The 57,671-nt window shown below is 31.5% G+C and carries 58 protein-coding genes (1 of these 58 running past the window's edge); 43 read left to right on the top strand and 15 right to left on the bottom strand.

Annotation, left to right across the window (positions count from 1 at the left end):
- Nucleotides 1-36: 36 nt before the first annotated feature.
- Together ASC44_RS01490 and ASC44_RS01495 are read right to left on the bottom strand one after the other, a co-directional pair.
- Nucleotides 37-1,164 carry a carboxypeptidase-like regulatory domain-containing protein gene (locus ASC44_RS01490; protein WP_055445859.1) on the bottom strand — a complete coding sequence of 376 codons (1,128 nt, stop codon included), beginning with the start codon at nucleotides 1,162-1,164 and terminating at the stop codon, nucleotides 37-39.
- 190 nt (nucleotides 1,165-1,354) lie between these two features.
- Nucleotides 1,355-4,243, bottom strand: a complete 2,889-nt coding sequence (locus ASC44_RS01495) for a TonB-dependent receptor (RefSeq protein ID WP_055445860.1) — start codon at nucleotides 4,241-4,243, stop codon at nucleotides 1,355-1,357.
- A gap of 202 nt (nucleotides 4,244-4,445) precedes the next feature.
- Between ASC44_RS01495 and ychF the strand changes: the two genes are divergently transcribed.
- The 8 genes from ychF (at nucleotide 4,446) to ASC44_RS01530 (ending at nucleotide 13,397) form a co-directional block, all read left to right on the top strand.
- Entirely contained in the window at nucleotides 4,446-5,540 is a 1,095-nt protein-coding gene (gene ychF / locus ASC44_RS01500; protein ID WP_055445861.1) for a redox-regulated ATPase YchF, read from the top strand.
- A gap of 181 nt (nucleotides 5,541-5,721) precedes the next feature.
- Entirely contained in the window at nucleotides 5,722-6,177 is a 456-nt protein-coding gene (locus ASC44_RS01505; protein ID WP_055445862.1) for an SRPBCC family protein, read from the top strand.
- Between the two features lie 72 nt (nucleotides 6,178-6,249).
- Nucleotides 6,250-7,158 (top strand): DMT family transporter, encoded by a 909-nt coding sequence (locus tag ASC44_RS01510; protein ID WP_055445863.1) that lies wholly within the window; start codon nucleotides 6,250-6,252, stop codon nucleotides 7,156-7,158.
- A gap of 141 nt (nucleotides 7,159-7,299) precedes the next feature.
- A complete protein-coding gene (locus tag ASC44_RS01515; RefSeq protein WP_055445864.1) occupies nucleotides 7,300-9,159 on the top strand; it encodes a DNA topoisomerase IV subunit B in 1,860 nt (619 codons plus the stop codon).
- A gap of 21 nt (nucleotides 9,160-9,180) precedes the next feature.
- Nucleotides 9,181-9,357, top strand: a complete 177-nt coding sequence (locus ASC44_RS18005; RefSeq protein WP_161804992.1) for a hypothetical protein — start codon at nucleotides 9,181-9,183, stop codon at nucleotides 9,355-9,357.
- Between the two features lie 91 nt (nucleotides 9,358-9,448).
- Nucleotides 9,449-9,634: a hypothetical protein gene (locus ASC44_RS01520; RefSeq protein WP_055445865.1), complete on the top strand. Its 186-nt coding sequence runs from the start codon at nucleotides 9,449-9,451 to the stop codon at nucleotides 9,632-9,634.
- A gap of 35 nt (nucleotides 9,635-9,669) precedes the next feature.
- Nucleotides 9,670-12,393, top strand: a complete 2,724-nt coding sequence (locus tag ASC44_RS01525) for a DNA gyrase/topoisomerase IV subunit A (protein ID WP_055445866.1) — start codon at nucleotides 9,670-9,672, stop codon at nucleotides 12,391-12,393.
- Between the two features lie 341 nt (nucleotides 12,394-12,734).
- Nucleotides 12,735-13,397, top strand: a complete 663-nt coding sequence (locus tag ASC44_RS01530; RefSeq protein ID WP_055445867.1) for an ATP-binding cassette domain-containing protein — start codon at nucleotides 12,735-12,737, stop codon at nucleotides 13,395-13,397.
- A gap of 110 nt (nucleotides 13,398-13,507) precedes the next feature.
- On the opposite strand, the gene ASC44_RS01535 is transcribed toward ASC44_RS01530, so the two are convergent.
- From ASC44_RS01535 to ASC44_RS01545, 3 genes are all read right to left on the bottom strand, one after another.
- Nucleotides 13,508-14,296, bottom strand: coding sequence for a TerC family protein (locus ASC44_RS01535; RefSeq protein WP_055445868.1), 789 nt, complete (start codon nucleotides 14,294-14,296; stop codon nucleotides 13,508-13,510).
- Between the two features lie 7 nt (nucleotides 14,297-14,303).
- Nucleotides 14,304-14,681: a hypothetical protein gene (locus tag ASC44_RS01540; RefSeq protein ID WP_055445869.1), complete on the bottom strand. Its 378-nt coding sequence runs from the start codon at nucleotides 14,679-14,681 to the stop codon at nucleotides 14,304-14,306.
- A gap of 309 nt (nucleotides 14,682-14,990) precedes the next feature.
- Nucleotides 14,991-15,407, bottom strand: coding sequence for a helix-turn-helix domain-containing protein (locus ASC44_RS01545; RefSeq protein ID WP_055445870.1), 417 nt, complete (start codon nucleotides 15,405-15,407; stop codon nucleotides 14,991-14,993).
- Between the two features lie 314 nt (nucleotides 15,408-15,721).
- On the opposite strand from ASC44_RS01545, the gene ASC44_RS01550 reads away from it, so the two are divergent.
- From ASC44_RS01550 to ASC44_RS01560, 3 genes are all read left to right on the top strand, one after another.
- Nucleotides 15,722-16,864, top strand: coding sequence for a M14 family zinc carboxypeptidase (locus ASC44_RS01550; protein ID WP_055445871.1), 1,143 nt, complete (start codon nucleotides 15,722-15,724; stop codon nucleotides 16,862-16,864).
- A 71-nt stretch (nucleotides 16,865-16,935) separates the two neighbouring features.
- A complete protein-coding gene (locus ASC44_RS01555; RefSeq protein ID WP_055445872.1) occupies nucleotides 16,936-17,415 on the top strand; it encodes an Lrp/AsnC family transcriptional regulator in 480 nt (159 codons plus the stop codon).
- Nucleotides 17,416-17,493: 78 nt separating this feature from the next.
- Nucleotides 17,494-18,015 (top strand): DinB family protein, encoded by a 522-nt coding sequence (locus ASC44_RS01560; protein ID WP_055445873.1) that lies wholly within the window; start codon nucleotides 17,494-17,496, stop codon nucleotides 18,013-18,015.
- 373 nt (nucleotides 18,016-18,388) lie between these two features.
- Here ASC44_RS01560 and aroB read toward each other — a convergent pair whose 3' ends face one another.
- On the bottom strand, nucleotides 18,389-19,456 hold the full coding sequence (aroB, locus tag ASC44_RS01565; RefSeq protein ID WP_055445874.1) for a 3-dehydroquinate synthase: 1,068 nt from the start codon (nucleotides 19,454-19,456) through the stop codon (nucleotides 18,389-18,391).
- Between the two features lie 92 nt (nucleotides 19,457-19,548).
- On the opposite strand from aroB, the gene ASC44_RS01570 reads away from it, so the two are divergent.
- Complete coding sequence (locus ASC44_RS01570) at nucleotides 19,549-20,721, top strand: proline dehydrogenase family protein (protein ID WP_055445875.1); 1,173 nt, start codon at nucleotides 19,549-19,551, stop codon at nucleotides 20,719-20,721.
- Here the strand turns inward: ASC44_RS01570 and ASC44_RS01575 are convergent.
- The 6 genes from ASC44_RS01575 to porX form a co-directional block, all read right to left on the bottom strand.
- Nucleotides 20,718-21,092, bottom strand: coding sequence for a DUF4258 domain-containing protein (locus ASC44_RS01575; protein WP_055446068.1), 375 nt, complete (start codon nucleotides 21,090-21,092; stop codon nucleotides 20,718-20,720). The two genes, ASC44_RS01570 and ASC44_RS01575, sit on opposite strands and share 4 nt — an antisense overlap.
- A gap of 109 nt (nucleotides 21,093-21,201) precedes the next feature.
- The gene (locus ASC44_RS01580) at nucleotides 21,202-22,401 is read right to left on the bottom strand and encodes an alanine dehydrogenase (protein ID WP_055445876.1); all 1,200 of its coding nucleotides are present in this window, start codon (nucleotides 22,399-22,401) and stop codon (nucleotides 21,202-21,204) included.
- A gap of 85 nt (nucleotides 22,402-22,486) precedes the next feature.
- Nucleotides 22,487-23,017, bottom strand: a complete 531-nt coding sequence (locus tag ASC44_RS01585) for a hypothetical protein (RefSeq protein WP_241491388.1) — start codon at nucleotides 23,015-23,017, stop codon at nucleotides 22,487-22,489.
- The gene (locus ASC44_RS18150; RefSeq protein ID WP_169787484.1) at nucleotides 22,983-23,123 is read right to left on the bottom strand and encodes a hypothetical protein; all 141 of its coding nucleotides are present in this window, start codon (nucleotides 23,121-23,123) and stop codon (nucleotides 22,983-22,985) included. Before ASC44_RS18150 ends, ASC44_RS01585 begins: the two co-directional genes overlap by 35 nt.
- Before the next feature lie 181 nt (nucleotides 23,124-23,304).
- Complete coding sequence (gene tsaE / locus ASC44_RS01590; protein WP_055445877.1) at nucleotides 23,305-23,709, bottom strand: tRNA (adenosine(37)-N6)-threonylcarbamoyltransferase complex ATPase subunit type 1 TsaE; 405 nt, start codon at nucleotides 23,707-23,709, stop codon at nucleotides 23,305-23,307.
- 119 nt (nucleotides 23,710-23,828) lie between these two features.
- On the bottom strand, nucleotides 23,829-25,382 hold the full coding sequence (gene porX, locus ASC44_RS01595; protein ID WP_055445878.1) for a T9SS response regulator signal transducer PorX: 1,554 nt from the start codon (nucleotides 25,380-25,382) through the stop codon (nucleotides 23,829-23,831).
- Between the two features lie 201 nt (nucleotides 25,383-25,583).
- On the opposite strand from porX, the gene ASC44_RS01600 reads away from it, so the two are divergent.
- From ASC44_RS01600 to ASC44_RS01725, 28 genes are all read left to right on the top strand, one after another.
- On the top strand, nucleotides 25,584-26,819 hold the full coding sequence (locus tag ASC44_RS01600; protein WP_055446070.1) for an HD domain-containing protein: 1,236 nt from the start codon (nucleotides 25,584-25,586) through the stop codon (nucleotides 26,817-26,819).
- Between the two features lie 140 nt (nucleotides 26,820-26,959).
- Nucleotides 26,960-27,988: a UDP-3-O-(3-hydroxymyristoyl)glucosamine N-acyltransferase gene (gene lpxD, locus ASC44_RS01605; RefSeq protein WP_055445879.1), complete on the top strand. Its 1,029-nt coding sequence runs from the start codon at nucleotides 26,960-26,962 to the stop codon at nucleotides 27,986-27,988.
- The gene (locus tag ASC44_RS01610; RefSeq protein ID WP_055445880.1) at nucleotides 27,975-29,381 is read left to right on the top strand and encodes a bifunctional UDP-3-O-[3-hydroxymyristoyl] N-acetylglucosamine deacetylase/3-hydroxyacyl-ACP dehydratase; all 1,407 of its coding nucleotides are present in this window, start codon (nucleotides 27,975-27,977) and stop codon (nucleotides 29,379-29,381) included. The genes lpxD and ASC44_RS01610 overlap by 14 nt, the downstream gene beginning before the upstream one ends.
- Before the next feature lie 104 nt (nucleotides 29,382-29,485).
- Entirely contained in the window at nucleotides 29,486-30,271 is a 786-nt protein-coding gene (gene lpxA, locus ASC44_RS01615; protein ID WP_055445881.1) for an acyl-ACP--UDP-N-acetylglucosamine O-acyltransferase, read from the top strand.
- 18 nt (nucleotides 30,272-30,289) lie between these two features.
- Nucleotides 30,290-30,856, top strand: coding sequence for an elongation factor P (efp, locus tag ASC44_RS01620; RefSeq protein WP_055445882.1), 567 nt, complete (start codon nucleotides 30,290-30,292; stop codon nucleotides 30,854-30,856).
- 75 nt (nucleotides 30,857-30,931) lie between these two features.
- Nucleotides 30,932-31,867, top strand: coding sequence for a UDP-3-O-(3-hydroxymyristoyl)glucosamine N-acyltransferase (locus tag ASC44_RS01625; RefSeq protein WP_055445883.1), 936 nt, complete (start codon nucleotides 30,932-30,934; stop codon nucleotides 31,865-31,867).
- A complete protein-coding gene (locus ASC44_RS01630) occupies nucleotides 31,868-32,272 on the top strand; it encodes a nuclear transport factor 2 family protein (RefSeq protein WP_055445884.1) in 405 nt (134 codons plus the stop codon). It begins immediately after the preceding gene.
- Nucleotides 32,273-32,390: 118 nt separating this feature from the next.
- Nucleotides 32,391-33,263, top strand: a complete 873-nt coding sequence (gene sucD, locus ASC44_RS01635; RefSeq protein WP_055445885.1) for a succinate--CoA ligase subunit alpha — start codon at nucleotides 32,391-32,393, stop codon at nucleotides 33,261-33,263.
- Between the two features lie 202 nt (nucleotides 33,264-33,465).
- Nucleotides 33,466-36,435, top strand: coding sequence for a M16 family metallopeptidase (locus ASC44_RS01640; protein ID WP_055446071.1), 2,970 nt, complete (start codon nucleotides 33,466-33,468; stop codon nucleotides 36,433-36,435).
- 220 nt (nucleotides 36,436-36,655) lie between these two features.
- The gene (fabG, locus tag ASC44_RS01645) at nucleotides 36,656-37,402 is read left to right on the top strand and encodes a 3-oxoacyl-[acyl-carrier-protein] reductase (protein WP_055445886.1); all 747 of its coding nucleotides are present in this window, start codon (nucleotides 36,656-36,658) and stop codon (nucleotides 37,400-37,402) included.
- A gap of 49 nt (nucleotides 37,403-37,451) precedes the next feature.
- The gene (locus tag ASC44_RS01650; protein WP_055445887.1) at nucleotides 37,452-38,465 is read left to right on the top strand and encodes a hypothetical protein; all 1,014 of its coding nucleotides are present in this window, start codon (nucleotides 37,452-37,454) and stop codon (nucleotides 38,463-38,465) included.
- Nucleotides 38,466-40,499 (top strand): vWA domain-containing protein, encoded by a 2,034-nt coding sequence (locus tag ASC44_RS01655; RefSeq protein ID WP_055445888.1) that lies wholly within the window; start codon nucleotides 38,466-38,468, stop codon nucleotides 40,497-40,499.
- 17 nt (nucleotides 40,500-40,516) lie between these two features.
- On the top strand, nucleotides 40,517-41,329 hold the full coding sequence (locus ASC44_RS01660) for a prohibitin family protein (RefSeq protein ID WP_055445889.1): 813 nt from the start codon (nucleotides 40,517-40,519) through the stop codon (nucleotides 41,327-41,329).
- 262 nt (nucleotides 41,330-41,591) lie between these two features.
- The gene (gene hisG, locus ASC44_RS01665) at nucleotides 41,592-42,449 is read left to right on the top strand and encodes an ATP phosphoribosyltransferase (protein ID WP_055445890.1); all 858 of its coding nucleotides are present in this window, start codon (nucleotides 41,592-41,594) and stop codon (nucleotides 42,447-42,449) included.
- 126 nt (nucleotides 42,450-42,575) lie between these two features.
- The gene (gene hisD / locus ASC44_RS01670) at nucleotides 42,576-43,862 is read left to right on the top strand and encodes a histidinol dehydrogenase (protein ID WP_055445891.1); all 1,287 of its coding nucleotides are present in this window, start codon (nucleotides 42,576-42,578) and stop codon (nucleotides 43,860-43,862) included.
- Between the two features lie 122 nt (nucleotides 43,863-43,984).
- Nucleotides 43,985-45,034 carry a histidinol-phosphate transaminase gene (gene hisC, locus ASC44_RS01675; RefSeq protein WP_055445892.1) on the top strand — a complete coding sequence of 350 codons (1,050 nt, stop codon included), beginning with the start codon at nucleotides 43,985-43,987 and terminating at the stop codon, nucleotides 45,032-45,034.
- 2 nt (nucleotides 45,035-45,036) lie between these two features.
- Nucleotides 45,037-46,176: a bifunctional histidinol-phosphatase/imidazoleglycerol-phosphate dehydratase HisB gene (gene hisB, locus ASC44_RS01680; protein WP_055445893.1), complete on the top strand. Its 1,140-nt coding sequence runs from the start codon at nucleotides 45,037-45,039 to the stop codon at nucleotides 46,174-46,176.
- 123 nt (nucleotides 46,177-46,299) lie between these two features.
- On the top strand, nucleotides 46,300-46,881 hold the full coding sequence (gene hisH / locus ASC44_RS01685) for an imidazole glycerol phosphate synthase subunit HisH (protein WP_055445894.1): 582 nt from the start codon (nucleotides 46,300-46,302) through the stop codon (nucleotides 46,879-46,881).
- A 209-nt stretch (nucleotides 46,882-47,090) separates the two neighbouring features.
- Nucleotides 47,091-47,816 carry a 1-(5-phosphoribosyl)-5-[(5-phosphoribosylamino)methylideneamino]imidazole-4-carboxamide isomerase gene (gene hisA / locus ASC44_RS01690; protein WP_055445895.1) on the top strand — a complete coding sequence of 242 codons (726 nt, stop codon included), beginning with the start codon at nucleotides 47,091-47,093 and terminating at the stop codon, nucleotides 47,814-47,816.
- A 126-nt stretch (nucleotides 47,817-47,942) separates the two neighbouring features.
- Nucleotides 47,943-48,698: an imidazole glycerol phosphate synthase subunit HisF gene (gene hisF / locus ASC44_RS01695; protein ID WP_055446072.1), complete on the top strand. Its 756-nt coding sequence runs from the start codon at nucleotides 47,943-47,945 to the stop codon at nucleotides 48,696-48,698.
- 154 nt (nucleotides 48,699-48,852) lie between these two features.
- On the top strand, nucleotides 48,853-49,452 hold the full coding sequence (hisIE, locus tag ASC44_RS01700) for a bifunctional phosphoribosyl-AMP cyclohydrolase/phosphoribosyl-ATP diphosphatase HisIE (RefSeq protein ID WP_055445896.1): 600 nt from the start codon (nucleotides 48,853-48,855) through the stop codon (nucleotides 49,450-49,452).
- Between the two features lie 48 nt (nucleotides 49,453-49,500).
- Entirely contained in the window at nucleotides 49,501-50,289 is a 789-nt protein-coding gene (locus ASC44_RS01705) for a tRNA pseudouridine synthase A (RefSeq protein ID WP_055445897.1), read from the top strand.
- Between the two features lie 147 nt (nucleotides 50,290-50,436).
- Nucleotides 50,437-50,940, top strand: coding sequence for a Dps family protein (locus ASC44_RS01710; RefSeq protein WP_055445898.1), 504 nt, complete (start codon nucleotides 50,437-50,439; stop codon nucleotides 50,938-50,940).
- Nucleotides 50,941-50,998: 58 nt separating this feature from the next.
- Nucleotides 50,999-51,898 carry a mechanosensitive ion channel family protein gene (locus ASC44_RS01715; protein ID WP_055445899.1) on the top strand — a complete coding sequence of 300 codons (900 nt, stop codon included), beginning with the start codon at nucleotides 50,999-51,001 and terminating at the stop codon, nucleotides 51,896-51,898.
- Nucleotides 51,899-51,946: 48 nt separating this feature from the next.
- Nucleotides 51,947-52,102 carry a DUF1328 family protein gene (locus ASC44_RS17670; RefSeq protein ID WP_076733185.1) on the top strand — a complete coding sequence of 52 codons (156 nt, stop codon included), beginning with the start codon at nucleotides 51,947-51,949 and terminating at the stop codon, nucleotides 52,100-52,102.
- Between the two features lie 103 nt (nucleotides 52,103-52,205).
- Nucleotides 52,206-52,412 (top strand): hypothetical protein, encoded by a 207-nt coding sequence (locus ASC44_RS01720; protein ID WP_055446073.1) that lies wholly within the window; start codon nucleotides 52,206-52,208, stop codon nucleotides 52,410-52,412.
- A gap of 28 nt (nucleotides 52,413-52,440) precedes the next feature.
- The gene (locus ASC44_RS18155; RefSeq protein ID WP_169787485.1) at nucleotides 52,441-52,581 is read left to right on the top strand and encodes a hypothetical protein; all 141 of its coding nucleotides are present in this window, start codon (nucleotides 52,441-52,443) and stop codon (nucleotides 52,579-52,581) included.
- 93 nt (nucleotides 52,582-52,674) lie between these two features.
- On the top strand, nucleotides 52,675-53,346 hold the full coding sequence (locus ASC44_RS01725) for a DUF2461 domain-containing protein (RefSeq protein ID WP_055445900.1): 672 nt from the start codon (nucleotides 52,675-52,677) through the stop codon (nucleotides 53,344-53,346).
- Here ASC44_RS01725 and ASC44_RS01730 read toward each other — a convergent pair.
- A complete protein-coding gene (locus ASC44_RS01730) occupies nucleotides 53,343-53,759 on the bottom strand; it encodes a hypothetical protein (protein ID WP_055445901.1) in 417 nt (138 codons plus the stop codon). The genes ASC44_RS01725 and ASC44_RS01730 overlap by 4 nt on opposite strands.
- 111 nt (nucleotides 53,760-53,870) lie before the next feature.
- Between ASC44_RS01730 and ASC44_RS01735 the strand changes: the two genes are divergently transcribed.
- The gene (locus ASC44_RS01735; protein WP_055445902.1) at nucleotides 53,871-54,761 is read left to right on the top strand and encodes a DUF72 domain-containing protein; all 891 of its coding nucleotides are present in this window, start codon (nucleotides 53,871-53,873) and stop codon (nucleotides 54,759-54,761) included.
- Between the two features lie 3 nt (nucleotides 54,762-54,764).
- Nucleotides 54,765-55,154, top strand: coding sequence for an acyl-CoA thioesterase (locus tag ASC44_RS01740; protein WP_055445903.1), 390 nt, complete (start codon nucleotides 54,765-54,767; stop codon nucleotides 55,152-55,154).
- On the opposite strand, the gene ASC44_RS01745 is transcribed toward ASC44_RS01740, so the two are convergent.
- The gene (locus ASC44_RS01745; RefSeq protein ID WP_055445904.1) at nucleotides 55,155-56,372 is read right to left on the bottom strand and encodes a TlpA disulfide reductase family protein; all 1,218 of its coding nucleotides are present in this window, start codon (nucleotides 56,370-56,372) and stop codon (nucleotides 55,155-55,157) included. It lies immediately after the preceding gene.
- A 40-nt stretch (nucleotides 56,373-56,412) separates the two neighbouring features.
- Nucleotides 56,413-56,694 carry a DUF3817 domain-containing protein gene (locus tag ASC44_RS01750; RefSeq protein ID WP_055445905.1) on the bottom strand — a complete coding sequence of 94 codons (282 nt, stop codon included), beginning with the start codon at nucleotides 56,692-56,694 and terminating at the stop codon, nucleotides 56,413-56,415.
- Between the two features lie 104 nt (nucleotides 56,695-56,798).
- Here ASC44_RS01750 and ASC44_RS01755 point away from each other — a divergent pair, with 104 nt between their 5' ends.
- Nucleotides 56,799-57,671, top strand: the 5' end (the start) of a protein-coding gene (locus tag ASC44_RS01755; RefSeq protein WP_055445906.1) for a M16 family metallopeptidase. Its footprint extends 1,953 nt past the window's final position; 873 of the gene's 2,826 nt are visible here — the first part of the coding sequence; its start codon is at nucleotides 56,799-56,801; its stop codon lies off the right edge, out of view.

Here is a 57,671-nt window from a genome sequence, read left to right on the forward strand (position 1 = left end):
TTTTACATGTTCGGCTTTTTTTATATTGTATCTGCATTAATCGATGTCAGTCATTTCAAAAACTAAATACTCCATTATTCTATCTGTTGTAGTGAAATCGAATTCTTGGTTCTCTGTATGAAATGAAGAATAGAAAATAGCACCTTGGCCTAATAGAAATGTAAACGCTAAATCTTTGTTTTCTGTTATAGTTGTAGAAGTCGCATCATTATAATCTACTTCACCATTAATCCAGGAGATCGTTGTAGCAGGATCATAAGACTCTACAACCTGCCAAGCGTATAGAAATTCATCAATTTCCACAACATCATTAATAGATATTCCATAGTTTAATAATAACCAAGCACTTAAATTACCATCTAAAATAGTAGCAGTAGTCGTTAAGGATTGTCCGCTTCGTCTAGGTGTGTAGAAAGACAAATAATTAGTATCGTTATTTGTTATGGTATTTAATAGACTAGACGACCAATCTGTAACATATAAAAACCCTCCATTATTTACATAGTCCATTAAGTTTTGCTCGTAAATAGGATTTTCTGAATGGTCACTGCAATTAATAAATAAAACATCGTAAGATGCTAAAAGAGTAGGATCAGACATTAAATCTGTATAAGAGAAGCCTACATTAGGATTTAATATTGGATTTTTTATTTGGCTATTACCATTATTGGTTCCGTTTCCATGCGCTAAGTTATCTAAAGCCATGTTTTTATTTGTAGAGATACCATCTATTATATCGAATAATGGTTCTGCTGTAATAGGGTTTATTAAGCCAATACCATATAGAACACTTTCAATATTATCGTAACTTCCTGTAATTACTCCAATGTTAGGAAGTATTTCAATTTTATAACTTTCTAAAGTTATGTCTTCTTCAACCCTGATTTGTTTTTCGGTAGTAAATAGTCCTTTAGATAGCTTTAAATTATAATCACCTTTTTTAAGAGATAATTGAAAATTACCTTGAGCATCTGTTGTAGTTTCAAATGCGACTATATTATTGTGCAAAGCGATAACTTTTGCATTTACAATAGGATCTATAGTGTTAGGAGCGAGTAGCTTGCCAGAAATAGTTATGTTTTCTGGATTTGGGTTTGGTTTTTCATCTTCGGCACAAGAAAAAACAAATAGTAGTAAAAATGCTGATAAAATAATTGATCTCATAATGGTTGGTTTTTGTGATATATAAATACAACAACTTTAATGTTAAAACTCCTACCTTTTGTTTAATTGCAACTATCTATTTGTCAGGTTTATATGTGTGTTTTTTTTTGCGATTTTTAATATAAAAATATTGAATAAAAAAATGCTACTCGGGTAGGAGTAGCATTTTAAATTATAAACTTAGGTTTAATTAAAACTTGTAGTTTATAGATAAGTTAAACATAGTACCTAATTGACTAAAATGAGAACCATCGTAAGTAGTTTGAGAATAACGTTGGTTAAAAGTAATTAAGTTAGATTGGTTTCTTGTTGCTGCAGCATCTGCTAAAATAGCATCACCATCTGCATTTTCTGCCTTAAACTCCCATTCTGGTAATACATTAAGAAGGTTGTTTATATTTAAAGAAATTGTCAATTTATCTGTAGCGTTATAGTTAACCGCTAAATCTGTAACAATTTTAGGTATAAACTCTGTGCGTAAATCATTACTTAAACCTTGCTGCTTAAAAGTAGTTTTACCAAAGTAAGTATTGTTTAAAGAGAACCCGAATTTATTAATGTCGTAATTAGCTCCAAGAATCCATTTTGTTTCTGGTCTAGAAGTAAAAAATAAAGCTTCTTGAGTTGCATTTACAACAGATTGTCCTGCGTTTGCTACTAAAGGAATATCTTTAACAGCTCCGTCTCTTTCGTTTTTTATAGTATAATTTCCAGAAAGATTAAGATCTAAATCGCCTTCTCCTAAAGAAATATTTCTTTTGCTTAAAACAACATCAATTCCAGATGTTCTAGTATCTATAGCGTTAGAAAAGAAACTTACATCGTTTAAGTTGTTGTCTCTCAAAATATCATCTAATGGAGTTGTTCCAATGTTGTTTCCATCATCATCAAAATCAGTACCAGTTATTTCAGAACCTAAAACAATTCTATCTTTTACAGAAATACTATAGTAGTCTACTGTAAATGTTAGATTGTCAGCTAGTTTTCCTCCAAATCCTATTGTAAAGTTGTTTGAAGTTTCAGCATCTAATTCTGGTATGCCTAATAATTTAGCTTGTGTTGAAACATTGTTAATTAAACCTCCAACTTGAATTCCTGATCCAGGAGTAAAGCTATACTGTGCTTTTTGAGTGTAAATTTGGTGAAGCGTTGGCGCTCTAAATCCTGAAGAAATAGATGCTCTAGCTGTTAGGTTTTCGGTTAATTTGTAACGTGAACTTAATTTATAAACGAAAGTGTTACCAAAATCAGAATAATTTTCTGTTCTAATTGTTCCGCTTAATAGAAAAGCGTCATTTACATCATAATCTAAAGAGAAATAACCACCAATGTTATAACGGTTGAATTTACCAGAGTTTTGAGGAGCATTACCAGAAAAAGAATCTGCACCACCACCATCATAAGAAGCTAATTCACCTTCAATAACTTCAAAAGTTTCATTTCTAAACTCGGCACCAAAACCAACGCTTACTTTATCAGATAGTATTCTAGAAATATCAATGTTTCCTACATTATGAGTGAATTTTGTTCCACCTGGATCGAATGATTGTTGACTGTTTTCTCTGTATAATTCTGTAGGCTCAAATTCACCAGTATCAGGATTATAGCTAGGAGCGAATACGTCATTCCTGTTATGAGAATTACTAACAGTATAAGTTTGCGTGTTACCACCGGTTGTGTAACTTAAATCTACATTCCAATCGTTAACTTTTGTTTTTACACCAATAGTACCATTGTAATCGTTTAATAAACCTTCAAAAGTTGGAGTGTAACCATCGTAACCTCCTGCAGTATTAGGGTTGCTACCAGGGAAAAAATCTGCTAAATAAGGATCTTCATCAACAGATCTCCAATAAGGTGTTCTATTATTTGCAAAACTATTAACCTTTTTATAAACATAAGCTGCGTTAAAATACAATTCTGTATTATCTGCAACATCATAGCCACCATTAATTAAAAACTTAGAAGATGCATTTTCAGGTGATCCATTTATATTATCTGCATCAGGATTACGACCTAAATACTCGTTTATTTGACTAACACCTGCTGCGTTGTCTGCAGTAATAGAAGCAGGAGTAGCTCCATCTACGTGATTGCTAGTGTCATTTGGATCAAGATATACAAAATCTGCATACTCACCGCCTTCTAATGGTTCTCCATTTGGTCCAAGATTAGATGTTCCTCCATCTACAGTACCAGGTCTGTTTGATAAATTAGTTTTAGATAAATCTATAGTATAGTTAATATAACCTTTATCGTCACCAATACTAGTACCGTTGTTTACAGAAAAACCTATTGTTTCTCCATCACCTTCAGAAGATATTCCAGTTCTTAACGTTGCAGAACCTTTATTAACGTCGTCTTTTAATATAATGTTCATTACACCAGCAATGGCATCAGATCCATACTGTGCAGATGCACCATCACGTAAAATTTCAACTCTTTTAATAGCGTCTGTTGGTATTGCAGAAATATCTGCACCAGTTTCACCACGTCCTGGAGAGGTTTGTGTGTATAATAACGCACTTAAATTTTTACGTTTACCATTAATAAGAATTAATGTTCTACTTGGTCCCATGTTTCTAATTTCGTAAGGATCTAATAAAGAAGTAGCATCATTTACAGGCGTTTGTACTGTGTTAAACGATGGAATTCTGTATTGTAAAGCTTTATCGAAAGTAGCTTGACCTGTAGCTACTAATTCTTGAGAGCCTACAACATCTACTGGTAAAGCCGTGTCAACATTACTTCTTGGTGCTGTACGTGAACCTACAAGTACAATCTCTTCTAAAGCTTCTCCATCTGCCAAAGTTACATTGATAGTAGATTTCCCGTTTACTTTAATTTCTTGTTTTGCATAACCTACAGAGCTGTATACTAATGTAGCATTATCACCAACGCTAATAGTGTAGTTTCCATCAAAATCTGTAGCAGTTCCGTTTTGCGTGCCTTTTTCTACAATGTTAATACCAGGGAGTCCAGAGCCATCGACATCTGTTACTTTTCCTTCGAGGGATTGTTGAGCAAAAGTAAATGCCGTACAAAGTAGTAAGGCAAATAATAAGTTAAGTTTTTTCATGTAATATGGATTAAATTAATTTTAGCTAAAATATGTTAAAGAAATCACAAAAAGGTTATAATCTCATTGTAATTTTAGTTTTATTAAGAGTTTATCTGATATTATTATTATAAAATTGTTAAATAAATTCATTTTTAAATAATATTTAAAATCTTCACTTTAACATATAGTATGTTATATTTGCAGCTTTAAAATTAATAAAATGAAAGCAGGAATAGTAGGCTTACCAAACGTAGGCAAATCAACTTTATTTAATTGTTTATCTAATGCTAAAGCGCAAAGTGCAAACTTTCCGTTTTGTACTATAGAACCAAATATTGGTGTAGTAAATGTACCAGATCCAAGACTTCAAAAATTAGAAGAATTAGTAAATCCAGAACGTGTTTTACCAGCAACAGTAGAGATTGTTGATATTGCAGGATTGGTAAAAGGAGCTAGTAAAGGAGAAGGTTTAGGGAACCAATTCTTAGCTAATATTCGTGAAACAGATGCTATTTTACACGTATTACGTTGCTTTGATAATGATAATATTATACATGTAGATGGAAAGATAGATCCTATTAGTGATAAGGAGACTATTGATATAGAGTTACAATTAAAAGATTTGGAGACAGTAGATAAGAAGCTTGAAAAAGTGAAGCGTGCTGCAAAAACTGGAAATAAAGAAGCACAGAAAGAAGAAGCTGTTCTTTTAAAACTAAAAGCAGGTTTAGAGGCCGGAATTTCTGTTCGTGCTTTAGAGTTTACAGAAGATGAAGATAGAGAGTTTGTAAAGCCGTCGCAATTAATAACAGATAAACCAGTACTTTATGTTTGTAATGTAGATGAAGGTTCTGCTGTTAATGGAAACGAGTATGTAGATAGAGTTAAAGAAGCAGTAAAAGATGAAGGTGCTGAAGTTTTAGTACTTGCAGTAGGAACAGAGGCTGATATTACAGAATTAGACGATTACGAAGAGCGTCAAATGTTTTTAGGAGATATTGGTTTAGATGAGCCAGGTTCTGCTAAACTAATCCGTTCTGCTTACAAGTTATTAAACCTACAAACCTATTTTACAGCAGGTGTAAAAGAAGTGCGTGCTTGGACAATTAATATTGGATCAACTGCACCTCAGGCAGCAGGAGTGATACATACAGATTTCGAAAAAGGTTTTATTCGTGCAGAAGTTATTGGTTATAATGATTACGTAGAGCATGGAAGTGAAGCTAAAGTAAAAGAAGCTGGTAAAATGAAAGTAGAAGGTAAAACTTACGTAGTTAAAGACGGAGATGTTATGCATTTCTTATTTAATGTGTAAATAAGTATCAAGAGCGTAAAACTTTTAGATATAAGAATAAAGACTAAAACCGAGATGAATTTTTCATCTCGGTTTTTTTATTGAAAGTGGATGCTATGAGTAAAAGCATGTATATCTTTATAATTAATTAAGGCAGTTAGGATGATAATGTCATTCTGAGTTTGTCGAAGTATTTTACAACATGCCATTAATAGAACTTAAAACAATAATAAACGCAGATATTGAAACCTGTTTTAATTTGTCTCGTAATATTGATTTTCATAAAGCTTCAATGAAGCATTCAAAAGAAAGAGCAATTGCTGGTAAAACTTCAGGATTAATAGAATTAGGTGAATGGGTAACTTGGGAGGCGACTCATTTTGGAATTAAACAAGAGTTAACTTCTAAAATCACGGAATTTAAAACACCTTATTATTTTGTAGATGAAATGCTTTCTGGTGCTTTTAAAAGCTTTAGGCATGAGCATATTTTTTCTTCCGAAGAACACAAAACACTTATGATTGATAAATTTTATTTTCAATCTCCTTTCGGAATTGTAGGAAGGCTATTAAATACGTTATTATTAAAGCGTTACATGGTTAATTTGCTAACAACTAGAAATCAGTTTTTAAAACAGAAAGCTGAAAGTCAACAATAATTATTGCGTTGAGTATCGTAATAAGTATCCTATTTTATTTAGCACAAAAAATTAGTGTTATAATTTTACCAAATGGACTCTAAAAAAACTTTAATCAATGGTGTTTTATTAGGCATTTTAGGAATAGTATTATTCTCCTCTAAAGCTGTGATGGTAAAACTAGCATATCAATATAAAATTGATGCGCTTAGTGTGCTATTTTTAAGAATGTTATTTTCTTTTCCGTTTTATATTGTGATTGCTTACATTTATAGAAACGAGAAAAAAGGAGAAGCCGCTATTAACACTAAAGATTACCAATGGCTCGTCTTTTTTGGTGTTGTTGGTTATTATTTAGCGAGTTATTTCGATTTTGTTGGCTTAACATATATAAAAGCAAGCTTAGAGCGCATTATCCTTTTCGTTTACCCAACAATTGTGTTGCTGTTTAATAAATTATTTCTCAAAAAGAAGATTACTAAAAATCAAAAAATAGCAATATTAATAACTTACATAGGCATTATAATCACTTTTGGAAGCGAAGTTAGTATCTCTGGAAGTAATGCTTATATCGGAGGCTTTTTTGTACTGCTAAGCGCTATTACTTTTGCTTCTTATTTAGTAGGTAGTGGTTGGTTAATTCCTAAATTTGGAGTTGTTCGGTTTACAGCATATGCAATGTTAATATCATGTATTTGTGTGTTTGTTCATTTCGGAATTATATCTCAAGTAGATATATTTAATTTCCCATGGCAAGTCTATGTTTTAGGCTTGTTAATAGCTGTTTTTGCAACAGTAATTCCTTCGTTTTTAGTGTCTATTTCAATTAAATTAATAAGCTCTTCAAATTTTGCAATTATAGCAGGAATTGGACCCATTTCAACCATAATTTTAGCAGTTGTTTTTTTAAATGAAAAGCTAGCAATTTTACAAATATTTGGAACTGTAGTTGTTATTTTAGGAATACTATTAGTATCTAAAAAGAGTGTAAAAAAAGATTAAATTTTAGATGATAAATGCTTAAAAATTAATATTCTCAACAACATTATTTCTCTATTGTTAATTACTTTATCGATACAGTGTTTTATTTTTTAGTATGTTATATTATATTAGCAGTTGCATCCTAATTTCGCTCTCAATCCTATGGCTGAAGAAACAAAATATACCGAAGATAATATACGCTCGCTCGACTGGAAAGAACATATTCGTATGCGTCCAGGAATGTATATTGGTAAGTTAGGTGATGGGTCTTCGCCAGACGATGGTATATACATTCTTCTTAAAGAAGTCTTAGACAACTCTATAGATGAGTTTGTAATGGGAGCGGGTAAAAATATTGAGATCTCTGTTCAAGGTACTAAAGTAATTGTTCGCGATTATGGTCGTGGTATTCCGTTAGGTAAAGTGGTAGACGTTGTGTCTAAAATGAACACCGGTGGAAAGTACGATTCTAAAGCCTTTAAAAAATCGGTAGGATTAAACGGTGTTGGTACAAAAGCAGTAAATGCATTGTCATCTTACTTTAGAGTAGAATCTTCTAGAGATGGTAGAAGTGCTTCTGCAGATTTCGAGCAAGGAAATTTAATAACTCAAGAACTTTTAGAAGAAACGAGTAGACGAAAAGGGACTAAAGTATCTTTCGTACCAGATGAAATTATCTTCAAAAACTATAAGTACAGACCAGAGTACATAGTAAAAATGCTTAAAAACTATGTGTACCTAAATCCAGGTTTAACAATAGTTTTTAATGGCGAAAAATATTACAGTGAAAACGGTCTTAAAGATCTTTTATCTGAAAAAATTGCAGAATCAGATTTACTATATCCAATTATTCATCTTAAAGGTGAAGATATTGAAGTAGCACTTACACACAGTAAAACACAATATAGCGAAGAGTACAACAGTTTCGTAAACGGACAAAATACTACGCAAGGTGGAACACACTTAATAGCCTTTAGAGAAGCTATTGTAAAAACAATTCGTGATTTCTATGGTAAGCAATACGATGCATCAGATATTAGAAAATCTGTTGTTTCTGCCATTGCCATTAAGGTTATGGAGCCCATTTTCGAGAGTCAGACTAAAACAAAGTTAGGTTCTACAGATATGGGAGGTGAGTTACCAACTGTAAGAACGTACATAAACGATTTTTTAAAAACACAATTAGATAATTACCTACATAAAAATACAGACACTGCAGAGAAAATTCAACGTAAAATTCTACAAGCAGAACGTGAACGTAAAGAATTATCTGGTATTAGAAAATTAGCAAAAGACAGAGCTAAAAAATCTAATTTACACAATAAGAAGTTACGCGATTGTCGTGTACACTTTGGAGATGCTAAAAACCCAAGAAATTTAGAGTCGACTTTGTTTATTACAGAGGGAGACTCAGCATCAGGTAGTATTACAAAATCTCGAGATGTAAACACGCAAGCTGTTTTTAGTTTAAAAGGTAAGCCATTAAATTGTTATGGTTTAACAAAGAAAATTGTTTACGAAAACGAAGAATTTAATTTACTACAAGCAGCATTAAATATAGAGGAATCTCTTGCCGATTTGCGTTACAATAACGTAGTAATAGCAACAGATGCCGATGTCGATGGTATGCACATTCGCTTATTATTAATAACATTTTTTCTTCAGTTTTTTCCTGAAGTTATAAAAGAAGGACATTTATATATTTTACAAACACCTTTGTTTAGAGTTCGTAATAAGAAGAAAACAATTTATTGTTATTCTGATGAAGAAAAAAGAAACGCCTTAGAAGAATTAAAACCAAAACCTGAAATTACCCGATTTAAAGGTCTTGGTGAAATTTCACCAGACGAGTTTGTGCACTTCATTGGAGACGATATTCGCTTAGATCCAGTAATGTTAGACGATAATATGTCTATAGATGAATTGCTATCTTTCTATATGGGGAAAAACACACCTACAAGACAAGAGTTTATTATAAATAATTTGAAGGTTGAGGTAGATTTAATTGAAGAAGAGAAATAAAAAATAATCATTTACTAACGAATGAAAATATTTAAAATAGTAGGTTGGGTATTGCTTATAGGTTATTGGATTTCTAAGATTTTTACAAACGATTTAGAGGTTAAAGGAAATACAATGTATTATGTCGCAGTATTAATTTCGGCATTAGGTTTGGCTAAAAGTATATACGATTATAAATCAGCATTAAAAGATGAATAATTGTTTGCAGTTCTGGCATTGATGCGGAATTCAAAAAAATATAAAATTAAACGATTAGATTTTTAAGGTTGGTTTAATAGAAGAAGTAATTATGAACTTAAATTTAATACAAAAAAACTTAACTATTATTGCATTAGCCGTAGCCTTAGGATGGGTTTTAACGCTAGATTTTAGTAATTTAAGTTGGGAGGTAAATAAGATGTCTTATTATGGAATAGGAATCATGTTGTTTTTGGCATTAATTACTTTTATAAAATATAAAGGCTCTAAAAATTAAATAGTATTACATTCTTTAGGGATGATAAATTGAATATGACAGAAGAAAACGACGATTTAGAGAACATAACAAACGAAGAGAATTTAGAACCACAAGAAACCATTACCAGAATTACTGGAATGTACAAAGAGTGGTTTTTAGATTATGCTTCGTATGTAATTTTAGAACGTGCAGTGCCAGCCATAGAAGATGGTTTTAAGCCTGTGCAACGTCGTATCATGCATTCTATGAAGGATCTAGACGATGGTCGTTACAATAAAGTAGCAAACATTGTTGGTCACACCATGCAGTATCATCCACACGGTGATGCGAGTATTGCAGATGCTATGGTTCAAATTGGCCAGAAAGATTTATTAATAGACACACAAGGTAACTGGGGAAATATACTTACAGGAGATAGAGCAGCAGCTTCTCGTTATATTGAAGCGCGTATTTCTAAATTTGGATTAGACGTTGTCTTTAATCCTAAAATTACAGAGTGGCAGCAGAGTTACGATGGTAGAAGGAAAGAACCAACCAATCTTCCGGTAATGTTTCCGCTATTATTAGCGCAAGGAGGCGAAGGAATTGCCGTAGGTTTATCGACTAAAATATTACCTCACAATTTTATTGAATTAATTGATGCTTCAATAAAGCATTTACAAGGCAAGCGTTTTACTATTCTTCCAGATTTTCCAACTGCAGGTGTTGCAGATTTTTCAAATTATAATGATGGTTTAAGAGGTGGAAAAGTACGTGTGCGTGCTAAGATTTCGCAAACCGATAAAAATACGTTGGTTATTACCGAAATTCCTTTTGGTACAACAACATCATCACTTATCGATTCGATATTAAAAGCGAACGATAAAGGGAAAATTAAGATTAAAAAAATTGAAGATAATACAGCTGCTAACGTAGAGATATTAATTCAATTACCTTCAGGTTTATCACCAGATAAAACTATTGATGCGTTATTTGCTTTTACAAGTTGTGAAAGTTCAATTTCGCCTTTAGGTTGTGTTATTGAAGATAATAAACCATTATTTGTTGGTGTTACCGAAATGCTACGTCGTAGTACAGATAACACAGTGCAACTTTTAAAGCAAGAGCTTGAAATTAAACTTGGTGAGTTTGAAGAGCAATGGCACTTTGCGAGTTTAGAACGTATTTTTATAGAAAATAGAATCTATCGCGATATTGAAGAAGAAGAAACTTGGGATGGTGTTATTACTGCTATCGATAAAGGACTTCAACCACATATAAAACATTTAAAACGTAGTGTAACTGTTGAGGATATTACACGTTTAACTGAAATTCGAATCAAGCGTATTTCGAAATTTGATATTGATAAAGCACAACAAAAAATTGATGCTTTAGAAGAGCAAATTGCTGAGGTGAAGCATCATCTTGCAAACCTTATAGATTATGCAATTGCATACTTTACAAGATTGAAAAAGGAATATGGAGAAGGTCGAGAGCGTAAAACGGAAATACGTACGTTTGGAGATGTAGATGCTACCAAGGTAATTATTAGAAACACAAAACTCTATGTTAATAGAGAGGAAGGTTTTATTGGTACCTCTTTACGAAAAGACGAGTATGTTGGCGATTGTAGTGATATCGACGATATTATTGCGTTTACAGGTGATGGGAAAATGATGGTAACTAAGGTGGATACTAAAACCTTTATTGGTAAAGATATTATACACGTCGCCATTTTTAAAAAGAAAGACAAGCGTACTATTTATAACATGATTTATCGCGATGGAAGTAAAGGTGCATCATATATAAAACGTTTTGCGGTAACATCTGTTACTAGAGATAAAGAGTACGATTTAACTAATGGAACTAAAAGTTCTAAATTATGGTATTTTTCAGCGAATCCTAATGGTGAAGCTGAGGTTATTTCGATAGCATTACGTCAAGTTGGTAGTGTGAAGAAATTAAAATGGGATGTCGATTTTACCGATATTCTAATTAAAGGCCGCGCTTCAAAAGGAAACGTGGTTACTAAATACCCAATAAAATCTATAGATTTAAAAGAAAAAGGTATTTCGACATTAAAACCGCGTAAAATATGGTTCGACGATACTGTGCAGCGTATAAATGTTGATGCTCGTGGAGAATTAATAGGTGAGTTTAAAGGCGAAGATATGCTGTTAATTATCAATCAGAAAGGAATGGTGAAAACGGTAACTCCAGAAGTGACGCTTCATTTTGATGATGATATGATTGTTCTAGAAAAATGGATTCCTGAAAAACCAATTTCAGCTATTTATTTCGATGGTAAAAACGAGAAATATTATGTTAAACGTTTTTTAATTGAACATGAAGGTCGGGAGGAGAGCTTTATTACAGAGCATGAAAAGTCGCAATTAGAAATTGTTTCTACAGATTGGAAACCTATGGCAGAAATTGTATTTGTTAAAGAAAGAGGTAAAGATAGGCGAGAAGATGAATCGATTAATATCGAAGATTTTATTGCAGTTAAAGGACTTTCAGCTTTAGGAAATCAATTAACAAAGTACAAAGTAAATCAGGTTAATCTATTAGAGCCTTTAGAGTACGAAGTTCCAGAGGAGCTCGTTGTTGAAGACATAGAGGTTGTTGATGAAGTTGTTGTGGAAAACGTTTTACCTATAGATGTTCCTGTTGTTGAAATTGAAAAGCCAATCAAAGAATTTAAAAGTAAAGAAGATAAAGCTAAAAAAGCTTTAGAAAGAGCGATCCAAAAGAAAAAAGAAAACCTTGAAGGTGAAGATCAGACGTCGTTGTTTTAATTAGAATTAACTTAATTTTCTGATAGTTTAGTTTTTTGATATTTATTTTTAAATAATTATAAAAAAAAACTAAACCTGAGACTTCTAAAAAACATACTCTTATTTCAGAAGAAAATATTTTTTACTTCTTATGTAATTTCTGTTCCAACTGCTCTTTTAGGAAATGTAGCAGTTATTGGTATTTCTGTTATGCTGGTTATGTTATTGCTGCATTATTTTATATACGAAGTTAAGAACCAACACGAATATTTCTACTATTATAATTTGGGGTTTACAAGGTTGCAACTATGGTTGTCAACTTTATTTTTGGGTTTAATTAATGTTTTAATATTTACATTAATATGAGTCGTCTTTTTGTTGATAGCATTACTAAGTCTTATAACAACAGAGTCATCTTGTCTGATGTATTTTTGTCTTGTGAAATAGGAGAGGTTAAAGCATTAATAGGCAGAAATGGCTGTGGTAAATCGACAGTGCTTAAAATTATATTTGGAGTAGAAAAAGCTGAAAGCAAATTTGTCAAAATTGATGGAAAGTTGATTAAAAGTACATCCGATTGTAAAGGCTTAATTAGTTACTTGCCTCAAAAACATTTTTTACCCAACGGAGTTAGAGTTATAAAAATTATTAATCTATTTCTCGAAGAAAGATATAGAGAAAAACTACTTTCAAACAAATTTATAATCCCTTTACTTAATAGAGCTAGTCAAGAACTTTCTGGAGGGCAAAGAAGAATTATTGAAATTTTATTATTAATTCATTCTAATTCAAAATTTATATTATTGGACGAGCCTTTTAATGGTGTTAGTCCAATATTAAAGGAGTATATAATAGAATGCATAATGGAAGTGAAAAATGAAAAAGGAATAATTATTACAGATCATGATTATGAAAATGTATTAAATATAGCCGATAACATAATTTTTTTAAAAGATGGTTATTTAAGAGTTATTAAAGAAAAATCTCAATTAACAGAATTGGGCTATTTTGTGAGAATGGATTAGAATATAACTACTCTTAAGGTTTAGGTTAAATAAATAGTACAGTGCATTCTTAACAAGGTAATTAGTCTCTCTCGAAGCTTAATTTTATAATAAATTAATTTTTAAAAATCTTATTTGTTAGACTTGCTAGTCTTCTTGTTTAAAAACTCTACAAATAAAGAAAACGTTATTGCAAAATATAGATAACCTTTAGGTATTGCGCCAACAGTGTTTCCAAAAAACTTAGTGTGAGAGAGGTGAGCCGCTTCAGTAAGCAGCATAAAACCAATCAATATTAAAAATGATAATCCTAGTATTTGAATACTTGGGTTTTCATCTATAAAACGTCTTATTTTGTTTGCAAAACCAATCATTATTGCAATGGAGATAACAACTGCAATTATCATTAAAATAAGGTTGTGATCTTGGTTGTCTGATAGACCGTTAGTCATTCCAACTGCAGTTAAAATAGAATCAATAGAGAAAATAAAATCAATAATTAGTATTTGCACAATAGCGTGTTTGAAAGATTTTATCACTTTTCCTTTTGCCTGGTCTTCATCGTGATGTGGAGTTTCAACTTTCTCTCTAATTTCCGAAGTAGATTTATAAATTAAAAATAAACCACCACAAAATAGTATTAACGCTTGCCAGCTTATTTCAAGATGAAGCCAGCTCGTATCTATAACTTTAAAGGGTTCTGAAAGCCCTACTAAAAATGACACAAAGAACAATAGAATAATGCGTTGTACCATTGCTAACAACAATCCTATGTTAGTTATTTTTTCACGTTGTTCTTCCGGAAGCTTATTAGCAGCGATAGAAATAAATACAATATTATCTATCCCTAGAATAATCTCGAGAAAGGTTAAAGTTAATAAAGCAAAAATTGCATCAGAAGTTAATAGGAAGTCCAACATCGCTATTTTAGTTTTTAATTAATTTAGCTCTTAGCGCAGTGCCTTTTTGTTTTTCAGATTTTCCAACATAAGAATACTCAAAAGTATAGCTAGAATCTGTTGTGCTTAGAATTTTTAAATGAATATCATTTTTATCAGCCATACGTTTGGGATTAATAGTTTTAAAAATAACTTCACAATCGTTAATCCATCTTACTTCAGATGAATCTGTTTTATTATCGTATGTTTCTATTTGAAGGTTTTCAGTCCTTAATATGTGTCCAGTTTTTTCAACGCCATTGTCAGTGTAATTGAATTCAAAATAACCTGTTTTGTAATCTGTACATTTTCGTTGTGGTTGCTGGCAACTTACAATAAGAATAAATAGGAAGAGTATCTGTTTCATTTTTAAAATTTGCTTAATAACAAAATTACAAAATGAATAGGTTAAAAATGTGCTTTTTTACTAATCTCTTAGAATCGCGTATTTAAGTTTTCTCGAAGCTTTGTGCGTAATTCGTAAAATTTCAAAAAAGACATGTCGACTATATTAAATCGAAAAACGATAGATTTTAGTTATGAATTGAATTTGATATTTTAATCTGAGTAATTTTGAAAAAATAAAATAGAAGCAAAGAGAAAAACATGTTTTTATCAAAGTGGTAAGAAAATCGATTTTTTCGAAAATGATAAATTAATAAATTATAATTAAAATTTAATTCTCAAAATTTGAAAAACTGCCGTCTTTATAAAAAATGATTATGCGATCAATTTCTTTTTTAGAATTTGAGGTTATTTGTTTTACTTCAGAAATCTCAGTTGTGATTTTTTCAGTTTGAGGAGTTGAAAATAAATCTTCATTTTGAGGTTTAGGTTTTTGCTCTACTTTTTGTTCTGCATTTTTTTCAGCTGGAAAATTTCCTTTTCCATTCATCAACCAATACAATTGTACTTCCGGAAAAGAGGAGAGTACTTTCAATACAAATTCCAAACTTGGTTTATTTCTACCAGATAGTATATGAGAAATACTCGAGCGTTGTACACCTATTTTTTCGGCAAAAGAAGACGCGCTTTCACCGTAGTAATCGATCACCTTTTTTAATCTTTTAGTAAATTCTTCGTTGTTTATCATTGTTACACAAATGTAAACAATCTAACAATAAGAAGGTGTTTACAATTGTGTATTTAACAGTTTTATTATTCATTGATACGGACTAATAAGTTATATTTTATTAAACTTAAACTTTAAACAAGTGAATGTAAATGACTGAAAACATAATAGTTGTAAATATAAAAGTGTTTCGTATTCTAATTCTGTTAAAATTGATTGAACGAACCTATTGTTTTTATAAGTTTTGGTTACACTTGTAAATTACATTTGTAACAATCTATGTTTACAAATGTAAAATAGATATTGTTTACATTTGTAACATAAACAAAACCTACATGGAAGACATAACGTTAAAGGCTATATTTAATACACATAAGGAAATAGATCTTTTTGGGCGATATATTCATACTAAGCATATTACTCCGCTTTTAAATAAGCATGCGAATAATTTTAAAATAGAGGTTGTTGGGCAGTCTGTTTTAAAGGAAGATATTTATTCTATAAGCATTGGATCTGGTAAAAAAAAGATTTTAATGTGGTCTCAGATGCATGGAAACGAATCGACAACTACTAAGGCTATTTTCGATTTACTCAACTTTTTTACAGATAATTCTCAGGCAAAGTCAATTTTAAGCAGCTGTACAATACTTATAATTCCTATTTTGAATCCAGACGGAGCTAAAGCGTATACGCGATTAAATGCTAATTCTGTCGACTTAAATAGAGATGCTCAAAATCTTACACAGCCAGAAAGCAAGGTGTTAAAAAGTGTCTTTAATAGCTTTAAGCCAGATTATTGTTTCAATTTACATGGGCAGCGTACTATATTTAGTGCAGGAAAAACGAATAATTCGGCCAGTTTATCCTTTTTATCTCCAGCTCAAGATAAAGAGTGTACGATTACGGGTAATAGAAAAATTGCGATGTCTATTATTGTTAAGATAAATAATATGCTGCAAAAAGAGTTGTTGGGCCAGGTTGGAACATATGATGATGCTTTTAATATTAACTGCGTTGGTGATGCTTTTCAAAGTTTAAACGTGCCGACAGTGTTGTTTGAAGCTGGTCATTGTGCTAACGATTACGAGAGAGAAGAGGTGAGACGTTATGTTTTTCAATCCTATTTAGTTTCTTTATTCGCGATTGCAGAGGATGCTATTGATTTAGAGGACTATTGTGAATATGCGGGCATTCCGCAGAATGATAAGTTATTTTATGATGTGATAATAAGGAATGCGCTCCATAATAATGAATATTTAGACATTGCTATACAGTATCAGGAAAAATTGATTGATAAAAAACTCCATTTTATTCCTAAAATTGAAAAAATAGCTAATCTTGATGATTTTTTCTCGCATAATCAATTGAATGCTAATGGTCACACGGTTTTAGATGCACAAAGAGTTCCTGTTGTTGTAGGTGTCGAAAACGATTTCGTAATAATAAATAACGCAAAATTTTCAATTAAATTTGATTAATCTGTATTTTTAGTAAGGATAATTCAGTAAAAATGTATTATTTTTGTTTTTTATTTAAGAAAATATATAAAATGGCTAAATTTAAACTAGACGAAATAGATCATCAAATTCTTGATATGCTGATCGATAATACAAGAGTTCCTTTTACAGATATTGCAAAAAAGTTATTAATATCTGCTGGAACTGTTCACGTAAGGGTGAAGAAAATGGAAGATGCTGGAATTATTAAAGGTTCTTCTCTTACTTTAGATTATAAGAAATTAGGGTATTCATTCATAGCTTATGTGGGTGTTTTTCTTAAGAATACATCGGAAACAACGTTTGTTTTAGAGCGTATAAACGAGATTCCTTTTGTTACTGTAGCTCATGTTACTACTGGTAAGTTTAATGTCTTTTGTAAAATAAGAGCGAAGAATACTGAGCATGCAAAAGATATTATTTTTAGACTTGACGATATTGAAGGTGTGTACAGAACAGAAACAATGATATCTTTAGAAGAAAGCTTAAACGACAAAAAACGTTTAATGCATGATATTTTTAATTCTATTTAGAAAACTAAAACTATTATAAATTAAAGTCCTTTAGCTATCTTGCTGAAGGACTTTTTTATGAATAAAATTTAAAGACAAATGAAAGTATCAGATTTAAATAAAGGTGAGTATCTGCCTTATTTTCAGCCGTATATTAATAAAATTAGCGATTTAGTGCTGTTTGATGGTTTGGAGGACGGATTAGAGAAAACAATTAGTTTCTTAAGGTCAATTCCTGCCGATAAGCTGGAGTATCGTTACGAAGAAGGTAAGTGGACTATTAAGGAGGTAATAAGTCATTTAATAGATTCGGAACGTATTTTTGCTTACAGAGCTTTGCGTTTTGCAAGAAAAGACAGGACTCCGGTAGCTGGCTTTGAGCAGGATGATTATATTTTAGAATGTTATGCTAATGAAAGGTCTATAGATAGTCTATTGGATGAGTTTGTGTTAGTGAAGCAAGCGACTATAGCGCTTTATAAAACATTTGTTAGTAATAGTGAGGTTTTAAAAAGAACTGGTATTGCTGGAGGAGGAGAGGTTTCTGTTCGTGCCTTAGGTTTTTTAATTTCTGGACATGAAAAACACCATTGTGACATCATAAGAGAGCGCTATTTGTAATTTTAGGCACTATTCTTCTTTGTTGTTCAAGAATCCTTCTTTTAAAACATACTTATCTTTGCTAAGTGTTTAGTCTCTCTAAAATTTGTCGTAATATAATATGTTTATTGCTTATTTTTAGTGTGGTAAATTGCGGAGTTAATTTTTGTTTTTACAACCTGAATGGTTTCATTTCTATGGTTGTAAAAAAAACAAATAGCACTATCTCTGTAGTCGCTTGAGGGCTTTAAAGTTAATGGTTATAGTGCTTCTGTTGTTGGTTTTTCTTGATCTACTATAGTTACTCGTGTAGCAGTAAAGGTTTAGATTAGGTTGTTTATATAGTTTAAAACCAGCGCATTGAGTTTGTTTTTTTTATTTTTTATAAATCACATTAAGCTTTGTAGAAATTAAAAGCCTCTAATATGTCTTCGTTTTTAACTGTGCAATCTGTTTTTGGTTTACCTATAGTTTCTAATAACACAAAGTTAATATTACCATGCTCGTTTTTCTTGTCGTACTTTAACAGCTCGATAATAGGAGAGAGGTCTGCTTCGTTAATTTCTACATGACCATAAACGGCTTTTATTACAGTTTTAATAGCGTTACTTTTTTCTTCCGAAAAACCACAGTATTTAACAGATAGATAATTGGCTAAAACAATTCCAATAGCAATAGCTTCTCCATGTAGTAAGCGCTCTTTATCATCGCTTTCCATGTAGTAAGATTCTATAGCGTGTCCTAAGGTGTGTCCGTAATTTAAAGTCTTGCGTAGGCCCTGTTCTGTAGGATCCTGCTCAACAATTGTTTTCTTTATTATTATTGATTCGTAAATTAAATGATCTAAATCATCTAATGTTGATTGAGATAGGTCTTTAAGTTTGTTCCAGTATTTTTCATCATAAATAAGGCCGTGTTTTAGCATTTCAGCTAAACCAGAGCGCATTTCTAATTGTGGTAAAGTTTCAAGAAAAGAAGTGTCAACAACAATGAGTTTTGGAGTGTTAATAACGCCAATTTGGTTTTTTAATGCACCTAAGTCAATTCCTGTCTTACCTCCAACGGAGGCGTCAACCATTGCTAATAGTGATGTCGGTACGTTTATAAAGTCTATACCTCGTTTAAAAGTAGAAGCGACAAAGCCTCCCAAGTCCGTAACAACGCCACCGCCAATATTAATAATAAGACTCTTTCTATCTGCGCCATACTCAGACAAGGCTTCCCATAAGCCTAAGCAGATGTCAAGGTTTTTAGATTCTTCTCCTGCGTCAATTTCTAGAATATCATAAGCAATTTCTGTATCAATATTCGATAAAAAACGAGGCACACAATCTATGTTTGTATTGGTGTCGCACAGAATAAAAACTTTCGAATAATTTGAGGCTTTTAAATGCTGGTTTAGTGCTTTGTAGCCTTCGTTATTGAAATGGATAGTATAATCTTGAGTTGTGATAGCTTTCATTAAAAGTGTTTTAATATGATGTAAAAGTAAGAAGTTTTTAAAGAAGTATAACTTAGTTAATTTATATTTGTGCAAATAATTTTCTCATAAAAATGATATCTAAAAACATCTTCGATAATACGGAAGTCGCTTTTGCTTTAAAAAGTGATTCAGAATTAGAGCGTGCTTATTTTTTATTTAAAATGATAGCGAACGAGCCTTTAGTTCGTATTGGTACAGCGGCAACTAGATTTGCTTTAAATGCTAGATTACCAGTAGAAGGGCTAATTAGGGCAACCGTTTTCGATCATTTTTGTGGAGGTGTAAATGAAGAAGATTGTTTACCTGCTATAGATAAGATGTTTACGGCTGGAGTTTGTTCTGTTTTAGATTATTCAGTTGAAGGTAAAGCATTGGAGAATCAGTTTGATAGTGCTCAAGCGCGTTTATCAAAAATTATAGAGTTCTCAGATGAAAAAGAAGCGATGCCAATTGTTGTTTTTAAACCTACTGGATTAGGACGTTTTGCATTATTTCAAAAAAAGGGAGAGGGAATAGCGTTTACAACTGAAGAAAATGAAGAATGGAGTAGGATTGTAGGTCGTTTTAAAACATTATGCAGCTTAGCAAAGTCTAAAGACGTTGAAGTGTTAATTGATGGAGAGGAGAGTTGGATGCAAAATGCAGCAGATGACTTAATAGAAGAGATGATGGAGCTCTATAATAAGGATGTGCCTATTGTTTATAATACTTTACAGACCTATCGTTGGGATAGATTAGCTTATTTAAAAGCTTCCCATGAACGTGCTAAAGAAAAAGGATATAAGCTAGGTTTTAAAATTGTTAGAGGTGCGTACATGGAAAAAGAGCGCGAAAGAGCGCAAGATAAAGGATACGATTCTCCAATTTGTGCAGACAAGAAGGCTACAGATGACAACTTTAATGATTGCCAGCGTTATATTTTAGAGAACTTAAATGATATATCTATATTTATAGGGACTCATAATGAAGAGAGTACTTACATGGCTTTAGAGTTAATGGAAGCCTTAGGTATTGAGAAAGAAGATAATCGTGTATGGTTTGGTCAATTGTATGGTATGAGTGACCATATAAGTTTCAACCTCGCTAAAAGCGGCTACAATGTGGCAAAGTACTTGCCTTTTGGACCTGTTAAAGATGTGATGCCTTACTTAATTCGTCGTGCGGAAGAAAACACTTCTGTTGCAGGACAAACAAGTAGAGAATTAGGTTTACTAAAGAAAGAGCGTAAACGTCGAAAAAATTAGTCTAAAAATTCAACAGAATTTATAGTTGCAGTCTTTTCGCAGTTTTCTACTATTACTCCTATGTCTTTGTTATCCACGGTGCCTTCAACAAAATAAAGTCCGCAAGGTTTTCTTTTGGCTTCGCTTTTAGAAAAATCTACATCACCTTTAAATAGAATGTAGTTTATATTTGTGGTGTCAATACTTTTAGAAGTCATAAAATCTTTAGCTTCATTAGAGTATACCAAGGTTTTGGTTCTAATGTTTTTTAATGTTCTAGCGTCTGGTCCGTAATCGCAAGAGGCTTTTTTTCCGTTTAAAAAAAAGGCTAAAATGACTAAACCAATAGAAAACCCACCAAAATAATAACCAAATCTTTTAAGTAAACTCATTTCAAATTTATTTTTCATCATTCTGAATTAATTTCAGAACTAAATTAATTTCAACAAAATTCGTGAATAAAACTGGTTTATAATAGAGAAAAAGCTATTAAAATAGGATTTAAAAAATAAGAAGATTTACATCGTTATAAGACATGTCAAACCATTCACCAACAGCACGATTAGTTAAAATACCATGGTAGAAGTAGAGGCCGTTTTTAAGTCCATGATCCATTCTTAGAGAGTGTTCTAAACCACCATCTTCACCAATTTGAAGGAGATAAGGTGTGAAAATGTTGCTAATTGACGCCGATGCTGTTCGCGAATAGCGAGCAGGAATATTAGGAACGCAATAATGTATTACACCATGTTTCTCGAAAACAGGATGTTTATGCGTTGTTACATCGCTAGTTTCAAAACAGCCACCCGTATCTATGCTTACGTCAATAATAACAGCACCTTTTTTCATTTGCTCTACCATGTCTTCTGTTACAATTACAGGAGATCTGTCTTTGCCTCGAACTGCACCAATTACTACGTCACAACGTTTTAGAGCCTTTTTTAAGTATTTTGGTTGAATAGTAGAAGTGTAAAGCGTTCTGCCTAAATTAGTTTGTACGCAACGGAGCTTAGTTATAGAGTTGTCAAAAATTTTCACATTTGCACCTAAGCCAATTGCGCTTCTGGCAGCAAATTCTCCTACGGTTCCTGCGCCAAGAATAACGACTTCTATTGGTGGTACACCGCTAATGTTTCCAAACATTAATCCGTTTCCGTTGGTTGTGTTGCTTAATAATTCTGAAGCAATTAAAACTGAAGCTGTTCCAGCAATTTCGCTTAATGCACGAACTGCGGGATAAGCACCGTCTTGATCGCGAATAAATTCGAATGCTAAAGCAGTAATACGTTTTTTAGCAAGTGTTTCGAAATATTCTTTAGACTGTGTTTTTATTTGTAAAGCCGAAATAAGTATGGTTTTCGGGTTTATTAATTTCAATTCTTCTAGAGTAGGAGGTTCTACTTTTAAAATCATTGGGCAACCATATACTTTGGCAACATCGTTAGTTATTTCTGCACCATTTTCGCTATAATCTTTATCGCTAAATTTGGAGCCTTTTCCTGCTCCAGATTCTACCAATACGCGATGACCATTATTTACTATAGCTGAAACGGCATCTGGAGTTAAACAAACACGCTTTTCTTGAAATGCTGTTTCTTTTGGAATACCAATAAATAGTGAGCTTTTTTGCTTTAAAATCTCTAAAGTCTCCTCTTGTGGTAGGAGTTGAGCCTTAGAAAATGGAGTAATGGGTTTTGCCATGTTTTGCTATTCGTTATTTACAAAGATTTAAATTACGAATAAATAGTAAATTAACAAGTAAATTATTTTTTATTATCTAATTCTATTAAAAAAACTGTTTTATTTTCCCCCAAAGAGTATTTGGTCGAAAAGTTAATTCGTCTTCAAGTTCTTGAGTGGATTTGTTTACGGTGTTAATTCTATTAAAAATTCTTGCCCTTACTAAGTAAATTGAAGGAATTATTATTGCCATAACTGGAATAAGATGAATTAGTTGAAATTCATCGATGTATGTAATATTATCATTAAAGAAAACAATTACTTGATAGGTGTACATTGTGATAGGTACTATTAACGCATGATACCACCAGTGACGGCAGGTTAAAAACCATATAAATACGAAAGTAAGAGGAAGTACTTTTCCTACTAAAACCCACATTGCAAAATTAGCTTCTTGCCAACTTTTTGCATCGTAAGCAAATAAATATGTTTCCCAAATTCTAGTATTTGGAATATTTTCATATAAATAAAAAAAATAGGGACTAAGAGCTATGTAAATAGCTATAATAGTCCCTAAAATGTATCCGTTTTTTGGCTTTTTATTAACCCATAGGGACTTTTCTGTATTTTTTTTCAATTCCGGTTTCTGTTTGATCATTTAAGTCAATAATGTTTGTAGCGTTTGCGGTGAAAAATACACCTCCGAAAATAGCTAATGCTATTAAATACTTTTTACTTTGCATAATTTATAGGGATTTAGATTAATTAATTACTCAAATCTAAATAAATTACTAGTTGGTATTTACGGGAAATGTTAATGTTATGTTAAAAACAGCTTTTTAAGCTTTTTTTGTTACGGTAAAAACCGTAATCGAGCCAAAAATACACTTTTTGATGAGATAAAAAAGTGTTATTATTTTAATTTCAAGTCATTTTTAGTGTTCTGGAAGTTTCATTTTTTAAAACAATCGTGATGCAATTATAATCATCAACTAAATTTTTAGTCAATTCTGGCCATTCTATAAATAGGTAAGCATTGGAGTTTAAATAGTCTTCAATTCCAAAATCGTAAAGTTCGCTTTCGTCTTCAACGCGATATAAATCGAAATGATATATAGTTTTAGTTTCAGTTTTGTATTCGTTAACTAGAGAGAAAGTAGGGCTACTAACGGTATCATTACAGCCTAAGGCTTTAACTAGCGCTTTTATTAAAGTTGTTTTACCGGCTCCCATTTCGGCTTCAAAGAGGAAAGATTTTGCAGTAGCGTGTTTTAAAACCGCTTTAGCAACGCTATCAATATCTTTTAATGTGTATTCTATTTCTAACATTTTGCAAAAATAAATCTTAAACTACAAATAACAATAAACAAATAATTAATAATTAAAAAACAAGAAGCAGCCTTAATTTAATAAGACTACTTCTTGTTACTCCATAATAAGACTATTTCTTATTTTGGATTTAGTACCACAAAAGGAATAATCATTTCTTCTAGTGAAACGCCTCCGTGTTGGTAGGTGTTCCTATAATAACTTACATAGTGATTATAGTTATTTGGATACGCAAAAAACAAATCGCTTTTAGCAAAAATAAAAGAGCTATTCATCGACATAGAAGGGAGGTGAATAGATTTTGGATCTTTGGCAGCCAATACGTCTTTATTCTCATAACTTAAACTACGTCCTGTTTTATAACGTAAGTTTAAACTTGTATCACGGTCTCCAACTACTTTGGAAGGGTTTTTTACGTTAATAGTACCATGGTCTGTAGTAATAATTAATTTAAAGCCCATTTGTTGTGCTTGCTGAATCATTTCTAATAATGGAGAGTTTTTAAACCAACTCTGTGTTAACGAACGATACGCTTTATCGTTAGAAGCTAATTCTTTTACAACATCCATTTCTGTTTTAGAATGCGATAACATATCTACAAAGTTGTAAACTACAACTGTTAAGTCGTTGTCTTTGGTGCCTTTAAAATTGTCTGCTAATTTTTTACCATTTTTTAAGTTGGTTATCTTGTAATATTCATGCTTGTAATTAGTTAAGCCTAAACGCTTCATTTGTGCTTCTAAAAAATCGTTTTCATGTAAATTTTTACCACCTTCATCTATATCATTTTTCCAGTATTCAGGATGAAGTTTTTCCATGTCACTAGGCATAAGTCCTGAAAATATAGCATTTCTAGCATATTGTGTAGCAGTAGGTAAAATACTAAAAAAAGCACTTTCTTTTTCCTTTTTATAATGATTGCTAACAAAAGGCTCGAAAGCTTTCCATTGGTCGTAGCGTAAATTATCTACAACAACTAAGAGTGTTGGTTGCTCTTTGCTTAGTTCTGGAACTATTTTGTCCTTAAATAAATTATAAGACAGAGTAGGCGCATCTACATTAGGCTCAAACCAGGTAGGGTAATTTTTGTCAATAAATTTTCCAAATAACACGTTCGCTTCATTTTTTTGCGACTCTAAAATCTCGAACATACCAGTATCTTCAATATCTTCAAGTTGCATTTCCCAATAAATAAGCTTTTGGTAAAGTGCAACCCATTCTTCGTAAGTATTTACCATTGCCATGTCCATAGCAATTTTTCTAAATTCTTGTTGGTAATTAGAGGTTGTTTTCTCCGATATTAATCGCGAATGGTCCAAATTCTTCTTTAAACTAAGTAAAATTTGATTTGGGTTTACTGGTTTTATAAGGTAATCGGCAATTTTATTGCCAATGGCGTCCTCCATTATATATTCCTCTTCACTTTTGGTAATCATAACCACAGGAAGCGTGTCTTGTTTCTCTTTTATTTCGTGTAACGTCTCCAAACCCGTTAAACCAGGCATGTTTTCGTCTAGAAACACGATATCAAACTTTTCTTCATCTAAAATCTCAAGCGCCTCTGTTCCGCTATTACACTTGGTAACGGCGTAGTTTTTTTTCTCTAAAAAGATAATATGTGGTTTTAGTAAATCGATTTCATCGTCAACCCAAAGTATTTTTATTTTATCCATGTATATTTGTTTATCTAATTTAGAACCCGTTTAAACTTTTTTCATTTGCTAAAAAAAATGCCCTTTTAAACTTATATTTTGTCTTTTTATCACTTCGTAACGATACTATGAAGTTTGAAAAAGTCTTCACCTAAGTTCAAAAAGCCTAATTTTCGCTTAAATGTAATAAGTATAAACGAGTTCTCAGTAAAAATTATCAGTTTGCAGAAAAGTAACAAACTTAAAATATTAAACGACCCAATTTACGGATTTATTACAATCCCTAATTCGTTAATTTTCGATTTAATCGAACATCGTTATTTCCAAAGGCTACGCCGCATCACACAAATGGGAATGAGTTATCTTGTATATCCAGGAGCTCACCACACGCGTTTTCATCACGCCATTGGCTGTATGCATTTAATGCAGAAATCGGTGCAAGTACTACGTTTTAAGGGTGTTGAGATTTCTGAAGAAGAAAAAAACGCACTCTATATCGCTATTTTATTGCATGATATTGGTCATGGACCATTCTCTCATGCAATGGAACATAGTATTGTAAATGGTGTCTCGCACGAGCATATTTCTATGCTTTTTATGGAGAAACTCAATGCTGAATTTAACAACGATTTAACGTTGGCGATTCAAATTTTTAAAGGCGAATATCCTCGACAGTTTATGTGTGAGCTTATTTCTAGCCAAATAGATATGGATAGAGCAGATTATTTAAAGCGCGATAGTTTTTATACTGGAGTTGCCGAAGGTAATATTAATAGCGAACGCTTAATTACCATGCTTAATGTTAAGGATGATAAATTAGTAGTCGAAGACAAAGGTATTTATAGTATAGAAAAGTTCTTGGTTGCCAGGCGCTTAATGTACTGGCAAGTGTATTTGCATAAAACAAGTTTATCTGCAGAGCAATTATTAATTAGGGTGCTTAAACGTGCTAAAGAATTAACAAAACGAGGCGAGGAGTTGCCAGCTAGTAAGCCACTTAAATATTTTCTAAAAAAAGAAATTACACTTGATAATTTCAATACCGAAAGTCTTGAGACGTTTTCGAAATTAGATGATTATGATATTGTTTCAGCAATGAAAGAATGGCAATATCACGACGATTTTGTCTTAAAAAATCTTTGTCAAATGATTATTAACAGAGATTTACTGAAGGTTAAAATTAAGAAGAAAGAGATTAAGTCTGCCTTATTAATTCAACATAAAAAGGAATTAATGGAAAAACATTCTATTTCTCAAGCTGAAGCTGAATATTTCGTATTCACAGGTGAAATATCGAATCAAGCGTATACTCGTAAAAAACAAGGGATAAATATTTTACATAAAAACGGAAAAATTGAAGATATAGTAAAAGCTAGTGATCAATTAAATCTTAAAGCCCTTGCTAAGCAAGTAACTAAGTTTTATATATGTTATCCAAAAGACAGTTTGAAAATGTAGTGGTTTTAACTTAATTTAAAGAATTATTGTCTAGAGATTAAAAGTATAACCTTTGGTTAATAGGCTTTTAGCTCTGTTAGATACAAACAACTCTTAAACAACCTACATTATATGATACATTTTTTCTATTTTTGCGAGAGATGAAATTTACAGCAGAACAAATAGCTGGTATTTTAGAAGGAGATGTTGTGGGTAATCCACAAGCGGAAGTTTCTAAATTATCAAAAATAGAGGAAGGTGTAGAAGGTGCTTTAACCTTTTTGGCCAATCCTAAATACACTCCTTATATATATAGTACAAAAGCATCTATTGCTATTGTAAATAAAGATTTCGAGCCAGAGCAAGAAATTACAACAACTTTAATAAAAGTTGATGATGCTTATAAGTCGTTTTCAAAACTATTAGAATACTACAACCAGGTCAAGCTTAATAAGTTTGGAATTGAACAACCTTCTTTTATGTCAGAGTCTGCCGCAGTAGGTAGTGATATTTATGTGGGAGCATTTTCATACATAGGAGAGCAAGTTGTTATTGGAAATAATGTAAAAATTTTTCCAGGATGTTACATTGGAGATAATGTAACTATTGGTGATGATACAGTGTTATTTGCAGGAGCGAAAATTTATTCAGAATGTATAATAGGTAAAAACTGTGTTATAAACTCTGGAGCAATAATTGGTGCAGATGGATTTGGTTTCGCACCAAACGAAGCGGGTGAGTATGATAAGGTACCACAGATTGGAAATGTTATTATAGAAGATTTTGTAGATGTAGGAGCGGCAACTACAATAGATAGAGCTACTTTAGGATCTACTATAATTAGAAGAGGTGTTAAGTTAGATAATCAGATTCAAATTGCGCATAATGTTGAAATTGGGAAAAATACAGTAATTGCAGCGCAAGCAGGCGTTGCAGGTTCTACTAAAATTGGTGAAAATTGCCAAATAGGAGGTCAAGTAGGTTTTGCAGGACATTTAGTAATTGGAAATAATGTTAAAATACAAGCACAGTCTGGTGTGGGTAAAAATATAAAGGACAACGATGTTTTACAAGGTTCACCAGCCTTTGGTTATGGTGACTGGAATAAATCTTATGTTTACTTTAAAAATTTACCTAAATTAGTTAAAACTATAAACGAGTTAGAAAAAAAAGGAAATGGCAATAGTTAATTCGGAAATTAAACAGAAAACCATAGGTGGTGAAGTCTCTTTAACTGGTGTAGGACTACATACAGGAAAAAGTGTATCTCTAACTTTTAAACCTGCTCCAGTAAATTCTGGATTCGCTTTTAAACGAATAGATCTTGAAGGTAGTCCGGTTATAGAAGCAGATGCTAACTATGTTACAAACACACAGCGTGGCACTTGTTTAGAGAAAAATGGTGTAACTATACAAACATGTGAGCATGTTTTAGCTGCATTTGTAGGTTTAGACATCGATAATGCAATTATAGAATTAGATAACGCTGAGCCTCCAATTATGGATGGATCTTCAAAATTCTTTGTAGAAGCTATTGAGAAAGCCGGAATTATAGAGTTAGAAGCGTTTCGCGAAGAATATGTTGTAAAAGATGTTATTTCGTATTTAGACGAAGAATCTGGTAGTGAAATTCTGGTTATGCCGGCAAAAGAATACCAAGTTACGACTATGGTAGATTTTGGTACTAAAGTTTTGGGTACTCAAAATGCGACACTTAATCGTTTATCAGATTTTAAAAAGGATATCTCAGAGGCACGTACATTTAGTTTTTTACATGAATTAGAATCTCTTTTAGAACACGGTTTAATTAAAGGTGGAGATTTAAACAATGCTATCGTTTATGTGGACAAAGAATTGTCGCCAGAAACAATGGAAAAATTACAAGTCGCTTTTAACAAGGATAAAATAACGGTAAAACCCAATGGTATTCTTGATAATCTAACTTTGCACCACCCTAATGAAGCGGCAAGGCATAAGTTATTAGATGTTATCGGAGATTTGGCATTAATAGGTACCAGAATTCGTGGAAAAGTTATTGCGAATAAGCCTGGACACTTTGTAAATACACAGTTTGCAAAGAAAATGTCTAAATTGATTAAAAATGAAAGACGTAACAATGTTCCTTCTATAGATTTAAATCAGCCACCATTAATGGATGTTAATCAAATAATGGATATGTTACCGCATAGGCAACCCTTTTTATTACTTGATAAGGTTTTTGAGTTAACGAACTCCAAAGTTATTGGAATGAAAAATGTGACTATGAACGAAGAGTTCTTTAAAGGTCATTTTCCGGGCTCTCCAGTAATGCCAGGTGTGCTAATTGTAGAAGCCATGGCGCAAACAGGAGGTATTCTAGTATTAAGTACTGTTCCTGATCCAGAAAATTACCTAACATTTTTTATGAAAATGGATAAAGTGAAATTTAAGCAAAAAGTAGTACCTGGTGATACCTTAATTTTTAAATGTGAATTAATTACACCAATAAGAAGAGGTATTTGTCATATGCAAGGTTATGCTTATGCGAATGGGAAATTATGTGCAGAAGCCGAATTAATGGCACAAATATCTAAAATAAAATAATTTATTAGTGCATTAGAGTAGTGAAAGGACTAACACTTTATTACTCTAAATAAAAAACGTTAAACAGCGAATAAATTTTACCTTTTACAATAAATAATATAAAAATGAACCAACCCTTAGCATACGTACATCCAGGAGCAAAAATCGCGAAAAATGTAGTTATTGAGCCTTTTACGACTATATATAATAATGTTACCATTGGAGAAGGGACTTGGATTGGAAGTAATGTAACTATTATGGAAGGTGCTCGAATAGGTAAAAATTGCAGTATTTTTCCAGGCTCTGTAATCTCAGCTGTACCGCAGGATTTAAAGTATGATGATGAAGATACGTTAACTATTATAGGTGACAACGTAACTATTAGAGAATGCGTTACTATTAATAGAGGTACCACAGATAGAATGAAAACAATTATTGGAGATAATTGTTTAATAATGGCATATTGCCATATTGCACACGATTGTATTGTTGGAAATAATTGTATTTTTTCTAATAATAGTACACTTGCAGGACATATTACCATTGGTGATTATGTAATATTGGCGGGAATGACAGCAATCCACCAGTTTTGTTCAGTAGGAAATCATGCATTTGTAACTGGAGGTTCTTTAGTAAGAAAAGATGTGCCACCTTTTGTAAAAGCTGGTAGAGAACCTTTGTCTTATGTTGGAATTAATTCTGTAGGATTAAGAAGAAGAGGTTATACAACAGAGAAAATAAGAGAAATTCAGGATATATTTAGAATATTATATCAAAAAAATTATAACAATACACAAGCTGCTGGTATTATAGAAGCAGAAATGGAAGCAACAACAGAACGCGACGAGATTCTTCAGTTTATTAAGAATTCTCATCGTGGTATTATGAAAGGTTACTTCAAATCAAATTAAAAAATAAATTTAAAGAATATGGCTACTACTTCAGATATAAGAAACGGATTATGTATTAAATACAATAATGATATTTATAAAATTATTGAATTTCTTCATGTAAAACCAGGAAAAGGTCCTGCTTTTGTTCGTACTAAAATGAAAAGTGTTACCAATGGAAAAGTATTAGACAATACATTTTCTGCTGGACATAAATTGGAAGATGTTCGTGTAGAAACTCATAAATTTCAATATCTATATAATGATGGTGAATTTTATCATTTTATGAATGAATCAGATTACACACAAATAAGACTTTTGGAAGCTGCTTTGGATAATCCTGGATTAATGAAAGAAGGAGAAGTGGTGACTATTCAAATTAACACTGAGGACAATATGCCATTGTCGGTAGAATTGCCTGCAACAGTTATTTTAGAAATTACAGCTACAGAGCCAGGAGTAAAAGGAAACACGGCAACTAATGCAACTAAGCCAGCAACTGTTGAAACAGGTGCGGAAGTAAATGTCCCTTTGTTTATAAATGAAGGTGATAAGATTAAGGTTGAAACAACAAAAGGAACGTACAAAGAGCGCGTAAAAGAATAAATAAAGTTAGAAGTTTTTAGTTTAGGGTAAGGTTTCTTGCTGTAAATTAGACTTTATACATTGAAATAAAAAAAAATGAAATTCCCAAATCCACATAACTTAAAAGAAGTTGCCCAAATAATCAACTGTGATTATGTTGGAGCAGATGATTTTCAGGTTTTAGGAATGAATGAAATTCACGTAGTAGAACCAGGAGATATTGTTTTTGTAGATCATCCTAAATACTATGATAAAGCTTTGCAATCTGCAGCTACTATTGTTTTAATTAACAAAGATGTAGATTGCCCAGAAGGAAAAGCACTTCTAATAAGTGACGATCCTTTTCGTGATTTTAACAAACTAACTAATTATTTTAAGCCTTTTCAACCTGCGATTAGTAGTATTTCACCTTCTGCTAAAATAGGAGAGAACACGGTAGTGCAACCAAATTGTTTTATTGGTAATAATGTAACAATTGGTAATAATTGTGTTATTCATGCAAATGTTACAATTTACGACGATGCGGTTATTGGTAATAATGTCACTATACATTCAGGAACTATTTTAGGAGCAAGTGCTTTTTATTACAAAAATAGACCAGAAGGTTTCGATCAATTAATTTCTGGAGGTCGCGTTGTTATTGAAGATAATGTAGATATTGGTGCTCTATGTACAATTGATAAAGGAGTAACAGGAGATACAACTATTGGCGCTGGATCAAAATTAGATAACCAGATACAGGTTGGGCATGATACTGTAATTGGTAAAAAATGCCTTATTGCATCACAAGTTGGTATTGCAGGTTGTTGTATAATTGAAGACGAAGTAACAATTTGGGGACAAGTAGGTACAAATAGCGGCATTACTATTGGAAAAAAAGCAATTATCCTTGGTCAAACAGGTGTTACAAAATCTGTTGCCGGTGGAAAAAGCTATTTTGGAACACCAATTGAAGAAGCAAGAGTTAAATTAAAAGAGCTTGCTTATGTAAAGCAAATTCCTAATATTATGGATCAATTAAAAAATAAATAGATGTCTGCTAAAAAAATAGTTAAAGCTTTTTACGATTCAAATTTAGCACTAGATGAAAATATAATCGACATGTTTCATGAAGACTGTGTTTTGCATTGGAATAGTAGTCAAGGATTTTCAACTATTAATAAAGCGGGTATTGCAGAAATGCTTAAGGGTGTAAAGGAATCCTATTTATCATTTAATTATAGATTGAGTCATCTTTTAGGAGATGGTGATACAATTACCGCGAGATATACTATTTACTGTACTACTATTGAAAGGCCAACTAAGGAAGAGCCGTTAGCTCATTTTATTTCAATTTGGGAGGTTAAAGACAATAAATTATACAAAGGACACGAGATAAGTCAGAAATTAGATGATAGTGTTGAAAACTTAACATCTTTTTCTGAAATAAAGTTATAAATACATTTAAAAATTTGCTTTCAAAAACTTACTTTTGTTACAAATAAATAAAAACAACTCCATTTTTGTTTCCTTTTAGGGAAATGTCTGAAAAGACAATGGGACAAAATACATACAAATGAGCGTTTTAGTAAACAAAGATTCAAAAATTATTGTTCAAGGATTTACTGGTAGTGAAGGAACATTTCACGCTGGACAAATGATTGAGTACGGAACAAATGTTGTTGGTGGTGTAACTCCAGGAAAAGGAGGTCAAACACACTTAGACAGACCAGTTTTTAATACAGTTGAAGAAGCTGTTACAAAAGTAGGTGCAGATACAACTATTATTTTTGTACCACCAGCTTTCGCTGCAGATGCTATTATGGAAGCTGCAGAAGCAGGTATTAAAGTAATTATTTGTATTACTGAAGGTATTCCTGTTGCAGACATGATCAAAGCATCAGACTACATCAAAGGAAAAGAGTGTAGATTAATAGGCCCTAACTGTCCAGGAGTTATTACTCCAGGTGAAGCTAAAGTTGGTATTATGCCAGGTTTTGTTTTCAAAAAAGGTACTGTTGGTATTGTTTCTAAATCTGGAACATTAACTTATGAGGCTGCTGATCAAGTTGTAAAACAAGGTTTAGGAATTACTACTGCAATTGGTATTGGTGGAGATCCAATTATTGGAACAACGACCAAGGAAGCTGTTGAGTTATTAATTAACGATCCAGAAACTGAAGCAGTTGTTATGATTGGTGAAATTGGAGGTCAATTAGAAGCAGATGCTGCTAATTGGTATAAAGCTAGTGGATCTAAAAAACCAGTTATTGGTTTTATTGCTGGTGAAACTGCTCCTGCAGGTCGTACTATGGGACATGCTGGTGCAATTGTTGGAGGAAGTGATGATACCGCTCAAGCTAAAAAAGAAATTATGAGAGCATGTGGAATTCACGTTGTAGATTCTCCTGCTGAAATAGGTAAAAAAGTTAAAGAAGTTTTAGGATAGGCTTTTAAAATTTCAATGTTTTAATAGTTAAATTCTGTTAAAATATATGTAATATATTAACGTATTAAGTTCGTTGGCTGTAAATTAGCTAACGAACTTTTTCGTTTTACAAAACACTCATTTTCTTTAAAAACAGATAGTGAGTTTAGTTGTGATACTAAAAAAGGAAATATTAATAACACCAACCAAAAATCAATTACCAATGAAAAAATCAAAATTTGTGGTTATTCTTTTGTTTGTAGCTTTAGTTTATAGCTGTAAGAAAGAAGAAACCAAACCAATGGCTTACGCTGTAGAAAGTCAAAAAGACGCAAATGGTTTTACTTATGAAACTGTTGAAAACGATCCAACAGGATTACGTTTGTACACCTTAGACAATGGTCTAAAAGTGTATATGAGTAAAAACACAGACGAACCTAAAATACAAACTTACATTGCGGTAAGAGCTGGTTCTAATTACGATCCTAAAGAATCTACAGGTTTAGCACATTACCTAGAACACATGGTTTTTAAAGGAACTGACGAAATAGGTACTGTAGATTACGAAAAAGAGAAAGTGTATTTAGATAAAATTTCAGATTTATACGAGCAGCACAGAGCAGAGCAAGATCCTGATAAAAAACTAGAACTTTATCGTGAAATCGATAAAGTATCTTTAGAAGCTTCAAACTATTCTGTAGCAAATGAGTATGATAAAATGACAAGCTCACTTGGAGCAACAGGAACTAACGCACATACTTGGTATGAGGAAACAGTTTACAAAAACAAAATACCTGCAAACGAACTTAGTAAGTGGTTAGCGCTGGAAGAAGAACGTTTTAGTAAATTAGTATTACGTTTATTTCATACGGAATTAGAAGCGGTATTCGAAGAGTTTAATAGAGGACAAGATAATGATGGTAGAAAACGTTATGCAGCAATGTTAGATGGTTTATTTCCAAATCATCCTTATGGGCAACAAAAAACTATAGGTACAGCAGAACATTTAAAGAATCCTTCTTTAGTTGATATTAATAATTATTTCGACAAATATTACGTACCAAATAATATGGCAATGGTATTGGTAGGAGATTTAGATTTTGATGCAACAATAAAAGAAGTAGAAGCTACTTTTGGAAAACTAGAACGTAAAGAGGTTATACATCCAGTATTACCAAAAGAAGAAGCAATAACAAGTGTATTAACTACAGAGGTTTTTGGGCCAACTTCAGAAAGTGTGTCTATTGCATATCGTGCAGGAGCAGTAAATACTAAGGAAGAAAAGTTAGTAACCCTTTGTGATATGATTTTAGCAAACGGAAATGCAGGATTAATTGATTTAAACTTAAATCAGAAGCAATTAGTGCAAAGAGCAGGTTGTAGTCCAACATTCTTAAATGATTATGGATACCATAGTTTTTCGGGTTCTCCAAAGGAAGGGCAATCTCTTGATGAAGTTAAAGAATTAATTTTAGGACAAATTGAAAAACTTAAAAAAGGTGAGTTTGAAGATTGGATGATGGATGCAGTAATTAACGATCTTAAAAAATCGCAACTTCAGGAATATGAAAATAGTACAGCATTGGCTTCGGCATATTTTGATGCTTTTATTCATAGAGTAAATTGGAATGATAAAGTAAGATTCTTAAACGATTTAAAGAAAATCACGAAACAAGAATTAGTAGATTTCGCTAATACCTTTTATAAAGATAACTACGTAGTTACATATAAGCGTAAAGGAGAAGACAGCAATATTGTAAAAGTATCTAACCCAGGTATAACGCCAGTTAAGCTAAATAGAGATCTATCTTCAGATTACATAAAAGCATTTAACGCAAAGACATCTAAACCATTAGCGCCGTTATATGTTGATTACACTTCAGCTATAAAAGAAAAGAAAACTAATAGTGGTTTAAATGTTTCATATATTGAAAATGAAACTAACGATTTGTTTACTATGAATATTATTTTCGACATGGGAAGTGATAGTGATAAGAAATTAGGTTTAGCAGTTGGTTACCTTGAGTACTTAGGGACAGAGAAGTATTCGGCTGAAGCTTTAAAGAAAGAATTCTACAAGTTAGGAATTGATTATTCTGTAAATACAGGAGGAGAACAAACATTTGTTGGTTTAAGTGGGTTAAAAGAAAACTTACCAAAAGGATTAGAGTTATTAGAACACCTTTGGGAAAATGCAGTACCAAATAAAGAGGCTTATGGTAAATATGTAGAGTCAATTGGTAAAGGAAGACAAAATAACAAAACGAATAAAGGTAGTATTTTGCGTTCTGGCTTAATGAATTATGCTAAATATGGAGAAAATTCAAGACTAAGAAACATCATTTCTGTTAGCGAATTAGAAAAAATAGAACCACAAGAACTTGTAGATATAACTAAGAATTTAAAAAATTATAATCAACGTATTTTTTATTACGGTAAAGATGTAGATGAAGCAGTTTCTGCTTTAAATACTTTTCATAAAGTGCCAGAAAAACTAGAGGAGTATCCAGAAGCTATAGTTTATGAGGAAAAAGAAACTGGTGGTAACGTGTATTTTGTAGATTACGATATGGTACAAAGTGAAATGATGTTTTTAGCAAAAGGAGAGCCTTTTAAAGCAGAAAACATGGCAGCTTCTACACTGTTTAACACATATTTTGGAGGTGGTTTATCTTCTATTGTATTTCAAGAAATTCGTGAGTCTAAATCATTAGCGTATTCTGCTTGGTCTAATTATTCTACAGCACGTAAATTAGATGATTCTAACTATGTGATGGCGTATATTGGAACTCAAGCTAATAAAATGCCTCAAGCGGTTGAAGCTATGATGGATTTAATGAATAATATGCCAGAAGCAGAAGAGCAATTTATTGCAGCTAAAGAGTCTACATTAAAGAAGTTAGCTGCTCAGCGTATTACAAAATCTAACATTTTTTGGAGTTATGAAAGACTTCAAAAATTAGGAATAGATAATGATAACCGTGAGGAGATGTATAATGCTATTCAAAGCATGACAATGGCAGATTTACGTGACTTCTTTAATACAAACATTAAAGGTGAAAACTATAACGTAATGGTTGTTGGTAATAAAAAAGATATTGATTTCAAAGCACTTAAGAAATTAGGTGAAGTACAGGAAATGGATGTCGATCATTTGTTTAATTACGAAAAAGCACAAGACGTTAAGTTGTAATAAATCTTGATATTCTGACAGAGTCAGTAATTAGTTATTAAATCCTCACAAATACTTTAATTTGTGAGGATTTTTTATTCCGAAGAACATAGTAATTACTATATTTGAAACACAATTAAACCAATTTTTATATGAAACGAGCATGCTATAAAATCTATCGATTATTAGATGGATTGGAAGTGAAGAGCATGTGACTTGAAAAAATAACAAATAAATACATATGAAACTTTTAGAAGGTAAAACAGCCATAATTACAGGAGCAAGTAGAGGTATTGGAAAAGGTATCGCGCAAGTATTTGCACAACAAGGTGCTAATGTTGCATTTACATACAGCTCTTCTGTAGAAGCAGCTAACGCATTAGAAAAAGAATTAAATGCTTTAGGTGTTAAAGCAAAAGGATATAAAAGTAATGCAGCGAATTTTGAAGACTCTCAAAAATTAGCTGAAGAGGTGTTAGCCGAATTTGGTAGTATCGACATTTTAATTAATAATGCAGGAATTACAAAAGATAATTTGTTAATGAGAATGGGAGAGGATGACTTCGATAAAGTAATCGAAGTGAACCTAAAATCTGTTTTTAACATGACCAAGGCAGTAATGCGACCAATGTTAAAGCAACGTAAAGGCTCAATTATTAATATGAGTTCTGTTGTTGGTGTAAAAGGAAACGCTGGACAAACAAACTATGCAGCTTCTAAAGCAGGAATTATTGGTTTTTCTAAATCTGTAGCTTTAGAATTAGGATCAAGAAACATTAGAAGTAATGTAGTTGCTCCAGGTTTTATAGAAACTGAGATGACTGCAAAGTTAGACGAAGAAACCGTTAAAACATGGCGAAATGCCATTCCTTTAAAACGTGGTGGAACACCAGAAGACATAGCTAATGTTTGTGTTTTCTTAGCAAGCGATATGTCAGCTTATGTTACAGGGCAGACGTTGAATGTTGATGGCGGAATGTTAACATAGTTATTAGATTAAGTATAATATATTTTAAATAATAAAAACTAGAATTAATTTGAAGAATTTATTAATAATATTAGCTGTTTTCTTTACAGTAGCGATTAAAGCTCAAATTTCAAGTTCACAGAAACTTGCAGGAAACCTCAAAGAAATCAAAAAAGAAAATTTTGAATATTTTAAGAACACTACAACAATTTTTATTTTATCGAATGTTTTTGAAAAGGAGCAATATGAGTCAATATTAAAAAATAATTGGACAGTAACTCCATATGAAATTGTTGATATCAATGAGTTGGATAGAACAAAATATCTAAATGGCAAATATTCTTTTGCTGAATTACAAGCTTACTCATCATCAAAACAAAAAAACGGAGTAAGATCTGGGTTAATATCTGTGATTTCGTTAATTAATTTTTATTTTATAAATCCGGATAAACTAAATTCAGTAAAAGAGTCATTAAGTAAGCTTAAAAAAGCAAAAAAAAATTATCAAGAAAAATCAAGAAATATTTTCAGCAAAAACAAAGAACGAGTAGCAGATATATTTCTTGCTCCAAATGGAGAATTACTTCGTAGTCTATATAAAAATGATGGTGTAGGTGAAAAATCACTTTTCTCAAAAGATTTATTCGTTAATTATAAATTAGGATACTTAAAAAACTATTTTCAGAAGGTTAGTAGTTTGATTTCTGAAAACAAAAGTTATTGGTTGTATGCTCAAGATTTTTTGCCAGAATTAAAAAAGCTAAAAGAGAACACTTTGATTATTTCTAAATACCAGAAATTATTTATTAATCGTAAAAAAGCTGATAAGTTTGAAGCTTTAATGGAAGATTATGATTATGAATATGATGTAAAAGAGGAAGAGGAAATAAATCAAAAAATTCTTGATGGTGAAGAATTTTATTATCTAAATTTCACAAGGATTAATAGTGGAGCTAGAATTATTAATATTTTTAATAGTAAATCAGGAGAGATAGTCTTGCGTCATCATTTAAATCCTGGTATGAAATTCACTCTAACAAAAAAACAAATTCAATTTATAAATAAATCGGTTAATAGTCTTTAATTGCAAACACAAACTCTCTTATACATAATACTCGCAGGAATAATAGCGCTTTTATTAGCGCTATTCCAGTATAAATACAAGTCAAAAGGTGCGCCTAAAAAGAATGCAATTTTCACTTCCCTTCGTTTTTTAAGTGTTTTTGGTATTCTGTTATTGCTTATAAATCCTAAGTTCGATCAAATAAACGTTTATAACGAAAAACCAAACTTAGTAGTTGCTATAGATAATTCTAATTCGATAAAACATTTAAATCAAGAAGAAAACGTTGCTAATATTCTACAGCGTATTAGAAGTAACGAAACACTAAAAGATAAGTTTAATATCGATGTGTTTACTTTTGGAAACACACTTAACGCGTCAGATTCATTATCCTTTACAGAGAATCAAACCAATATAGATAAGGCTTTTAAGGAGTTAAACCAAGTATATAAAAGAACGGTTTCTCCAACCATTATTATTAGTGATGGCAATCAAACCTATGGAAACGATTATGAATATGCTGCAAAAAAATACAATCAACCAATATATCCAATAGTAGTTGGTGATACCACACGTTATTCAGATTTAAAACTAAAACAACTTAACGTTAATAAATACGCGTTTTTAAAGAATAAGTTTCCAATAGAAGCTATTTTAGTTTATAATGGCGATCAAAATGTAAATACAAAGTTTGTAATAACTTCGGGTAAAAATACTCTGTATTCTAAGAATGTTAGTTTTTCGGAAACCAATAATTCTAAAATTTTAAACTTCACTTTGCCAGCAAATAGTGTTGGTGTAAAAAGTTACGTCGCCAATTTAATTCCTATTGCAACAGAAAAAAATAAAGCTAATAATAGTAAGAATTTTGCGGTTGAAGTAGTCGACGAAAAAACAAAAGTAGCCATTGTGAGTTCTGTTTTACATCCAGATTTAGGGATGTTAAAAAAGAGTATAGAAACTAACGAACAACGAAAAGTGGTATTTTTAAAACAGCAAGAAGCAATCAATCAATTAAATGACTTACAGCTGGTTGTCGTGTATAGTCCAAACAATTCATTTAAAGGTTTGTTTGATGCTTTAAAGCTTCAGAATAAAAATAAATTTATAATTGCAGGACCTAAAACAGACTTCAATTTTCTTAATAAAGTGAGTGAGCATTATCAACACGATATCACATCTCAAACCGAAGATTATCAACCAGCTTTAAATGTAAATTACAGTTCTTTTATTGTCGACGATTTAGATTTTGAATCCTTTCCACCTTTGTTATCTAATTTTGGAGAGCCTACTTTTTCGGTGCCTTTCGAAAGTATTCTTTATAAAAAAATAGGAGCTATAAATACCGAAGAACCACTTTTAGCGACCTTCGAAATAAACGGAAGACGAGAAGCTGTTTTGTTTGGAGAAAACCTTTGGAAATGGAGAGCACAAAGTTTTATTAATACAGACGATTTTAATGCTTTCGATAATTTTACAGGAAAACTAATACAATACCTTGCCTCTAATAAAAGAAAAAATAGATTAAACTTAGATTATGAATCATTTTACCAAGGCAGTAGTAATATTATAATGTCTGCTCAGTTTTTTAATAAAAACTACGAGTTTGATGCTAACGAGAATTTAAATATCATTTTAACAGACAAAATAAGTAAGACGTCTAAAACCATTCCTTTCATTTTAAAAAACAATAATTATCAAGTCGATTTAAGTACATTGCCAGCATCAGACTATACATTTACAGTAAAAGCAACTAGTGAGAACATTTCAAAATCTGGTAATTTTAAAATATTAGAATACAATATAGAACAGCAATTTTTAAATGCTAATGTTTCAAAATTAAAAGCTATTGCAAGTGAAAGTAATGGAGGAAGCTATTTCATTAATAATTATGAAGCAATAATAGACGATTTGGCAAAAGACGAGCGCTACAAACCAATTCAGAAGAGCAGTAAAAATATCGTACCTTTAATCGATTGGAAATATTTACTTGCTTTAATTGCTTTGACATTAGCGATAGAGTGGTTTATGAGAAAATATAACGGATTAATATAAATAATAAGAGAGATAAAATGGATAAATTACCAAAGTTGGGAGTGCCAGTAATAATGGGTGTAGTAGTGTTACTATTTTTAGTAGTAAAATCTGCTGTAACAATTGGACCTGGAGAAGGAGGTGTTATTTTCGAGCGTTTAGGAAATGGTATTAATACAGATAAAACTTATGGAGAAGGTTTTCATATTGTTGCACCTTGGAATGATATGATTGTTCGTAAAGTGCGTCAACAATCTATTTCAGATGAAATGAATGTATTATCTGTAAATGGATTAGAAGTTAAAGTAAATGGTACAATTTGGTACGAACCAGAATACGAGAATTTAGGAAAACTAATTCAAACAAAAGGTCAGGATTACGAACGTGAGTTATTAGATCCTGCAGTAAACGCAGCAGCTAGAAGTGTTGTAGGACGTTATACACCGGAGCAATTGTATTCTAGTAAACGTGATGTTATCGAGCAAGAAATTTTAGACGAAGTTACTAAATTATTAGAAGGTCAATACTTAAATGTAAAGCGTGTTTTAGTAGAAGATGTAAAATTGCCACCAACTATTAAGGAAGCGATTGAGCGTAAATTAAAACAAGAACAAGAGTCTTTAGAATACGAGTTTAGATTAGTAACAGCATCTAAAGAAGCTGAGAAAGTTATTATTGATGCAAAAGGTAAAGCAGAGTCTAACCGTATTTTAAGTGCCTCTTTAACAGATAAAATTTTACAAGATAAAGGTATTGAAGCAACTGTAAAGTTGTCTGAGTCGCCTAACAGTAAAGTTATTATCATTGGTTCTGGAGAAAGCGGAATGCCTATTATATTAGGAAATCAATAAATTAGTGTTGAAATCTTAAGGATTTCATAAAAATTTAATTTTAATGACATTTCATTAGGAATTAAAAACATTTTTTTACAATATTTGCATATAACAAAACAGAAATGAACATTATTCAATTACATCATCATTTTCATACTTGCACTCAAGCGAGCTGAAGATGTATTGAATAAAATCAAAATATTTTTAAATCCGTTTGAGCTAATCAAACGGATTTTTCTATTTATACCGTTTGGTTGTGCTCAAAATAACAAAAAACAAAATGAGTAAACTTAGAATTGCAGTACAGAAATCAGGAAGATTAAATGAAGATTCAATGAGACTTCTTAAAGCCATTGGAATTTCTATAGACAATGGTAAAGATCAATTAAAAGCTGTTGCCAGAAATTTTCCTTTAGAAGTGTTTTATTTACGAAATGGAGATATACCACAGTATTTAAGAGATGGTGTTGTTGATATCGCTATTATTGGTGAGAATGTTTTAATAGAAAAAGGTAGCGATTTACCAATTGTAGAACGTTTAGGGTTTTCTAAATGTAAAGTTTCTATTGCAGTACCAAAAGAATCTAAAGCTACAAGTTTAAAAGATCTTGAAGGACAGCGTATTGCAACATCTTATCCAAATACAGTAAATCAGTTTTTAGATAAAAACGGAATAAAAGCCAATCTTCATATTATTAATGGTTCTGTAGAAATTGCACCTAATATAGGTTTAGCAGATGGTATTTGCGATATCGTTTCTAGTGGAAGCACCTTATTTAAAAACGGATTAAAAGAAGTTGAAGTGCTTTTAACATCTGAAGCTGTTTTAGCAAAGTCACCTAAATTGTCTGATGAAAACGAAGCGTTATTGAATAAAATTCAATTTAGAATTCAATCTGTATTAAGAGGTCAGAATTTTAAGTATGTGTTATTAAATGCGCCTAACGATAAGTTAGAAGAAATTATTTCGGTATTACCAGGAATGAAAAGTCCAACAGTTTTACCATTAGCTAAAGAAGGTTGGAGTAGTGTACATTCTGTAATCGATAAAAACCAATTTTGGGATGTTATCGATGAGCTTAAGGCCAAAGGCGCTCAAGGTATATTGGTTTGCCCAATTGAAAAAATGGTAATGTAAATTATGTCACGTCGAGTGATTTTAATCCCGAAAGCTTTCGGGAGAGAAATTGTATAGAGAGGCTAACTCGTTTTTTAGCTTAAAGTAAATTAAGAATTAAAAGATTACCGCTTTCGCGGAAACTAGATGAAAACAATAATAAACCCAGAACAATCAACATGGTCTTCAGTATTAAAAAGACCAACACAAACAGTTGATGCTATAGAAACTATTGTAAATGAGGTTTTTGAAGATGTATCTAAAAATGGAGACAATGCCATTGCTAAATACACCAAAAAATTTGATAGTTGTGTATTGGCTTCAAATACTGTTACAGTTGAAGACATTGAAAAAGCATCTGCGTTAGTTTCAGAAGAACTAAAAAAAGCCATACAACAAGCGAAGTCGAATATAGAAGCTTTTCACGCAGCTCAAAAAACAAACAAAGTTGAAGTAGAAACTGTAAAAGGTGTAAAATGTTGGCAAGAAAAAAGAGCCATTCAAAAAGTAGGTATTTATATTCCTGCTGGAACAGCACCTTTATTTTCTACGGTTTTAATGTTGGCTGTTCCTGCTCAAATTGCAGGTTGTAAAGAAATTGTATTATGTTCTCCACCAAATACAGCAGGTGAAATAGCAAACGAAATTTTGTATGCTGCTCAATTATGTGGTGTTACTAAAATTATAAAAGTTGGTGGAATTCAAGCTATTGCAGGATTAACGTTTGGTACAGAAACTATTCCTCAAGTCTATAAAATATTTGGGCCAGGAAACCAATATGTTACTGTAGCAAAGCAATTAGCAACAAAACATGGTGTAGCAATAGATATGCCTGCAGGACCAAGCGAGTTACTTGTTGCTGCAGATGAGAGTGCAAATCCGGCCTATGTAGCTTCAGATTTGTTGAGTCAAGCAGAACATGGTGTAGATAGCCAAGTTATTTTAGTGTCAGATTCTCTTTCTATGGTGAATTCAGTTATTAACGAGGTGGAAAAACAAGTATTAGAGTTACCAAGAAAAAATATTGCAGAACAGGCATTGCAACATGCAAAAGCATTTGTAATAGAAGATGCAAATTTAGCTTTAGGTTTAATAAACGAGTATGCTCCTGAACATTTAATAATTGCGACAAAAAACAACGATTTTTTTATTGATAATATAGCAAATGCAGGATCTGTGTTTATTGGTAATTATACACCAGAAAGCGCTGGTGATTATGCTTCAGGAACCAACCACACATTACCAACTAATGGGTTTAGTAAAGCCTATTCTGGAGTAAATTTAGATAGTTTTACAAAAGCAATTACGTTTCAGAAAATTACAGAAGAAGGTATTCAAAATATTGGTAAAACAATAGAGTTGATGGCTGAAGCCGAAGGTTTACAAGCGCATAAAAACGCTGTAACTTTAAGACTTCGAGATTTAGAAAAATAATGTCACTTCGAGTGATTTCGAAGTATGAGAAATTGTATCGAGAAGCTTTAGAAGTTGAAAACTGTTCTCGATACAAAATTGCAGAAAAGCAATTTTACTCGAACTGACAAACAATAATAAAAATGAAACAAAGTGTAATCATAAACAATCTCGTAAGAGCTAACATAAAAGCATTGAAACCTTATTCGTCTGCAAGAGATGAATTTAAAGGTACTGCTGATGTGTTTTTAGATGCCAACGAGAATCCATTTGGAGATTTAAACAGGTATCCAGATCCACAACAAAAAGAGATTAAACAAAAGTTATCTGCTATTAAAAAGGTAGACACAAACCAGATTTTTGTTGGTAATGGTAGTGATGAAGTTATCGATTTAGCGTTTCGTATTTTCTGTGAACCGGGAAAAGATAAGGTATTAACCTTTTCGCCAACGTATGGTATGTACGATGTGTCTGCTAATATTAATAATATAGAAGTCATTTCTCAACCATTAATTAACGATTTTCAAATTAGTCTTAATCAATTACAACCGTATTTAGATTTCGAAGAGATAAAAATCATTTTTATATGCTCACCAAATAATCCAACAGGAAACAGTATTAATCCTGAGGATATTGAATATGTTTTAGAAAATTTTAATGGTATTGTAATTGTAGACGAAGCTTATATCGATTTTAGTTCGCAAGGATCATTCATTAAAAATATTGAGAAGTATAACAATTTAATTGTTAGCCAGACTTTTAGTAAAGCTTGGGGATTAGCAGGTGTTAGAGTGGGAGTTGCTTATGCAAGTGAGGAGATTATTAAATTATATAATCGTGTAAAACCACCTTATAATGTAAGTACTTTAAATCAAGAAGCGGTTATAAAAAGCTTAGATAATATAGAAGAAGTTACTAAAAACATTGATATCATTCTTTCAGAAAGAACTAAATTAAAAGACGCTTTAAGTCAATTATCAATAGTTAAAAAGATATATCCTACAGATGCCAATTTTTTGTTGGTAGAAGTTGATGATGCTAATAAAACATATCAATATTTAATTGAAGAAAAAGTAATTATTAGAAATAGAAATACTCAGGTTGAGAATTGTATTCGTATTACTGTTGGGATTCCTGAGGAGAATGAGAAGTTAATTGAAGCTTTACAAAACTTCATACAAAAAACAAGTTAATCATGAAAAAAGTACTATTCATAGACAGAGACGGAACATTGGTATTAGAGCCACCAGTAGATTATCAATTAGATAGTTTAGAGAAGTTAGAATTCTACCCAAAAGTGTTTCAATACATGGCTAAAATAGCTTCAGAATTGGATTACGAATTGGTAATGGTTACAAATCAAGATGGTTTAGGAACAGATTCTTTTCCAGAAGACACCTTTTGGCCTGCTCAAAATAAAGTAATGACTGCTTTCGAGAAAGAAGGTGTTGTTTTTACAGATGTTTTTATAGATAAAACATTTCCGCACGAAAATGCCGAAACACGTAAGCCAAGAACAGGTTTGTTAACGCAGTATTTTGATAAAGAAAAATACGATTTAGAAAACTCTTTTGTATTAGGTGATAGAATTACCGATATGGAATTGGCTAAGAATTTAGGAGCAAAAGGTATCTTTTTATCTGAAGATCCTGAATTAGGAGCAGACGAAATTGAAACGTCTAAACAAGCTATTTTGGACTGTATTGCTTTAACAAGTACAGATTGGTCTGAAATCTATGAGTTTTTAAAATTAGAAGATAGAGTGTCTGAAATCACCAGAAACACTAACGAAACTAAGATTTATATTAAATTAAATTTAGACGGTTCTGGCAAAAATGATATTTCTACAGGATTACATTTCTTTGACCATATGTTAGATCAAATTGGGCGTCATGGTGCAATGGATTTAACGGTAAAAGTAGATGGTGATTTAAAAGTAGACGAGCATCATACAATAGAAGATACCATGATTGCTTTAGGTGAATTATTTGCAAAAGCTTTAGGAAATAAATTAGGAATTGAACGTTACGGGTTCTGTTTACCAATGGACGATTGTCTAGCACAAGCAGCAGTTGATTTTGGAGGAAGACCTTGGTTGGTTTGGGATGCCGATTTTAAACGTGAAAAAGTGGGTGATATGCCAACAGAAATGTTTTTACATTTATTTAAGTCGTTTACGGATGGCGCTAAGTGTAATTTAAACATTAAGGCTGAAGGAGATAACGAACATCATAAAATAGAAGGAATCTTTAAGGCCTTTGCTAAAGCAATGAAAATGGCTGTAAAAAGAGATTCTAACAAAATGTTTTTACCAAGTACAAAAGGTGTTCTTTAAATTAAATTAGTGTCATTTCGAGTGATTTTGAGGCACGAGAAATCGTATCGAGAAGTCATGAAAAGTTCTCAATACAAAATTTCAAAAAAGAAATTTTACTCGAACTGACAAAACCAAACTATTATGAAACTAGTTATAATCAATTACGGAGCAGGAAACATTAAAAGCATACAATTCGCTTTTAAAAGACTTGGTGTAGATGCTGTCTTATCTAACGATCCAGAAGAAATAAAAGTTGCCGATAAAGTGATTTTTCCAGGCGTTGGAGAAGCAAATTCAGCAATGAAAATGCTTAGAGCATCAGGTTTAGATACATTAATACCAAATTTAAAACAACCTGTTTTAGGAATTTGTTTGGGTATGCAATTAATGTGTAAATCTTCCGAAGAAGGAAATACCAAAGGCTTAGGAATATTTAATGTTGCTATAAAACGATTTTCAAATGCAGTAAAAGTTCCTCAAATGGGATGGAATACTATTTCAGATTTAAAATCGCCTTTATTTAAAGATATTAAGGAAGATGCATTTATGTATTTAGTACATAGTTTTTATGCTGAAGCTTGTAAAGAGCAAATAGCAACCACAAATTACGAGTTTAATTATGCTTCTGCTTTACAGAAAGATAATTTTTATGGTGTACAGTTTCACCCAGAAAAATCATCAGTAGTTGGAGAGCAAATTTTGAAGAATTTTATAGAATTGTAATTAGAATTTTTTAGATAAATAAGTTAATAATAGGAATAAGCCTATTAAAACTGATAATAAAATTAATTCATAATATATTGAAAACTTGGTTGCAACCATTTGCGCAACAGCTAGCGAAATAATAACTCGTATTGATAAGTTTTTAATAATATTCATGAAATCAAATATATATTAATTAAAAGAGATTCCCACTTTCGTGGGAAATGAATATGAGAATAATACCAGCAATAGACATCATCGACGGAAAATGTGTACGTTTAAGTAAAGGCGATTACAACACAAAAAAAATATATAACGAAAGCCCATTAGAGGTTGCTAAAGAGTTTGAAGATGCTGGTATTAAGCATTTACATGTAGTCGATTTAGATGGCGCAAAAGCTAAACATATTGTAAACCATAAGGTTTTAGAGCAAATAGCAAGCAAAACGAATTTAAGTATTGATTTTGGTGGAGGATTAAAAACCAATGAAGATTTAAAAATCGCTTTTAACTCTGGAGCATCACAAATTACAGGAGGAAGTATTGCTGTTAAAAATCCAGAGATTTTTCAAGAATGGTTAATCAAATATGGAAGTGATAAAATTATTCTTGGAGCCGATTGCAATAACGAAAACATTGCTATTAGCGGTTGGTTAGAAGAAAGCGATTTAAAAGTGATTCCTTTTATTCAAGACTATCAAACAAAAGGCGCAAGTTATGTTATTTGTACAGATATTTCTAAAGATGGCATGCTTGAAGGTCCAAGTTTTGAGCTGTATGAACGTATTTTAAAGGAAACAAAAAACGTAAAACTAATAGCATCAGGAGGAATTTCAACTTTTGATGAATTGCCTAAGTTAGCAGAAATGGGTTGTGAAGGTGTTATTATTGGAAAAGCGATTTATGAAAATAGAATTAGCTTAAAACAATTAGAGAATTATATAATTAATAAATAAGTTTTTGTCACATCGAGTGATTTTGAGGAATGAAAAATTGTATCGAGATGTTTTTCGAAAGTTCTCGATACAAAATTGCATAAAAAGCAATTTCACTCGAACTGACAATGCTAAATGATTTTTAAAATGCTTACAAAACGAATTATACCTTGTTTAGATATTAAAAACGGACGAACTGTTAAAGGCGTAAATTTTGTCGATTTACGAGATGCTGGAGATCCAGTAGAACTAGCTAAACAGTACGCTTTAAAAGGAGCAGACGAGTTAGTTTTTCTTGATATTTCTGCAACTTTAGAAGGTCGAAAAACGATGCATGATATGGTTTTAAAAGTAGCTGAACATGTAAATATTCCATTTACAGTTGGAGGCGGAATTTCTAGTGTAGAAGATGTAGATGCTTTGTTACAATGTGGTGCAGATAAGGTGTCTATAAATTCTTCGGCAGTAAAAAGACCAGAATTAGTTAACGAACTGGCTAATAAATTTGGAAGCCAATGTGTTGTAGTTGCTATAGATGCTAAAAATGTAGATGGTAATTGGATTGTACATTTAGCTGGCGGAACAATTCCGACAGAATTAAACCTATTCGATTGGGCAAAAGAAGTAGAACAACGTGGAGCAGGAGAAATTTTGTTTACATCTATGGATAACGATGGCACAAAAGACGGTTTTGCAAACGAAGCTTTAGCAAAATTATCAGAGGAGTTGAATATTCCAATTATAGCTTCAGGAGGAGCAGGAACTATTCAACATTTTATAGATACCTTTGAAAAAGGAAAGGCTGATGCCGCTTTGGCTGCAAGTGTGTTTCATTTTGGTGAAATACCTATTAAAGATTTAAAAGAAAAATTAAAAGATAATAATATAGCAGTACGACTCTAATCGTTTTGTCACTTCGAGTGATTTTTGAAGCATGAAAAAATTGTATCGAGAAGCTATTATTAAAAAGTTCTTGATATAAATTAGTTTAAAAAAACATTTTCACTTGAACTTACAACGTAATTTAGAGATAGTATAAACATTAAGAACAAACGTAATGATCATAGATTTTAATAAAAATAACGACGGATTAGTTCCTGTAATTATACAAGATGCAGCAACCAAAAACGTACTCATGTTAGGTTACATGAATGAAGAAGCTTTAAAAGTAACAGAAGATACTAAAAAAGTGACTTTTTATAGCAGAACTAAAAGCAGGTTATGGACTAAAGGCGAAGAAAGTGGAAACTTTTTAAACTTAGTAAACATTAAAAACGATTGCGATAATGATACGTTATTAATTACGGTTAATCCTGTTGGACCAACATGCCATAAAGGAACAGATACCTGTTGGGCAGAATCTAACACAGAAAATTTTGGTTTTATTTCTAAGCTAGAAAACACTATTGAAAGTCGTGTGAAGGCTGGAGATTCAGAGAAGTCTTATGTCGCTTCATTATTTGCTTCTGGTATTAATAAAGTAGCTCAAAAAGTAGGAGAGGAAGCTGTAGAGGTTGTTATTGAGGCTATGGATAATAAAGACGATTTATTCTTAAGTGAAAGTGCCGATTTGTTATTTCATTATTTAATGTTATTACAAGCAAAAGGCTTTAAACTTAATGATGTTGTAGACGTTTTAAAAAGTAGAGAAAAGTAATATTAAAACGTTGCTATAGTTTACAAAGATAGCGTACTTTAAAGTTCTATGGATCCATTCACGAAAAAACACTTTTACTTAATTAAACTTCAATACTTAGGCTATCGTTTTCACGGTTGGCAAAAACAGCCATCTGTAAAAACGTTACATTTAATGGTTGATCGAACGTTGAATTTTATAATGGAAGGCAAACGTTTTAAAACATTGGCTTCCGGTAGAACAGACGCAATGGTTTCTGCAGAAGAAACGGCAATCGAATTGTTTGTATTTGAACCTATTGAAGATTTTGAAGCTTTTTTAGCGTTGTTTAATAGAAATCTACCGCAAGATATTCGTGCATTAAATATTGAGGAAGTCGATGCTAAATTCAATATTATTCAGAATTCTAAAATTAAAGAATATCTGTATTTGTTTGCCTTTGGAGATAAGTTTCATCCGTTTTGTGCACCAATATTAACTACTGTTTTAGACGATTTGGATATTGATTTAATGAAACAAGCTGCAAAGTTATTTGAAGGTGAACATTATTTAAAAAAGTACTGCTATAAACCAACAGATAATGGTATTTATACACGTAAAATTTTAACCTGCGAAATCGTTGAGAACACGGAGTATACTGCAAATTTTTTTCCGAAGAAAAGCTATATGTTACGCGTTCGCGGAAAAGGATTTATGCGAAATCAAATTCGTTTAATGATGGGTACATTAATAGATTTAGGTAAAGGTAAGTTAACTATCAAGGATATTGAAGATTCCTTAAAGCCAGATAACACTATTGAAATAACTTATGTTGCACCAGCTTCTGGGCTTATTCTTAAAAGTCTTCAGTTTGAATAAGTTGTTAATTCTGTTAACAAACCTCATGCTTCATTAACATAATTTAAGTTAAAAATATTTTCAAACCGTTAAAGGCCGTTAAATCACTTGACAAAATTGCTTATACGCTTATATTGATAGGGAACCACAATAAAAAACCTATTAATTATGAGTTATTTGAATATGCAAGATGAAAAATTATTACCAGTAGTAATGGAGTTAAATACTTTATTATCAGACTACAATCTTTACTACCAAAAATTAAGAAGTTTCCATTGGAATATACAAGGACGAAATTTCTTCGACTTACATAAACAATTTGAAACTATGTATAACGAGGCTAAGGTTAAAGTAGACGAAATAGCCGAACGTATTTTAACTTTAAGACATCACCCAGTAAGTAAATTTAGTGATTACCTTAAAATATCTTCTTTATCTGAGGCTTCAGTAATGATTTCTGATAAAGATATGATTGAAGAATTACTTAATGATCATAAAATAATGTTAGCTCAAATGTCTCATGTTGTTTCTAAAGCTGAATCAGCAAAAGATGAAGGTACTATAGATTTAATTGGTGCTTATATTCGTGAGTTAGAAAAGACGAGCTGGCAGTTAAATGCTTGGTCTAAAAACACTAACGAAGAGCTAAAACTTGATGAAGTTAAAAGTTAATCGTTTTAGAGTAATCCGTAAATTCATTAAATATTAATTTTATACTTTTAAAACACACATGACAGACGAATTAAACAAAGCATACGAACTCTTATCGGGTAAATTAATAGGTTGGTTAAATGCTTTTGTAAAAAATTTACCAAATCTTGTTATTGCTATTATAGTATTAATAGTATTCTATTACATTTCTAAATATGTGTCTCGATTAATAGGGAATCTTATTTCTAGAAAAGTAAAACAAGATTCGTTAGTAAATATAATTACCAAAATATCTGGTATCATCATTGTAGCGGTAGGATTATTTCTTGCTTTAGGTATAATGAATTTAAGTAAAACACTAGAAACATTAATTGGAGCAGCAGGTGTTTCCGGTTTAGTTATAGGTTTAGCTTTACAAGGTACACTTAGTAATACTTTTGCAGGTATTGTACTAAGTTTTAGAAAGAGTATTGAATTAGGGAATTGGGTAGAAACCAATGGGTTTTCGGGAGAAGTTGTCGAAATTAGTTTAAAAAACTTTGTAGTTAAAGAGGCAGATAATAATCTAGTCCTTATTCCTAATAAATCGATATTAGAAAACCCAGTTAAAAACTATTCACTTACTACAAAAATGAGAATTTTTTTAGAGTGTGGAGTAGGTTATGATTCGAATTTAGATGAAGTTCAGGCCTTAACAAAACAAACTATTGCAGATACTTTCGATCAAATAAAATCTCCAGAAGAAGTCGAATTTTATTTTACAGAATTTGGAGGAAGCTCTATAAATTATTTATGTAGATTTTGGATAGAATCGGATAATGCATTAGAAAAATTAAAAGCAAAAAGTAAAGCTATTATAGAGATTAAGAAAGCTTACGATAAGAAAAATATCAATATACCTTTTCCTATTAGAACACTACAATTTGATAATGAATTGAGTTTGAATCGCAATGAGGAATCGGAACCTTCTAAAAGCTAAGAATTAGTTTTTTGAAAATAATTATTAACCTTTAAAAACAAAAAAAATATGTTACGTTGGACTATTACATTTATTATAATTGCAATTATAGCTGGAGTCTTAGGATTCGGTGGTATAGCAGGAGGAGCAGCAGGTATTGCTAAAATATGTTTCTTTATATTTTTAGTATTATTTGTGCTATCTTTAATTAGAGGAAAGAGATAATTTTTTAAATTATTATTAAAAATAAATCGAATTTTTAAATAGAAATATTTAGATTAATTGTAGATTTATTATAATGTTTAACCATTTAAAAACACACGATAGAATGAAAAAATTATCATATTTATTTGTACTTATGTTCTCATTATCTCTTGTATTATCAGGGTGTAGAGAAGAAAACAAAACACCAGAAGATAAAATTGAAGATGCAATTGAAGAAGTAGGAGATGATCTTGATGATGCTTCAGACGATGTTCAGGATGCTATTGAAGATGTACAAGACGAAATTGAAGAAGTAGAAGACGAATCTTAATATTAACTAACCTTTAAAATCAATAACAATGAAAAAATTACCTTATTTATTTGTATTCTTATTCACGGTTTCTATTGCACTGTCAAGCTGTAGAGAAGAATCAACAGGAGATAAAGTCGAAGATGCTGTGGAAGACGTGGCAGATGATATCGAAGATGCAGTAGATTAATTTCTATTAAACATTTATATATAGTCTCAGTTTCATAATCATGAAACTGAGACTTTTTTTTGTACTTTTATAATCCAATTTCAAACACAGTTTATGATTTCAAAAAACGTATTTAATTTTTTAAAAAAACTAGATAAAAATAATAATCGCGAATGGTTTGCTGAAAACAAAACCGAATATGATGCTGCTTTAGTTGATGTCAAGGAGGTGTTTAATGCTGTTTATGCAGAAATGGAAACTCACGATCAGTTCGATAAAATGAAGGTTTTTAGAATTTATAGAGATGTGCGTTTTTCTAAAAATAAAATACCTTATAAAAACAATTTTAGTGTTGGTTTTCATCGTGCAAAACCACAATTAAGAGGTGGTTACTATTTGCAAATACAACCAGGTAATAATTTTATGGCAGCAGGTTTTTGGAGTCCCGAAAAGGAGGATTTACTTAGAATTAGAAAAGAATTTGAAATGGACGATAGTGAGATGCGAGACATTTTAAATAATAAAAAATTTAAATCCGTTTGGGGAGCGTTAGAAGGAGAAGAATTAAAAACAGCACCAAAAGGATTCGATAAAGAACATCCAGCGATAGATTTATTACGTAAAAAGCAATATGTATTTTCGCATAGCTTTACAGATAAAGAAGTACAGTCTCCAGATTTCGTAAAAGCGGTAAGTGATAATTTTAAAGCTATTAGACCGTATTTCGATTATATGAGTGATGTGTTAACGACAGATTTAAATGGTGTTTCTGTAATTAAAGATTAAACTTTAAGAGTAACTTCAGGTTTTTCAAATAATTGAATGTTACTTTGTAGGCGTTGTATTGTCATATTTATCATACGTTTATTTAATGCCGATGAGTTTTCTATATAAAGCATGTATTCTTCCATTGTAAACAAGCCTATAATTATTCCTTTAAGTGCGTTTCTAAACTTAATATCTTTGTGTAATGCATTATCAATATAGTGCAATCTTTTGTCTAGCGTTAACTCGTAAAACACATTTTTATGCTTTGTAATATAGTTTCTAAAAATGGCTACAAATAAATCATTTTGTAGTTTAATAATAGGGCGAAGCGTTAGGTTTTGAAAACGTTCTTCCTTACTCATAGTATCACTTATTTTAATAGAAGCTATTTCGGGTCTAATATCTAATAATTGTAAATCTCTAGTTTGCATATTTATAAGTGTTTTTATAAAAATATTAATTATGAAGCTATAACGATTTCATATTGAATTTTCTTGTTAACGGTGTTATCAACAATTACCTTTATCATAAATTAGTTTTAAATGAAATTTGGAAGCGTTGACAATCCAGAATTAATAGATTTTACTTTACCAAAAGACCATAAAGACACTAAACGTGTACTTAATTTGGTAAAAGATGATCATGTGCCAGAAATATATGTGGGTTGTGCAAAATGGAATAAAGCAGACCTAAAAGGTTTTTATCCACGAGGTACAAAGGACGAATTGGTTTATTACTCCTCTCAATTTAATTCTATCGAATTAAATGCGACTTTCTATCGTGATTTTCCTGCAGAGCAGTTTGCAAAATGGTATGATAAAACACCATCTCATTTTAAATTTTTCCCGAAACTGAATCAAGAAATTTCGCATTGGAAACGTTTGCAAGACACTAATGCAGTAGTCGAAAACTATTTATACAATGCTTCAAATTTAAAAGAAAAATTAGGAACAACTTTCTTGCAAATGCACACTAATTTTTCGCCTAAGGATTATACTCGAGTAGTCGATTTTATCGAGAGTTGGCCTAAAGAAATTCCGTTAGCAGTAGAGTTTAGACATACAGATTGGTATAATTCCGAAATTGCCGAGAAGTTATATCAACTTTTAGAAGCAAACAACATTTCTAATATTATAGTGGACACAGCTGGAAGGCGAGATATTATGCACATGCGTTTAACAAATAGTACCGCTTTTGTGCGTTATGTTGGTGCAAATCATCCAAGTGATTATTCTAGATTAGACGATTGGATTGAACGCATAAAAGAGTGGAAGGCACAAGGTGTTAAAGAAATAGATTTCTTTATTCATCAAAATTTAGAGATAGAATCTCCATTACTTTCTACCTATTTTATTAAAAAACTAAATAAAGAACTTGGTTACGATTTAAAGATCCCAAATCAGGATAATGAACCACAACAAAACTTATTTTAAATTATGAGATTTCACACAAGAAAATGGGTAAAACCCGAAGATTTAAATCCTAATGGCACTCTATTTGGAGGTCGATTATTAGAATGGATAGATGAAGAGGCTGCTTTATATACGATAGTACAACTTGATAATTCTAAAATTGTTACTAAATACATGTCGGAAATTAATTTTACAAGTAAAGCTGTAAAAGGTGATATTGTTGAAATTGGTATGGAAGTTAAAAAGTTTGGAAAGTCTTCAATCACATTAAAATGTGAGGTTCGAAACATGATGACAAGAGAAACAATTATTACTGTAGAAGATATTATTATGGTTAATTTAGGTGATGATGGCAAGCCAAGTGCACATGGGAAAACTAAAATTGAGTTTGTAAAAGATAGGCTAAAAGAGTGATTACTCTTTTAGCAATTGCTGAATTCTAGTTTCTAAAGCCTGACCAGAGATTTTTTCGCTAGCAATATTTCCGTTTTTATCTATTAATAGTTTAAACGGAATAGATTCTACTCCATAACGAAAAGCAATACTTTTATTTTTGTCAATTACATGGTAATCCCACGTTAAACCATCAACAGCTATAGCATTTAGCCATTGTGCTTCTGCTTTGTCTTCACTGACGCTTAAAATTTCAAAACCTTGACTTTTATACTTTTTGTATAAAGCGACTAGCGTTGGGTTTGTAGCACGACATGGTCCACACCAACTAGCCCAGAAATCTACTAAAACTACTTTGCCTTTAGGTATAGATTTTAAAGATACAGTTTCACCATAAGGATTTAAACCACTTATTTTGTACGCTTTTGGTCTGTACTCTCCTGTAAAATTTTCTTCAATCTTTTTGACAGCAACAACAGGTAGGCGTTCTTCAATTTTAGATTCTTTTTCTATAATTAAAGAGTCTATAGATTTAGAAAAATCTAGATTTCTAATATCTTGAGATAGACTACTATATAATATTCTAAGTGTTTTTGCATTATAAGTGTTAACACTCTCCTTTACTAAGAGTGCAGCAACATAAGAGTTAGAATGCTCTTTAATATAGGTTTGTATAAACTTGTTTTGCTCTGTAAATAATGCAAGGCGATCTTGTTTTAATTTCTTTATGTTTTCTGCAGAAAAATTTCCTTTCAAACCGTAATACAAAGCCATGCCTTTATCTTTAAAAACAGTCATTTGCGAAGTGTAATCGTTATATTCTTTTTGTAAAATAGAGGTAGAGTATACCGTAGAGTGATCTATACGTTGATTTAAAAACACATTTATTTCTGATGCATCTACCAATAAGGTGAAACCTTTGTTTTTATTTCTTATTTCAGAAACACGATATAATGAAGGTGTTTCAGCTAAGCCTTTAAACTCAAATTTGGTATTATTAACTAAGGTAGAATCTACTAAAGCGAAAGAATCATCTTCAGCCTTAAAGAGATAGATGTTTGTTTTGTTTGGTGAGAAAGAAGCACCTTTAATTAAAAACGTATTGCCTTGTCTAGAAGGCTCCTTGTTCTCAACAGGAGTATTTTGTATTGGTGAAGTCTTTTCAGATTTAGAAAATTGTTCACATTGAAATAATAAAAGACATGTTATTATAATAGCAAAACGAGGGAAATTGGACATATATTCAATAATTAATACCGAATATTACAACAATTTTTAATTATGCTAACGGTTTTAAATATTTTTTATCAATATAGAAAGTCCCAAAAGGTAAAATAGAACCTAATAAAATGAGAATGAATGTTTTTGAGTTCCACTTATAAGTCGAGCGTAAAAATATAGCAAACGCAATATAGGCTACAAACAATAAACCATGAGGCATACCAAGGAGTTTAACGTATTCGTCATTTCCTTCAGGTAAACGTTTATATATTGAGGCAGCCATTAATAACAGGTAAGATACTCCTTCTAATAAGGCAACAATTCTAAAAGTTTTAAGCATAATCTGTTTTTTAAAATTTCAAAAGGCAAAGTTAAGAAATGTCATATTTTAACCATCATTTATTTATAATAATTATCTTTATCAAAACCATAAAAATATTCAACATGCGTTTATTAAAACAAATACTGTTATTAAGTATCATTTCATTGTCATTTAGTTGTTCTAATGCTGAAAAAAAGGATTCTAAAGAAAAAGAATTCAAAATCGATTACGAAAAATTTACATTAGAAAATGGACTTGAAGTTATCTTACATGAAGACCATAGCGATCCAATAGTAGCAGTTGCAACCATGATGCATGTTGGTTCAAACAGAGAGAAACCAGGTCGTACGGGATTTGCTCACTTTTTCGAACATATGAGTTTTAACGACAGTGAAAATGTTCCTGTTGGTGCCAATAGAAAAATGATCCCTGAATGGGGAGGCAGTAGAAACGGAGGAACCTCCAACGATTATACGGTTTATTATGAGGTTGTGCCTAAAGATGCTTTCGAGAAAATCCTGTGGATAGATTCAGATCGTTTTGGTTATATGATTAATACAGTAACAAAAGAAGCCTTAGAGCGCGAAAAGCAAGTGGTTAAAAACGAAAAACGCCAACGTGTCGATAATGCTGCTTATGGTTATACCGATGAAATTAAACGTAAAAACTTATATCCAGAAACACACCCATACAATTGGACCGTTATTGGTGCTTTGCCAGATTTGCAAGCGGCAACTATTGATGATGTTAAAGAGTTTTACAAACAATATTATGGAGCTAGCAACGCTTCTTTAGTAATTGCAGGAGATATTGATATTGAAGAAACCAAAGCGCTCGTTAAAAAATGGTTTGGCGAAATACCAAGTGGACCGGAAGTTGAAATTTTAAAACCAATGCCTGTAACTTTAGAAAAAACTAAATCTTTATATTTTGAAGATGGTTTTGCGAAATTGCCAGAGTTGCGCATGACGTTTCCTACCGTAGAAGAATATAAT

The organism is Lacinutrix mariniflava (assembly GCF_001418015.1).
Lineage (GTDB): Bacteria > Bacteroidota > Bacteroidia > Flavobacteriales > Flavobacteriaceae > Lacinutrix > Lacinutrix mariniflava.

What these genes read in the sequence shown, in the direction of transcription:
- ASC44_RS01490 (WP_055445859.1), bottom strand. Translation starts at nt 1,164, where the DNA reads ATGAGATCAATTATTTTATCAGCATTTTTACTACTATTTGTTTTTTCT.
- ASC44_RS01495 (WP_055445860.1), bottom strand. Translation starts at nt 4,243, where the DNA reads ATGAAAAAACTTAACTTATTATTTGCCTTACTACTTTGTACGGCATTT.
- ychF (WP_055445861.1), top strand. Translation starts at nt 4,446, where the DNA reads ATGAAAGCAGGAATAGTAGGCTTACCAAACGTAGGCAAATCAACTTTA.
- ASC44_RS01505 (WP_055445862.1), top strand. Translation starts at nt 5,722, where the DNA reads ATGCCATTAATAGAACTTAAAACAATAATAAACGCAGATATTGAAACC.
- ASC44_RS01510 (WP_055445863.1), top strand. Translation starts at nt 6,250, where the DNA reads ATGGACTCTAAAAAAACTTTAATCAATGGTGTTTTATTAGGCATTTTA.
- ASC44_RS01515 (WP_055445864.1), top strand. Translation starts at nt 7,300, where the DNA reads ATGGCTGAAGAAACAAAATATACCGAAGATAATATACGCTCGCTCGAC.
- ASC44_RS18005 (WP_161804992.1), top strand. Translation starts at nt 9,181, where the DNA reads ATGAAAATATTTAAAATAGTAGGTTGGGTATTGCTTATAGGTTATTGG.
- ASC44_RS01520 (WP_055445865.1), top strand. Translation starts at nt 9,449, where the DNA reads ATGAACTTAAATTTAATACAAAAAAACTTAACTATTATTGCATTAGCC.
- ASC44_RS01525 (WP_055445866.1), top strand. Translation starts at nt 9,670, where the DNA reads ATGACAGAAGAAAACGACGATTTAGAGAACATAACAAACGAAGAGAAT.
- ASC44_RS01530 (WP_055445867.1), top strand. Translation starts at nt 12,735, where the DNA reads ATGAGTCGTCTTTTTGTTGATAGCATTACTAAGTCTTATAACAACAGA.
- ASC44_RS01535 (WP_055445868.1), bottom strand. Translation starts at nt 14,296, where the DNA reads ATGTTGGACTTCCTATTAACTTCTGATGCAATTTTTGCTTTATTAACT.
- ASC44_RS01540 (WP_055445869.1), bottom strand. Translation starts at nt 14,681, where the DNA reads ATGAAACAGATACTCTTCCTATTTATTCTTATTGTAAGTTGCCAGCAA.
- ASC44_RS01545 (WP_055445870.1), bottom strand. Translation starts at nt 15,407, where the DNA reads ATGATAAACAACGAAGAATTTACTAAAAGATTAAAAAAGGTGATCGAT.
- ASC44_RS01550 (WP_055445871.1), top strand. Translation starts at nt 15,722, where the DNA reads ATGGAAGACATAACGTTAAAGGCTATATTTAATACACATAAGGAAATA.
- ASC44_RS01555 (WP_055445872.1), top strand. Translation starts at nt 16,936, where the DNA reads ATGGCTAAATTTAAACTAGACGAAATAGATCATCAAATTCTTGATATG.
- ASC44_RS01560 (WP_055445873.1), top strand. Translation starts at nt 17,494, where the DNA reads ATGAAAGTATCAGATTTAAATAAAGGTGAGTATCTGCCTTATTTTCAG.
- aroB (WP_055445874.1), bottom strand. Translation starts at nt 19,456, where the DNA reads ATGAAAGCTATCACAACTCAAGATTATACTATCCATTTCAATAACGAA.
- ASC44_RS01570 (WP_055445875.1), top strand. Translation starts at nt 19,549, where the DNA reads ATGATATCTAAAAACATCTTCGATAATACGGAAGTCGCTTTTGCTTTA.
- ASC44_RS01575 (WP_055446068.1), bottom strand. Translation starts at nt 21,092, where the DNA reads ATGAGTTTACTTAAAAGATTTGGTTATTATTTTGGTGGGTTTTCTATT.
- ASC44_RS01580 (WP_055445876.1), bottom strand. Translation starts at nt 22,401, where the DNA reads ATGGCAAAACCCATTACTCCATTTTCTAAGGCTCAACTCCTACCACAA.
- ASC44_RS18150 (WP_169787484.1), bottom strand. Translation starts at nt 23,123, where the DNA reads ATGCAAAGTAAAAAGTATTTAATAGCATTAGCTATTTTCGGAGGTGTA.
- tsaE (WP_055445877.1), bottom strand. Translation starts at nt 23,709, where the DNA reads ATGTTAGAAATAGAATACACATTAAAAGATATTGATAGCGTTGCTAAA.
- porX (WP_055445878.1), bottom strand. Translation starts at nt 25,382, where the DNA reads ATGGATAAAATAAAAATACTTTGGGTTGACGATGAAATCGATTTACTA.
- lpxD (WP_055445879.1), top strand. Translation starts at nt 26,960, where the DNA reads ATGAAATTTACAGCAGAACAAATAGCTGGTATTTTAGAAGGAGATGTT.
- ASC44_RS01610 (WP_055445880.1), top strand. Translation starts at nt 27,975, where the DNA reads ATGGCAATAGTTAATTCGGAAATTAAACAGAAAACCATAGGTGGTGAA.
- lpxA (WP_055445881.1), top strand. Translation starts at nt 29,486, where the DNA reads ATGAACCAACCCTTAGCATACGTACATCCAGGAGCAAAAATCGCGAAA.
- efp (WP_055445882.1), top strand. Translation starts at nt 30,290, where the DNA reads ATGGCTACTACTTCAGATATAAGAAACGGATTATGTATTAAATACAAT.
- ASC44_RS01625 (WP_055445883.1), top strand. Translation starts at nt 30,932, where the DNA reads ATGAAATTCCCAAATCCACATAACTTAAAAGAAGTTGCCCAAATAATC.
- ASC44_RS01630 (WP_055445884.1), top strand. Translation starts at nt 31,868, where the DNA reads ATGTCTGCTAAAAAAATAGTTAAAGCTTTTTACGATTCAAATTTAGCA.
- sucD (WP_055445885.1), top strand. Translation starts at nt 32,391, where the DNA reads ATGAGCGTTTTAGTAAACAAAGATTCAAAAATTATTGTTCAAGGATTT.
- ASC44_RS01640 (WP_055446071.1), top strand. Translation starts at nt 33,466, where the DNA reads ATGAAAAAATCAAAATTTGTGGTTATTCTTTTGTTTGTAGCTTTAGTT.
- fabG (WP_055445886.1), top strand. Translation starts at nt 36,656, where the DNA reads ATGAAACTTTTAGAAGGTAAAACAGCCATAATTACAGGAGCAAGTAGA.
- ASC44_RS01660 (WP_055445889.1), top strand. Translation starts at nt 40,517, where the DNA reads ATGGATAAATTACCAAAGTTGGGAGTGCCAGTAATAATGGGTGTAGTA.
- hisG (WP_055445890.1), top strand. Translation starts at nt 41,592, where the DNA reads ATGAGTAAACTTAGAATTGCAGTACAGAAATCAGGAAGATTAAATGAA.
- hisD (WP_055445891.1), top strand. Translation starts at nt 42,576, where the DNA reads ATGAAAACAATAATAAACCCAGAACAATCAACATGGTCTTCAGTATTA.
- hisC (WP_055445892.1), top strand. Translation starts at nt 43,985, where the DNA reads ATGAAACAAAGTGTAATCATAAACAATCTCGTAAGAGCTAACATAAAA.
- hisB (WP_055445893.1), top strand. Translation starts at nt 45,037, where the DNA reads ATGAAAAAAGTACTATTCATAGACAGAGACGGAACATTGGTATTAGAG.
- hisH (WP_055445894.1), top strand. Translation starts at nt 46,300, where the DNA reads ATGAAACTAGTTATAATCAATTACGGAGCAGGAAACATTAAAAGCATA.
- hisA (WP_055445895.1), top strand. Translation starts at nt 47,091, where the DNA reads ATGAGAATAATACCAGCAATAGACATCATCGACGGAAAATGTGTACGT.
- hisF (WP_055446072.1), top strand. Translation starts at nt 47,943, where the DNA reads ATGCTTACAAAACGAATTATACCTTGTTTAGATATTAAAAACGGACGA.
- hisIE (WP_055445896.1), top strand. Translation starts at nt 48,853, where the DNA reads ATGATCATAGATTTTAATAAAAATAACGACGGATTAGTTCCTGTAATT.
- ASC44_RS01705 (WP_055445897.1), top strand. Translation starts at nt 49,501, where the DNA reads ATGGATCCATTCACGAAAAAACACTTTTACTTAATTAAACTTCAATAC.
- ASC44_RS01710 (WP_055445898.1), top strand. Translation starts at nt 50,437, where the DNA reads ATGAGTTATTTGAATATGCAAGATGAAAAATTATTACCAGTAGTAATG.
- ASC44_RS01715 (WP_055445899.1), top strand. Translation starts at nt 50,999, where the DNA reads ATGACAGACGAATTAAACAAAGCATACGAACTCTTATCGGGTAAATTA.
- ASC44_RS17670 (WP_076733185.1), top strand. Translation starts at nt 51,947, where the DNA reads ATGTTACGTTGGACTATTACATTTATTATAATTGCAATTATAGCTGGA.
- ASC44_RS01720 (WP_055446073.1), top strand. Translation starts at nt 52,206, where the DNA reads ATGAAAAAATTATCATATTTATTTGTACTTATGTTCTCATTATCTCTT.
- ASC44_RS18155 (WP_169787485.1), top strand. Translation starts at nt 52,441, where the DNA reads ATGAAAAAATTACCTTATTTATTTGTATTCTTATTCACGGTTTCTATT.
- ASC44_RS01725 (WP_055445900.1), top strand. Translation starts at nt 52,675, where the DNA reads ATGATTTCAAAAAACGTATTTAATTTTTTAAAAAAACTAGATAAAAAT.
- ASC44_RS01730 (WP_055445901.1), bottom strand. Translation starts at nt 53,759, where the DNA reads ATGCAAACTAGAGATTTACAATTATTAGATATTAGACCCGAAATAGCT.
- ASC44_RS01735 (WP_055445902.1), top strand. Translation starts at nt 53,871, where the DNA reads ATGAAATTTGGAAGCGTTGACAATCCAGAATTAATAGATTTTACTTTA.
- ASC44_RS01740 (WP_055445903.1), top strand. Translation starts at nt 54,765, where the DNA reads ATGAGATTTCACACAAGAAAATGGGTAAAACCCGAAGATTTAAATCCT.
- ASC44_RS01745 (WP_055445904.1), bottom strand. Translation starts at nt 56,372, where the DNA reads ATGTCCAATTTCCCTCGTTTTGCTATTATAATAACATGTCTTTTATTA.
- ASC44_RS01750 (WP_055445905.1), bottom strand. Translation starts at nt 56,694, where the DNA reads ATGCTTAAAACTTTTAGAATTGTTGCCTTATTAGAAGGAGTATCTTAC.